This window comes from Pseudomonas sp. NPDC090208 (assembly GCF_044746785.1).
Classification (GTDB): domain Bacteria; phylum Pseudomonadota; class Gammaproteobacteria; order Pseudomonadales; family Pseudomonadaceae; genus Aquipseudomonas.
Genome location: NZ_JBIVCU010000012.1, coordinates 66,957 through 122,903 on the forward strand (window position 1 = coordinate 66,957; position 55,947 = coordinate 122,903).

At 62.5% G+C, this 55,947-nt stretch carries 54 protein-coding genes and 1 pseudogene (1 of these 55 cut by a window edge); 12 read left to right on the plus strand and 43 right to left on the minus strand.

Features of this window, described 5'->3' with window-relative positions; all coding sequences use genetic code 11:
* The 6 genes from ACIPL0_RS19965 to ACIPL0_RS19990 form a co-directional block, all read right to left on the minus strand.
* Nucleotides 1-198, minus strand: partial view of an MFS transporter gene (locus ACIPL0_RS19965; RefSeq protein ID WP_400598787.1) — the 5' end (the start) only. It extends 1,140 nt beyond the left edge of the window; 198 of the gene's 1,338 nt are visible here — the first part of the coding sequence; the start codon lies at nucleotides 196-198; its stop codon lies beyond the left edge, outside the window.
* Between the two features lie 190 nt (nucleotides 199-388).
* Complete coding sequence (locus ACIPL0_RS19970) at nucleotides 389-1,147, minus strand: LamB/YcsF family protein (RefSeq protein ID WP_400598784.1); 759 nt, start codon at nucleotides 1,145-1,147, stop codon at nucleotides 389-391.
* Entirely contained in the window at nucleotides 1,140-2,081 is a 942-nt protein-coding gene (locus ACIPL0_RS19975; RefSeq protein ID WP_400598782.1) for a biotin-dependent carboxyltransferase family protein, read from the minus strand. The genes ACIPL0_RS19970 and ACIPL0_RS19975 overlap by 8 nt, the downstream gene beginning before the upstream one ends.
* Nucleotides 2,078-2,860 carry a 5-oxoprolinase subunit PxpB gene (pxpB, locus tag ACIPL0_RS19980; protein ID WP_400598780.1) on the minus strand — a complete coding sequence of 261 codons (783 nt, stop codon included), beginning with the start codon at nucleotides 2,858-2,860 and terminating at the stop codon, nucleotides 2,078-2,080. Before pxpB ends, ACIPL0_RS19975 begins: the two co-directional genes overlap by 4 nt.
* A 170-nt stretch (nucleotides 2,861-3,030) precedes the next feature.
* Nucleotides 3,031-3,456, minus strand: coding sequence for a VOC family protein (locus tag ACIPL0_RS19985; RefSeq protein WP_400598778.1), 426 nt, complete (start codon nucleotides 3,454-3,456; stop codon nucleotides 3,031-3,033).
* 191 nt (nucleotides 3,457-3,647) lie between these two features.
* A complete protein-coding gene (locus ACIPL0_RS19990) occupies nucleotides 3,648-4,553 on the minus strand; it encodes a LysR family transcriptional regulator (RefSeq protein WP_400598776.1) in 906 nt (301 codons plus the stop codon).
* Nucleotides 4,554-4,983: 430 nt separating this feature from the next.
* Between ACIPL0_RS19990 and ACIPL0_RS19995 the strand changes: the two genes are divergently transcribed.
* The 3 genes from ACIPL0_RS19995 to ACIPL0_RS20005 all read left to right on the plus strand — a co-directional run bounded on the left by ACIPL0_RS19995 (nucleotide 4,984) and on the right by ACIPL0_RS20005 (nucleotide 8,996).
* Nucleotides 4,984-6,570, plus strand: coding sequence for an ABC-F family ATPase (locus ACIPL0_RS19995; protein WP_400731572.1), 1,587 nt, complete (start codon nucleotides 4,984-4,986; stop codon nucleotides 6,568-6,570).
* Nucleotides 6,571-6,888: 318 nt separating this feature from the next.
* On the plus strand, nucleotides 6,889-8,103 hold the full coding sequence (locus ACIPL0_RS20000; protein WP_400598772.1) for an MFS transporter: 1,215 nt from the start codon (nucleotides 6,889-6,891) through the stop codon (nucleotides 8,101-8,103).
* A gap of 113 nt (nucleotides 8,104-8,216) precedes the next feature.
* Nucleotides 8,217-8,996 (plus strand): endonuclease/exonuclease/phosphatase family protein, encoded by a 780-nt coding sequence (locus tag ACIPL0_RS20005; RefSeq protein WP_400598770.1) that lies wholly within the window; start codon nucleotides 8,217-8,219, stop codon nucleotides 8,994-8,996.
* Nucleotides 8,997-9,577: 581 nt separating this feature from the next.
* Here the strand turns inward: ACIPL0_RS20005 and ACIPL0_RS20010 are convergent.
* The 8 genes from ACIPL0_RS20010 to ACIPL0_RS20045 all read right to left on the minus strand — a co-directional run bounded on the left by ACIPL0_RS20010 (nucleotide 9,578) and on the right by ACIPL0_RS20045 (nucleotide 17,432).
* Nucleotides 9,578-10,357: a 1,6-dihydroxycyclohexa-2,4-diene-1-carboxylate dehydrogenase gene (locus ACIPL0_RS20010; protein ID WP_400598768.1), complete on the minus strand. Its 780-nt coding sequence runs from the start codon at nucleotides 10,355-10,357 to the stop codon at nucleotides 9,578-9,580.
* A gap of 14 nt (nucleotides 10,358-10,371) precedes the next feature.
* Nucleotides 10,372-11,400, minus strand: coding sequence for a benzoate 1,2-dioxygenase electron transfer component BenC (benC, locus tag ACIPL0_RS20015; protein WP_400598766.1), 1,029 nt, complete (start codon nucleotides 11,398-11,400; stop codon nucleotides 10,372-10,374).
* Between the two features lie 75 nt (nucleotides 11,401-11,475).
* A complete protein-coding gene (gene benB, locus ACIPL0_RS20020; protein WP_400598764.1) occupies nucleotides 11,476-11,964 on the minus strand; it encodes a benzoate 1,2-dioxygenase small subunit in 489 nt (162 codons plus the stop codon).
* The gene (locus ACIPL0_RS20025) at nucleotides 11,961-13,367 is read right to left on the minus strand and encodes a Rieske 2Fe-2S domain-containing protein (protein ID WP_400598762.1); all 1,407 of its coding nucleotides are present in this window, start codon (nucleotides 13,365-13,367) and stop codon (nucleotides 11,961-11,963) included. Before ACIPL0_RS20025 ends, benB begins: the two co-directional genes overlap by 4 nt.
* A gap of 113 nt (nucleotides 13,368-13,480) precedes the next feature.
* Nucleotides 13,481-14,449, minus strand: a complete 969-nt coding sequence (locus tag ACIPL0_RS20030; protein ID WP_400598760.1) for an AraC family transcriptional regulator — start codon at nucleotides 14,447-14,449, stop codon at nucleotides 13,481-13,483.
* Nucleotides 14,450-14,842: 393 nt separating this feature from the next.
* Nucleotides 14,843-15,772, minus strand: coding sequence for a catechol 1,2-dioxygenase (catA, locus tag ACIPL0_RS20035; protein WP_400598758.1), 930 nt, complete (start codon nucleotides 15,770-15,772; stop codon nucleotides 14,843-14,845).
* A gap of 66 nt (nucleotides 15,773-15,838) precedes the next feature.
* A complete protein-coding gene (catC, locus tag ACIPL0_RS20040; protein ID WP_400598756.1) occupies nucleotides 15,839-16,129 on the minus strand; it encodes a muconolactone Delta-isomerase in 291 nt (96 codons plus the stop codon).
* A 187-nt stretch (nucleotides 16,130-16,316) separates the two neighbouring features.
* The gene (locus ACIPL0_RS20045; protein ID WP_400598754.1) at nucleotides 16,317-17,432 is read right to left on the minus strand and encodes a muconate/chloromuconate family cycloisomerase; all 1,116 of its coding nucleotides are present in this window, start codon (nucleotides 17,430-17,432) and stop codon (nucleotides 16,317-16,319) included.
* A gap of 138 nt (nucleotides 17,433-17,570) precedes the next feature.
* Here ACIPL0_RS20045 and ACIPL0_RS20050 point away from each other — a divergent pair, with 138 nt between their 5' ends.
* Together ACIPL0_RS20050 and ACIPL0_RS20055 are read left to right on the plus strand one after the other, a co-directional pair.
* Nucleotides 17,571-18,446 carry a LysR family transcriptional regulator gene (locus ACIPL0_RS20050; RefSeq protein ID WP_400598752.1) on the plus strand — a complete coding sequence of 292 codons (876 nt, stop codon included), beginning with the start codon at nucleotides 17,571-17,573 and terminating at the stop codon, nucleotides 18,444-18,446.
* 280 nt (nucleotides 18,447-18,726) lie between these two features.
* Entirely contained in the window at nucleotides 18,727-18,927 is a 201-nt protein-coding gene (locus ACIPL0_RS20055; protein ID WP_400598750.1) for a general stress protein, read from the plus strand.
* Between the two features lie 60 nt (nucleotides 18,928-18,987).
* Here ACIPL0_RS20055 and ACIPL0_RS20060 read toward each other — a convergent pair whose 3' ends face one another.
* Nucleotides 18,988-19,152, minus strand: a complete 165-nt coding sequence (locus tag ACIPL0_RS20060; RefSeq protein ID WP_400598748.1) for a hypothetical protein — start codon at nucleotides 19,150-19,152, stop codon at nucleotides 18,988-18,990.
* A gap of 66 nt (nucleotides 19,153-19,218) precedes the next feature.
* On the minus strand, nucleotides 19,219-19,776 hold the full coding sequence (locus tag ACIPL0_RS20065) for an ATP-dependent Clp protease proteolytic subunit (protein WP_400598747.1): 558 nt from the start codon (nucleotides 19,774-19,776) through the stop codon (nucleotides 19,219-19,221).
* 266 nt (nucleotides 19,777-20,042) lie between these two features.
* On the opposite strand from ACIPL0_RS20065, the gene ACIPL0_RS20070 reads away from it, so the two are divergent.
* The 3 genes from ACIPL0_RS20070 (at nucleotide 20,043) to ACIPL0_RS20080 (ending at nucleotide 23,556) form a co-directional block, all read left to right on the plus strand.
* Entirely contained in the window at nucleotides 20,043-21,038 is a 996-nt protein-coding gene (locus ACIPL0_RS20070; protein ID WP_400598745.1) for an aldo/keto reductase, read from the plus strand.
* Between the two features lie 264 nt (nucleotides 21,039-21,302).
* Nucleotides 21,303-22,811: an NCS1 family nucleobase:cation symporter-1 gene (locus tag ACIPL0_RS20075; protein WP_400598742.1), complete on the plus strand. Its 1,509-nt coding sequence runs from the start codon at nucleotides 21,303-21,305 to the stop codon at nucleotides 22,809-22,811.
* A gap of 22 nt (nucleotides 22,812-22,833) precedes the next feature.
* Entirely contained in the window at nucleotides 22,834-23,556 is a 723-nt protein-coding gene (locus ACIPL0_RS20080; protein ID WP_400598740.1) for an aspartate/glutamate racemase family protein, read from the plus strand.
* Between the two features lie 579 nt (nucleotides 23,557-24,135).
* On the opposite strand, the gene ACIPL0_RS20085 is transcribed toward ACIPL0_RS20080, so the two are convergent.
* The 17 genes and pseudogenes from ACIPL0_RS20085 to ACIPL0_RS20165 form a co-directional block, all read right to left on the minus strand.
* Nucleotides 24,136-24,495 carry a type III secretion protein HrpV gene (locus tag ACIPL0_RS20085; protein WP_400598738.1) on the minus strand — a complete coding sequence of 120 codons (360 nt, stop codon included), beginning with the start codon at nucleotides 24,493-24,495 and terminating at the stop codon, nucleotides 24,136-24,138.
* Between the two features lie 2 nt (nucleotides 24,496-24,497).
* Nucleotides 24,498-24,704 (minus strand): HrpT family type III secretion system protein, encoded by a 207-nt coding sequence (hrpT, locus tag ACIPL0_RS20090; protein ID WP_400598736.1) that lies wholly within the window; start codon nucleotides 24,702-24,704, stop codon nucleotides 24,498-24,500.
* Nucleotides 24,701-26,806, minus strand: a complete 2,106-nt coding sequence (gene sctC, locus ACIPL0_RS20095) for a type III secretion system outer membrane ring subunit SctC (protein ID WP_400598734.1) — start codon at nucleotides 26,804-26,806, stop codon at nucleotides 24,701-24,703. Before sctC ends, hrpT begins: the two co-directional genes overlap by 4 nt.
* A 1-nt stretch (nucleotide 26,807) precedes the next feature.
* Nucleotides 26,808-27,239: a type III secretion system chaperone gene (locus tag ACIPL0_RS20100; RefSeq protein WP_400598732.1), complete on the minus strand. Its 432-nt coding sequence runs from the start codon at nucleotides 27,237-27,239 to the stop codon at nucleotides 26,808-26,810.
* Nucleotides 27,226-27,450 (minus strand): type III secretion protein, encoded by a 225-nt coding sequence (locus ACIPL0_RS20105; protein ID WP_400598731.1) that lies wholly within the window; start codon nucleotides 27,448-27,450, stop codon nucleotides 27,226-27,228. Before ACIPL0_RS20105 ends, ACIPL0_RS20100 begins: the two co-directional genes overlap by 14 nt.
* Before the next feature lie 86 nt (nucleotides 27,451-27,536).
* Entirely contained in the window at nucleotides 27,537-28,118 is a 582-nt protein-coding gene (gene sctL, locus ACIPL0_RS20110; protein WP_400598729.1) for a type III secretion system stator protein SctL, read from the minus strand.
* 33 nt (nucleotides 28,119-28,151) lie between these two features.
* Complete coding sequence (locus ACIPL0_RS20115) at nucleotides 28,152-28,724, minus strand: type III secretion protein (RefSeq protein WP_400598727.1); 573 nt, start codon at nucleotides 28,722-28,724, stop codon at nucleotides 28,152-28,154.
* The gene (sctJ, locus tag ACIPL0_RS20120) at nucleotides 28,724-29,527 is read right to left on the minus strand and encodes a type III secretion system inner membrane ring lipoprotein SctJ (protein ID WP_400598724.1); all 804 of its coding nucleotides are present in this window, start codon (nucleotides 29,525-29,527) and stop codon (nucleotides 28,724-28,726) included. Before sctJ ends, ACIPL0_RS20115 begins: the two co-directional genes overlap by 1 nt.
* Before the next feature lie 9 nt (nucleotides 29,528-29,536).
* A complete protein-coding gene (gene sctI, locus ACIPL0_RS20125; RefSeq protein WP_400598722.1) occupies nucleotides 29,537-29,914 on the minus strand; it encodes a type III secretion system inner rod subunit SctI in 378 nt (125 codons plus the stop codon).
* Between the two features lie 64 nt (nucleotides 29,915-29,978).
* A complete protein-coding gene (locus ACIPL0_RS20130) occupies nucleotides 29,979-31,052 on the minus strand; it encodes a type III secretion protein HrpZ (RefSeq protein ID WP_400598720.1) in 1,074 nt (357 codons plus the stop codon).
* Nucleotides 31,053-31,110: 58 nt separating this feature from the next.
* Nucleotides 31,111-31,443 carry a hypothetical protein gene (locus tag ACIPL0_RS20135; protein ID WP_400598718.1) on the minus strand — a complete coding sequence of 111 codons (333 nt, stop codon included), beginning with the start codon at nucleotides 31,441-31,443 and terminating at the stop codon, nucleotides 31,111-31,113.
* A 741-nt stretch (nucleotides 31,444-32,184) separates the two neighbouring features.
* Nucleotides 32,185-33,096, minus strand: coding sequence for a sigma 54-interacting transcriptional regulator (locus tag ACIPL0_RS20140; RefSeq protein WP_400598716.1), 912 nt, complete (start codon nucleotides 33,094-33,096; stop codon nucleotides 32,185-32,187).
* A 48-nt stretch (nucleotides 33,097-33,144) separates the two neighbouring features.
* The gene (locus ACIPL0_RS20145; protein WP_400598714.1) at nucleotides 33,145-34,092 is read right to left on the minus strand and encodes a sigma 54-interacting transcriptional regulator; all 948 of its coding nucleotides are present in this window, start codon (nucleotides 34,090-34,092) and stop codon (nucleotides 33,145-33,147) included.
* A gap of 1,147 nt (nucleotides 34,093-35,239) precedes the next feature.
* Nucleotides 35,240-36,262 (minus strand): annotated as a pseudogene (locus ACIPL0_RS20150) (transglycosylase SLT domain-containing protein); the annotation flags it as partial.
* Between the two features lie 78 nt (nucleotides 36,263-36,340).
* A complete protein-coding gene (locus ACIPL0_RS20155; RefSeq protein WP_400598712.1) occupies nucleotides 36,341-36,619 on the minus strand; it encodes a LysR family transcriptional regulator in 279 nt (92 codons plus the stop codon).
* A gap of 1 nt (nucleotide 36,620) precedes the next feature.
* On the minus strand, nucleotides 36,621-36,929 hold the full coding sequence (locus tag ACIPL0_RS20160; protein WP_400598710.1) for an antibiotic biosynthesis monooxygenase: 309 nt from the start codon (nucleotides 36,927-36,929) through the stop codon (nucleotides 36,621-36,623).
* Nucleotides 36,930-37,421: 492 nt separating this feature from the next.
* A complete protein-coding gene (locus ACIPL0_RS20165) occupies nucleotides 37,422-37,829 on the minus strand; it encodes an SRPBCC family protein (RefSeq protein WP_400598707.1) in 408 nt (135 codons plus the stop codon).
* 262 nt (nucleotides 37,830-38,091) lie between these two features.
* Here ACIPL0_RS20165 and ACIPL0_RS20170 point away from each other — a divergent pair, with 262 nt between their 5' ends.
* Entirely contained in the window at nucleotides 38,092-38,955 is an 864-nt protein-coding gene (locus tag ACIPL0_RS20170) for a hypothetical protein (RefSeq protein WP_400731573.1), read from the plus strand.
* Nucleotides 38,956-39,309: 354 nt separating this feature from the next.
* Here ACIPL0_RS20170 and ycaC read toward each other — a convergent pair whose 3' ends face one another.
* From ycaC to ACIPL0_RS20200, 6 genes are all read right to left on the minus strand, one after another.
* On the minus strand, nucleotides 39,310-39,933 hold the full coding sequence (ycaC, locus tag ACIPL0_RS20175) for an isochorismate family cysteine hydrolase YcaC (RefSeq protein ID WP_400598703.1): 624 nt from the start codon (nucleotides 39,931-39,933) through the stop codon (nucleotides 39,310-39,312).
* A 101-nt stretch (nucleotides 39,934-40,034) separates the two neighbouring features.
* Nucleotides 40,035-41,873: an amidohydrolase gene (locus ACIPL0_RS20180; RefSeq protein WP_400598904.1), complete on the minus strand. Its 1,839-nt coding sequence runs from the start codon at nucleotides 41,871-41,873 to the stop codon at nucleotides 40,035-40,037.
* A 148-nt stretch (nucleotides 41,874-42,021) separates the two neighbouring features.
* Nucleotides 42,022-42,642, minus strand: a complete 621-nt coding sequence (locus ACIPL0_RS20185) for an antibiotic biosynthesis monooxygenase (protein WP_400598701.1) — start codon at nucleotides 42,640-42,642, stop codon at nucleotides 42,022-42,024.
* Nucleotides 42,635-43,051, minus strand: coding sequence for a DoxX family protein (locus ACIPL0_RS20190; RefSeq protein ID WP_400598699.1), 417 nt, complete (start codon nucleotides 43,049-43,051; stop codon nucleotides 42,635-42,637). The genes ACIPL0_RS20185 and ACIPL0_RS20190 overlap by 8 nt, the downstream gene beginning before the upstream one ends.
* Nucleotides 43,052-43,418: 367 nt before the next feature.
* Nucleotides 43,419-44,339 carry a LysR substrate-binding domain-containing protein gene (locus ACIPL0_RS20195; protein WP_400598697.1) on the minus strand — a complete coding sequence of 307 codons (921 nt, stop codon included), beginning with the start codon at nucleotides 44,337-44,339 and terminating at the stop codon, nucleotides 43,419-43,421.
* An 86-nt stretch (nucleotides 44,340-44,425) separates the two neighbouring features.
* A complete protein-coding gene (locus tag ACIPL0_RS20200) occupies nucleotides 44,426-44,872 on the minus strand; it encodes a helix-turn-helix domain-containing protein (RefSeq protein ID WP_400598695.1) in 447 nt (148 codons plus the stop codon).
* A 225-nt stretch (nucleotides 44,873-45,097) separates the two neighbouring features.
* Between ACIPL0_RS20200 and ACIPL0_RS20205 the strand changes: the two genes are divergently transcribed.
* A complete protein-coding gene (locus ACIPL0_RS20205; protein WP_400598693.1) occupies nucleotides 45,098-45,742 on the plus strand; it encodes a phosphohydrolase in 645 nt (214 codons plus the stop codon).
* A 1,019-nt stretch (nucleotides 45,743-46,761) separates the two neighbouring features.
* On the opposite strand, the gene ACIPL0_RS20210 is transcribed toward ACIPL0_RS20205, so the two are convergent.
* From ACIPL0_RS20210 to ACIPL0_RS20220, 3 genes are all read right to left on the minus strand, one after another.
* Nucleotides 46,762-48,750: an ATP-binding protein gene (locus ACIPL0_RS20210; RefSeq protein ID WP_400598691.1), complete on the minus strand. Its 1,989-nt coding sequence runs from the start codon at nucleotides 48,748-48,750 to the stop codon at nucleotides 46,762-46,764.
* A 143-nt stretch (nucleotides 48,751-48,893) separates the two neighbouring features.
* The gene (locus ACIPL0_RS20215; RefSeq protein ID WP_400598689.1) at nucleotides 48,894-49,538 is read right to left on the minus strand and encodes a response regulator transcription factor; all 645 of its coding nucleotides are present in this window, start codon (nucleotides 49,536-49,538) and stop codon (nucleotides 48,894-48,896) included.
* A 16-nt stretch (nucleotides 49,539-49,554) separates the two neighbouring features.
* Nucleotides 49,555-51,024: an ATP-binding protein gene (locus tag ACIPL0_RS20220; RefSeq protein ID WP_400598687.1), complete on the minus strand. Its 1,470-nt coding sequence runs from the start codon at nucleotides 51,022-51,024 to the stop codon at nucleotides 49,555-49,557.
* Nucleotides 51,025-51,455: 431 nt separating this feature from the next.
* Between ACIPL0_RS20220 and ACIPL0_RS20225 the strand changes: the two genes are divergently transcribed.
* Nucleotides 51,456-52,658, plus strand: a complete 1,203-nt coding sequence (locus ACIPL0_RS20225) for an MFS transporter (RefSeq protein ID WP_400598685.1) — start codon at nucleotides 51,456-51,458, stop codon at nucleotides 52,656-52,658.
* Between the two features lie 268 nt (nucleotides 52,659-52,926).
* Nucleotides 52,927-54,357 carry a mechanosensitive ion channel domain-containing protein gene (locus tag ACIPL0_RS20230; protein WP_400598683.1) on the plus strand — a complete coding sequence of 477 codons (1,431 nt, stop codon included), beginning with the start codon at nucleotides 52,927-52,929 and terminating at the stop codon, nucleotides 54,355-54,357.
* 76 nt (nucleotides 54,358-54,433) lie between these two features.
* Here ACIPL0_RS20230 and ACIPL0_RS20235 read toward each other — a convergent pair whose 3' ends face one another.
* Nucleotides 54,434-55,375, minus strand: coding sequence for an IS110 family transposase (locus ACIPL0_RS20235; protein ID WP_400598680.1), 942 nt, complete (start codon nucleotides 55,373-55,375; stop codon nucleotides 54,434-54,436).
* Between the last annotated feature and the right edge of the window lie 572 nt (nucleotides 55,376-55,947).

Genomic DNA, 55,947 nt, shown 5'->3' on the forward strand with positions numbered 1-55,947 from the left:
GGCATTGCCACTGGGGAAAAACAGCGGCGCAATAATGGTCGCCATGTAGCCATAAATACTGAACTCATAGTATTCAACGGCGGTGCCGGTGGCAGACGCCATGGCTGCACGTTTGGCAATCACCGTCGAATCGTCGGCTTTATGTATTTTCGAAGAAACAGATGACACGGCTTCAACTTCAGCGAGCACACGAGACATAGTTACCTTCCATCTTAGCCACTGGCTAATAAAGTTATTGAGAAAGCGGGTTCAACCGAAGTCACCCACCCACTTTCGACGACCATGGCAGAGGTAAATATTTCTTGAGCAGTTCGACATGTAGCACTCCTTATTATTGTTGAATGGCTACGAACATTGATCAGGTTGCAGGGCGCAAAATACAGCGCTATCAGACAGGGCTTCTGATCACCACCCCTTCGTCCAGCAACGCCTGCCTGATCGAGCGGGCAAAGGATGCCGCCCCTGGCTGATCGCCGTGGATGCACAGGGTTTCGGCCCGCACTGGAATCCAGTTGCCCTGCAACGTGCGCACTTCGCCGCGATGCAGCATGTTCAACACTTGATCGACCGCCACCGTGACGCTTTCGATCATGGCGCCCGGCTGCCCCCGCGGTGTCAGCGTGCCGTTGTCTTGATAGGTGCGGTCGGCAAACACTTCGTGGGCGACCCTCAAGCCAGCGTCCGTCGCGGCGGCGGTCAACTGGCTGCCGGACAGACCGAACAGGATCAGCCCCGAATCGATGTCCTTGACCGCCCGGCAGATGGCGTCCGCCGTGGGCCGGTCGCTGGCGGCGAAGTTGTACAGCGCGCCGTGGGGTTTGACGTGCCTGAGCGCCACGCCAGCGGCGCGGGTGAAACCCATCAGCGCGCCGACCTGATACACCACCAGCTCGTAGACCTCCTCTTGCGACAGCTTCATCAGCCTGCGCCCGAACCCTTGCAGGTCATCGAAGCCCGGATGCGCGCCCACCGCCACATCCAACCTTGCCGCCAGCGCCACGGTACGGCGCATCGTGCTCGAATCGCCGGCATGAAAGCCGCAAGCGATATTGGCCGAGGTGATGTGCGGCAAAACGGCTGCATCGTCACCGGCCTGGTAAAGACTGAAGCCTTCGCCGACATCACTGTTGAAATCAATCTCAGGCATTGAAGGCCTCCATCGCCTTGAATGAGCGGGCTCGGTCAAGGAACAGTTTTTGCGCATCGTGCAGATCGATCAGGGAAAAACGCAGCGTGTCCCCCGGCAGCATCTGCGCCAGACGCGGCAGGTCGACACTGGCCACCTGGGCGATACGCGGGTAGCCACCGGTGGTTTGTCGGTCTGCCATGAGGATCAGCGGCTGTCCGCTCGGCGGCACCTGCACGGTGCCGAACGCCACGCTTTCCGACAGCAGTTCGCAGGGGCTGGCCAGCGTCAGGGCAGGCCCGGTCAAGCGATAGCCCATACGGTCCGAGTCGCCGCTCAAGGTGTAGTTGCCGCTCAGAAAATCCTGCTGCGACTGCTCACTGAAAAACGCCCACTCGCGGCCGGCCATGACCCGGATCGGCAGGTCTTCGCCCGCGCCGCAGCACACAGCGTCGAAGTCGCGCCCCAGCCGCGGCGGATTGGCGAACGACGAGCAGATCGGGATCAGGTCCCCCGTCTGCAGCGCCCGGCCACGCAAGCCACCGAAACCGCCACGGGCGTTGGTGCTGGTACTGTCCATCACCGTCGGCAGCAGAAAACCGCCGCCCACCGCCAGATAACTGCGCGCACCGTGTTCGCGTTTGCCGAAGCTGAGCACCGAGTTCGCCGGCACGACTTGGGCCATGCCCGGTTTGAACGGCTCGCCGTTGAGGGTTGCGCCCAAATCGGCGCCGGCCAGGGCAATCAGCGCCTTGGCCTGAAACAGCAAGGTGGGGCCCTGCAGCGTCATCTCCAGCGTGGTGAACGCGCGCGGGTTGCCCACCAACAGATTGCACAGTTCATGGGCCGCTTCGTCCATGACCCCGGAAACCGGCACGCCCCAATGCTGAAAACCATGGCGTCCGGTGTCCTGAAACGAAGACAGCAGCCCCGGTTTGATGACCTTGATCGTCATGGTGTCTCTCCCTGCGCCAGCCTTTCGAACTCACGGCCACTGATCGCGGTGAAGCGAATCTGATCGCCGCCCTTGAGCAGGCACGGAATATTGTCAAATGGCGAAAACAGGTTCAGCGGCGTGCGCCCAATCAGGTGCCAGCCGCCCGGCAGCTCAGCCGGATAGATCACGCTCTGCCGGTTGGCGAGACCCACACTGCCCTTCTCCACACGCTTGCGCGGCACCGGACGACGGGGCAACGAGAGTGCTTGCGGGAGCATGCCGATGTACGGATGGCCCGGCGCGAAACCCACCATCAGAACATCGAGCCAGTCAGCGGTGTGAGCGGCAATGACCTCGGCGACCGACAGCGAACAAGCCTGCGCGACTTCAGCGAGGTCTGGCGCGTACTCCGCCTCGTAGCACACCGGAATCTCGATACGGCGCACCACCGGGTCTTGCGTGCCGACCGCTTGCTGCAGAGCCTTGCGCAAGGCTTCACACACCGCGTCGTACGGCGACTGTTGCGGACACCGGGTAAAGAAATCCAGGGGTGAATAATGCACACCGACCGTCACCATGGCGGCGACCACATCGGTAATGCCGGGCAACAGACCTTGCCCTGCCAGGGTCCGCAGCGTGTTGGCCACGTGCGCTGCCTGACGGTTGGCTTCGACCGAGAACAGCGTGTCGAAGACGAGAATGACGCAACGCTCGCCGCAGGGCTCGAATCGCCACGGCTGGCCCGACTGGCGGGCGTCCGGCGCTGGCGCGGTCGCATGGGCACTGATGTCGAACATGACGTTCTCTATCCTTATGCAGCAGGCAGGTGATCAGCCAGGCGAGCACAAGACGGGACACCACCGGACACAAGGCGGTCTCCACACATCATCAGGGCGCTGCAAGGCTATACGGCTGGTGGCGCCGTCGCTCTGCTGGCGACGGTCGCGGTAACTGCAGTGACGCGCGCTTACTTGGCGAACAACTGGCTCATGTCCTTGAACGCCTTGAACTCCAGCGCGTTGCCACACGGGTCGAACAGGAACATGGTCGCCTGCTCGCCCACCTGGCCTTTGAAGCGGACATACGGTTCGATCACGAACCGGGTCTCACGGGCACGCAGGCGGTCGGCCAGCGCTTCCCACTCGTCCCAGTGCAGGATGATGCCGAAGTGCGGGACCGGCACATCGTGGCCGTCCACCGGGTTGGAGTGCACCGACTCCTGGGAAGCGGTCTTCGGATGTTCGTGAATCACCAGTTGGTGGCCGTAAAAATCGAAGTCGACCCACTGCGCGCTGGAGCGGCCTTCGGCCAGGCCGAAAACGTCGCCGTAGAAGTGCCGTGCCGCGGCGAGGTCATAAACAGGGATAGCCAGGTGAAAAGGAGAAAGGCTCACGGTGTATTCCTATCAGGTTGTTGTGCGTGAGCTGATTCTTGACCGAATGACCCCGCGATAAAAGCGGATATTTTGACACCTGAGCAACAATATTTTTGATGAGTCGACGGCTTTTATCTGCTTTTGCACCAATTCCAGTCGTCATGCCCGAAAGCCGTGCACCGCTGATCCATACGCTAACCCGCTGATTTTCAAGAAGAGGCTCTGGCCTGCCGGCTCTGCGCGCTGTGCCTGGCCATGGCGTCCACCACGCAGGTGCGGAACAGGTTGAACAGCGGTGCGTGCCGCTGCTGATAACGGCTCAGCAGCACGATCTCGCGGAAGAAGGTCAGCTCGCCGAGGTCGATGATCCGCACTTCCGAGGTGTTCTCCAGCCACAGCCCCGCCATCGGCACCAGCGCAATGCCCAACCCGCTGCGGACCATCTTCACGATGGCGTCGAGTTCATCCAGCTCCAGGGTCTGACGCACGTGCAGCTTCTGCTCGCGCAAGAACTGCGTCACCGAGCGGCCACCGAAGGAGTTACGGTCGTAACGAATCAACGGCTGCTCGCGCAGCAACTGCAGAGGATCGTTGCCGCGCACGTTTTTCGGCGTCAGCAACACGAACGGTTCCCGCGCAATCACCTCGGCACGCAGGTCTTTGGGCAAGGCGAACGGTGGATTGATCATGATCGCCAGGTCCAGATCGCCGGAATCCACCAGACTCAGCAGGTTCAGCGACACCCCCGGAATCAGGCTGGCCTCGATAAAGGGTGCCTTGGCCTTCAGCGCCACCAGCACCTGCGGCAGGATGCCGGTCTGCACCGTGCCAATGGCGCCGATGCGCAACGAGCCGTGGAAGTCATTGTCCGTGTCCGGCGCGCCCATGCGGGAAAAGATCTGCAGGATCTCCTCCGCTAGCGGAATAGCCCGCTGCCCCGCCGAATTCAGCGTCGCCGCACGCCCGGAGCGATCAAACAGCTTCACCCCCAGACTGTCCTCCAGATTGCGGATCTGCGCACTCACCGCCGACTGGGTCAACCCCACCTCCTGCCCCGCTGCCGCGAACGTGCCGCGCCGGGCGACGCAGATGAAGGTTTTCAGTTCTCTGATCACTAGGGGTCCTCTTGTTGGACGGGCCAGACGTCCTGTTCGCGATGGCCTGGCGGCCAAGTATGGCGTTTATCTTCACGCATGGCTTGTATAGCCATCGAGCAGGGCCGGGATGTAGATCCCGCCGACCGGTGTTACAATCGCCCGCCTCACGTCAGCACCGAGCGCTTTTTGCCCTTCATCGGCAGCGCCCCGGCGACACGACCATACCTACGCGACCATGCACGGGACGCTTGGCAGGAACTCCGGTTTCTCTGCCAGTGACCTGAAGATGGCGTCGAGACACTGCTTCCCTCTTCGCTCATTGCCTGATGCTGCCTCACTTCCCGAGGCGGTCGAAAAGCGGTCGGGCAGAATTGAATCGGCGGGACAGCGGTTCTGGAAAGCAGGTCGAAAACCACATACAACCTTGTAACCCGAGCAGGATAAGTCATTGATTTCCACAGCTAACATCACGATGCAGTTCGGCCCAAAGCCGCTGTTCGAGAACGTTTCGGTCAAATTCAACAACGGCAACCGCTATGGCCTGATCGGTGCCAACGGCTGTGGCAAGTCGACCTTCATGAAGATCCTCGGCGGCGATCTGGAGCCGTCCGGCGGCCAGGTGATGCTGGAGCCGAACGTGCGTCTGGGTAAATTGCGCCAGGACCAGTTCGCTTACGAGCAGTTCACCGTGATCGACACCGTGATCATGGGCCACGAGGAGCTGTGGAAGGTCAAGGCCGAGCGCGACCGCATCTATTCGCTGCCGGAAATGACCGAAGAAGACGGCATGGCCGTGGCCGAGCTGGAAACCGAGTTCGCCGAGATGGACGGTTACACCGCCGAATCCCGCGCCGGTGAATTGCTGCTGGGTCTGGGTATTCCGCTGGAACAGCATTTCGGTCCGATGTCCGAAGTCGCGCCGGGCTGGAAGCTGCGTGTGCTGCTGGCGCAGGCGCTGTTCTCCGATCCGGAAGTGCTGCTGCTCGACGAACCGACCAACCACCTGGACATCAACACCATCCGCTGGCTGGAATCGATTCTCACGGCGCGTAACAGCACCATGATCATCATTTCCCACGACCGTCACTTCCTCAACAGTGTCTGCACCCACATGGCCGACCTGGACTACGGCGAGCTGCGTCTGTTCCCGGGCAACTATGACGAGTACATGACTGCCGCGACCCAGTCCCGCGAGCAACTGCTGTCGGACAACGCCAAGAAGAAAGCCCAGATCGCCGAGCTGCAGACTTTCGTCAGCCGCTTCTCGGCCAACGCCTCGAAAGCCAAGCAGGCCACCTCCCGTGCCAAGCAGATCGACAAGATCCAGCTGGCCGAGGTCAAGCCATCGAGCCGCGTCAGCCCGTTCATCCGTTTCGAGCAGACCAAAAAGCTGCACCGTCAGGCCGTGACCGTCGAGCACATGTCCAAGGGCTTCGACGGCAAGACCCTGTTCAAGAACTTCAGTTTCACCGTCGAAGCCGGCGAGCGCGTCGCGATCATCGGCCCGAACGGTATCGGCAAGACCACCCTGCTGCGCACGCTGATGAGCGAGCTGACCCCGGATGCAGGTTCGGTGAAATGGACCGAAAGCGCCGAACTGGGCTACTACGCGCAGGACCATGCTCACGACTTCGAAGATGATGTCACCCTGTTCGACTGGATGGGCCAGTGGACTCAGGGCGAGCAGATGATTCGCGGCACCCTGGGCCGCATGCTGTTTTCCAACGACGAAATCCAGAAGTCGGTGAAAGTGATCTCCGGTGGTGAACAAGGCCGCATGCTGTTCGGCAAGCTGATCCTGCAAAAGCCGAACGTGCTGGTGATGGACGAACCGACCAACCACCTGGACATGGAATCCATCGAAGCGCTGAACCTGGCGCTGGAGAACTACCCGGGCACGCTGATTTTCGTCAGCCACGACCGTGAGTTCGTATCGTCCCTGGCAACCCGCATCATCGAACTGACCCCGGACGGCGTAACCGACTTCAGCGGCACCTACGATGACTACCTGCGCAGCCAGGGTGTGATCCTCTGATAGCGACACCCGTTTTGTAGCAGTCCGGCTTGCCGGCGATGGCGGTCTCAAATCAGCCTTCGCGGGCAAGCCCGCTCCCACAGGTTCCGGGGCATTCACATGCTCCGGGCACAACAACGCACCTGTGGGAGTGGGCTTGCCCACGAAAGGGCCGGCCCAGCCGATACCCTTTTGACTGCCATTACCCGCTTCGCCAGCAAGTCGTCCCCCACCGCGTCGCCGCCGCAGAATCTGCTGTTTTTAGATCGTTAGCCTGCTTTCATTTCAATTCGTGTCGAGCGATGATGGCGCACTCCCACCGCTCCAGCGAAGAGTCCCATGTCTGCCGCCCTGCCGCCCAATACGCCCGTTCGCAACGCCAGTTCGATGGCGATCACGCTGCAAATCATCTCCATCGTGTTCTATACCTTCGTCGCGTTCCTGTGCATCGGCCTGCCGATCGCGGTAATGCCCGGTTACGTGCATGACCAGCTCGGTTTCAGCGCCGTGGTAGCCGGTCTGGTGATCGGTTCGCAGTACCTGGCGACCCTGCTCAGCCGGCCCTTCGCCGGGCGTATCTGCGACACCATCGGCACCAAGCGGGCGATCGTCTACGGTCTGGCGGGGATTGCCCTGAGCGGTGTGCTGACGGTACTGGCGATTGCGCTGCAAAGCCTGGCGGCGGTGAGTCTGGTGATTCTGGTCATCGCTCGACTGATTCTGGGTGGCTCGCAGGGTCTGATCGGCGTCGGCACCATCAGTTGGTGCATCGGCCAGGTCGGTGCCGAACACACGGCGCGCTCGATTTCCTGGAACGGCATCGCCTCCTACGGCGCCATTGCCATTGGCGCGCCACTGGGAGTGGTGATGGTCGACGCGCTGGGCTTCATCAGCCTGGGGATGGTGCTGACCGTGCTGGCTGCAGGCGCCCTGCTGCTGATCCGCAACAAGCCGCCGGTGCCGGTGGTACGGGGCGAGCGCATGGCGTTCTGGTCGGTGTTCGGACGGGTCGCGCCCTATGGCCTGAGCCTGACCCTGTCGTCCATCGGCTACGGCACCCTGACCACCTTCATCACCCTGTATTACGTCAGCCGCGGCTGGCAGGGCGCGGCCTGGTGCCTGACGGTGTTCGGCATCTGCTTTATCGTCGCCCGCCTGTTCTTCATCAATGCCATCACCCGTTTTGGCGGCTTCCGTTCGGCGATCACCTGCATGTCGGTGGAAACCGTCGGCCTGGTGCTGCTGTGGCTGGCGCCCAATACCAGCCTCGCCCTGCTGGGTGCCGGTCTGACCGGTTTTGGCCTGTCGCTGGTGTACCCGGCCATCGGCGTCGAAGCGATCAAGCAAGTGCCCAACAGCAGTCGCGGTGCGGGACTTGGCGCTTATGCGGTGTTCTTCGATCTGGCGCTGGCGATTGCCGGGCCGCTGATGGGCGCGATTGCGCTGGGCATGGGTTACGGCTGGATTTTCTTCTTCGCTGCCCTGCTGTCGGTGCTGGCGTTGGCCCTGACGCTGCTGCTGTCGCGCAAACCGGCGGTCGATACGCGGGTGTGACGCCACACCGGTCAGGCCGTGGCAGAAACGGCTGAACTGCCATGCAGCGCGCAGGTCGGAGTTAGCACATCCCACGGAACAGGAGCGTACGCGTGATACCTGACCCTGCTGGCATGAGTGTTCCGCCTGTCGACATGGCCGGCGCGCGCGACGTCCACCGGCTGCGCGTGCTGACGGTCAACACTCACAAGGGCTTCACCGCGCTGAACCGGCGCTTCATCCTGCCGGAGCTGCGTGAGGCGGTGCGCAGTACCGGCGCCGATCTGGTGTTTCTGCAGGAAGTGCTCGGCGGCCACGACCGTCATGCCGAGCGATACCACAACTGGCCGGTGACCTCGCAGTACGAGTTTCTCGCCGACAGCATGTGGAGCGATTTCGCTTACGGGCGCAATGCGGTCTATCCCGACGGCCACCATGGTAATGCTCTGCTCTCCAAATACCCGATCCTGCATTACCGCAACCTCGACGTGTCGATCACCGGCCCGGAAAGGCGCGGCTTGCTGCATTGCGTGTTGCAGGTGCCGGGGCATGACGAGGTGCATGCGATCTGCGTGCATTTGAGCCTGCTGGAAAGCCACCGCCAGTTGCAGCTGGACCTGCTCTGCGCCCTGCTCGACTCTCTGCCCGAGCATGCGCCGGTGGTGATTGCCGGTGATTTCAATGACTGGCAACTGCACGGCAACAAGCGACTAGGCCGTGTCGAGTATCTGCATGAAGCGTTCGAGCGCAGCCACGGACGTTTGGCAAAAACCTACCCGGCGCGCTTCCCATTGCTGCGTCTGGACCGCATCTACCTGCGCAATGCCACCAGCCATGATCCGAAGATCCTCGGCACTCGACCGTGGACGCACCTCTCAGACCATCTGCCGCTGGCGGTGGAAGTGCATATGTAAGCGGCGTGATGCCTTTCTGGGAAGGAGCTCTGCTCGCGATGGTGGTGAAGCAGTTGACGTTGCATTGACTGGACTGACGCTATCGCGAGCAGAGCTCCCTCCCACGGCCTGCGGCCAGAAGCAATTGCGGCGGTGTTCGCTGACCCGTAGCAGTCCGGCTTGCCGGCGGTGGCGTCCGCGTGATCGCTGCCGCCGGCAAGCCGGACTGCTACGTGTTTTGGGTTATCCGTTGGAGAGCTGGCAAACACGCATCCTGTGGGAGGGAGCCCTGCTCGCGATAGCGGTGGATCGGGCGCTGCGAGGGTGACTGAACGATTCGCGACCGTCGTGACCTCCGATCCCTCCCACAGGATGTACAGCCTTCGCGGGCAAGCCCGCTCCCACAAGTTTTGTGGTGCTCCACAAAGCCCAGATATGACAAAGCCCCCGTGGGAGGGAGCTCTGCTCGCGATAGCGGTGGATCGGGCACTGCGAGGGTGACCGAACGATTCGCGACCGTCGTGACCTCCGATCCCTCCCACGGGATGTACAGCCTTCGCCGTCAAGCCGGACTGCTACGGGGTTTGAAGCCTTGGCTGGCTTCAGCCCAGATCCCCACCACCCACCGGCAAGGTCACGCCGGTGATGTACGAGGCTTCGTCCGAGGCCAGAAACAGGATCGCCGACACCTGTTCTTCAATGGTGCCGTAACGTTTCATCAGGCTGCTGTCGATGGTCTGGTCGACAATCTGCTGGTACCACACCTGTTCCTGTGCGCTTTGCGGGTTGGTGTTGCGCGGGATGCGCCGGGGGGGCGCTTCGGTGCCGCCGGGGGCGGTGGCGTTGACGCGGATGCCGCGTTCGGCAGTTTCCAGCGCCAGGCAGGCGGTCAGCGCGTTCACCCCGCCCTTCGCCGCGCCGTATGGCACACGGTTGAGACTGCGGGTGGCGATGGACGAGACGTTGACGATGGCACCGGCACCCTGCTCCAGCATGTGCGGCAAGGCGGCATGGCAGCACCATAGCGTCGGGAACAGCGAGCGCTGCACTTCCGACATGATTTCATTGGCCTGATAGTGCTCGAACGGCTTGGCCCAGATGGTGCCGCCGACGTTGTTGATCAGGATGTCGATGCGGCAGAAACGCTCCGCCGCCGCCGTCATCATCCGTTGGCACTCTTCGTAATGCTCAAGATCGGCAGTCAGGGTCAGCAGTCTGCTGCTGTCGACGCAGCCGCTTTGCAGTTCATGGACCAGTGCAGAACGGTCCACCGCCACCACCTTCGCACCTTCGGCCAGCAGGCATTGCGCAACGCGCTGGCCGATGCCCTGGGCCGCGCCGGTCACCACGGCCACCTTGTCGGTAAATCTATCGGGACGCATGACGTTCTCCTGGCTCAGGCCGCGACGCTGGCGGGTTGGGTCGGGGTGAATTTTTCGTAGAGGAAGCTGGCCGGCTGCACGCCTTCGGCGTCGAAGTGACGACGCACAGCTTCGACCATCGGCGGCGGGCCGCAGACGTACACATCGACATTGCCGTCGTGCAGTTGCCCGGCGTCCATGTGCTGGGTCACATAGCCCTTGCGCGGATGTGCCGATTCAGCGTCGGCCACCACGGTGGCGAAGGTGAAATTTGCCAGGCGATCCGCAAAACCCTGCAGGCGTTCCAGCAACACCAGATCGACATCACGGTTGACCCCGTAGATCAGATGCACCGGCTCGGCACTGCCCTTCTCCGCCAGCACTTCCAGCATCGCCAGGAACGGCGCCAGCCCGGTGCCGCCAGCCAGCATCAGCACCGGACGCTTGACCTCACGCAGATAGAAGCTGCCCAGCGGGCCGGTCATGCTGAAGCGCTGCCCGACCTTGGCTGCGCCCAGGCAAGCGCTCATCAGGCCGCCCGGCACCTGCTTGATCAGGAAGCTGAAACGGCTGGCACCCGGCGCCGAACTGAAGGAATACGCGCGGACCTGATCGCTGCCCGGCACGGAAATATTGACGTACTGGCCCGGCAGGAACACCGGCGCGGTGCTGTCGGCGGCGATATCGAAGCTGACTTCCAGCGCTGCATCGTCGTGTACCGCCAGTTCGGCCAGGGTCGCGTCGAACTTGCCGATGCCGGTCTTGCAGGCGGTGGAAGGCACAGGCACGGCCACCACACAATCGGTGCTCGGGATCATCTGGCAAGTCAGCACCAAACGCTTCTCGGCTTCGTCTTCGCTCAGGGCGTCTTCGATGTACTCGTCGCCCAGATCGTATTCGCCCTCGTCACAGCGGCATTTGCAGGTACCGCAGACGCCGTCGGAGCAGTCCATCGGCAGGTTGATACGGTTGCGGTAGGCGGCGTCGAGCACTTTCTCGCCGCTCTTGCAGTCGATGAACCGGGTCACGCCGTCTTCGAAATTCAGTGCAATGGTGTAGCTCATGATCGGAGCCTCCGTCATGGCGGGCGCCGCGGGGCCGGTCGGCACGGGGTGCAACCGGCACGCCGGGCGGCGGGCCTAGATGTGGTAGATGTCGATGACCTGGTGGATGTAGTCGTTCTTCAGCACGACTTTCTTGCGCGTGATCAGCGGTTGCTCGCCGCGCACATCCAACTGGTAAAACGACGTCCCGAAATAGGTATCGGTGTGCTTGTAGCGATGGCTCAGGGTGTGCCAGTTGAAGCGCACTTCGACCTGTCCATCGGTCTCGCTCAGCACTTCCACATTGCTGACGTTATGGGCGGTGCGCGGCTCCGGCATGCTGGCGCTGGAGCGTTCGGTCTTGATCCGGAACACCCGGTCTTCCAGGCCATCGCGGCACGGGTAGTAGACCAGCGACAGTTCGCGCTGCGGGTCTTCGGTCAGACGGTCATCGTCGTCCCAGGCCGGCATCCAGAACACCGCGTGGGCGGAGTAGCACTCCAGCCATTCGTCCCACTGACGGTCGTCGAGCAGGCGCGCCTCTTTATAGAGAAAGGCGCAGATTTCGGCGTAGGACAGGCTCATGCTGCCACCTCCCCGCCGTCGGTAGCGATCAACTGCCCGCGCTCACTTTCCAGCGCCTGATGCAGGGCTTTGGCCCAATACATGTGCTGACGCACGAACAGGCCTTCGTCTTCGGTCTTGATGCCGCTGAGCAGCGGCTGCATGCCCATGGCCTTGGCATTGTCGTCGGCGCCCTCGACCCAGTGCGCGGCACCGCGGCTAAGGTCGTTCCACTGCGACGTCTGGCCCTGGTAGCCGCTCTGGCAGGCGCGGAACTCTTCCAGATCGTCCGGCGTGCCCATGCCGCTGACGTTGAAGAAGTCTTCGTACTGGCGGATGCGCAAGGCGCGCTCCTGATCGCTTTCGCCCTTGGGTGCGAAGCAGTAGATGCTGATTTCGGTCTGGTCCACGGCAATCGGACGGATAACGCGAATCTGCGTGGAGAACTGGTCCATCAGGTACACGTTGGGGTACAGGCCGAGGTTGCGGGTCTGGCCGACGATGAAATCGGCGCGGGTCTCACCCAGGCGGGCCGCCAGTTCTTCGCGGTGAGCGTACACCGGGCGCACTTCCGGGTTCAGCAGGTTGGTCCACAACAGGATGTGGCCATTTTCGTAAGCGTACGAGCCACCGACACTTTTCGACCAGCCGTTGGCATCGACGGTGCGGGTGCCTTCGGCCTCGTAGTTGCGGCGCTGCATGGTCGCCGAGTAGTTCCAGTGCACGGAGCTGACGTGGTAGCCGTCGGCGCCGTTTTCGGTCTGCAGTTTCCAGTTGCCGTCGTAGCAGTAGGTCGAGCTGCCGCGCAGCACTTCCAGGCCTTCAGGGGCCTGGTCGACGATCTGGTCGATGATCACGCGGGTTTCACCGAGGTGGTCGGCCAGCGACTGCACATCAGCGTTGAGGCTGCCGAACAGGAAACCACGGTAGTTCTCGAAACGGGCCAGTTTCTTCAGATCGTGGGAGCCGTCGCAGTCGAAGCTCTCCGGGTAGGCACCGGTCTTGCCGTCTTTGACTTTGAGCAGTTTGCCGGCGTTGCTGAAGGTCCATCCATGGAACGGGCAGGTGAACGAACCCTTGTTACCGTGCTTGCGGCGGCACAGGGTGGCGCCACGGTGGGCGCAGGCGTTGATCAGGCCGTGCAGTTCACCCTGTTTGTCGCGGGTGATGACCACGGGCTGACGGCCGATGTAGGTGGTGAAGTAATCGTTGATTTCGGGAAGCTGGCTCTCGTGGGCCAGATAGACCCAGTTACCCTCGAAGATGTGCTTCATCTCCAGGTCGAACAGGTCCGGGTCGGTGAAGACGTCACGGCGGCAGCGGAAGATCCCTTTGGCGGGGTCGTCCTGAACCGATTCGGTCAATTGGCGAGCAAGGCGGTCGAGCGTGCCGGTTCCGGCACCTGAGAGAATCGGGCCTTTCATGGTAGTAGGACCTCGCTTGTTTTTATAAGAGTCACGGAAAGTGAATCAGGCGAGGTCCAGATTAAGAAAGCGGCCCGCTCTCCAATAGCCGCTTTCTGCGAATCGATATCCGCTTACTGCAACTGGCTATCGCCACCGCGATAACGCTTGAACGTGGCCGACGGCAACTCACCGAAACGCTGGCGATAGCACTCGGCAAACCGACCCAAATGCACAAAGCCATGGTCCATGGCGATCTCGGTCACGCTACGGGCCTTGTAGGCCGGGTCGCGCAGCAGGTTATGAATGCGCTCCAGCTTGCGCTGGCGCACGTAATCCTTCGGCGAGGTGCCGACATGGCGCTCGAACAGGGTGTACAGCGAGCGTTCGCTGACCATCGCCACGTTGATCAGTTGGGTGATGCTGATGTCCTGGGTCAGGCGCTCTTCGATGAAATGCGCCAGGTGCTCGAAACTCGACCCCTGATCCTGGGCGCTGACCCGCTGCACATTGTTGCTCAGCAGGCTCAGCAACTTGCTGCCGAGAATCCGCGCGTAATGCTCCTGCACATGGGGCAAGGAACCGACAGTTTCAGCCTCGTCGCAGACCAGCGTCAGCAGGTTGAGAATGCCGTTGATGTCGCGCTGGGTCTGGGCAAAGCGGATGCCTTCGCTCGGGCGCAGCCAGTGCTGCTCGGCACAGCTGCTTTCCAGCAGGCTGATCGGCAGGCGCACGATGAATTTCTCGCAATCGGCGGAATAGGTCAGGTCCACCGGGTCATCCGGGTTGATCAGCAACAGCTCGCCGGGCAGATAGATACGCTCGTCGCCGCGATATTCCGAGCGGCAATGGCCGGCCAGGAGAATCTGCAGGTGATAGATGTTTTCCAGCGCCTGGGAGGTCACCCGCACGCTACCGCCGTAGCTGAGCCGGCACAGATCCAGATTGGAGAACTTGCGATGGTTGACGCTGGCTTGCGGCGAACCGCGCCGGGGCAGTTCGATGCAGTGATTGCCGACGTGCTGATTGACGTATTCCGACACGGCATAAGGATCGGCCTGCTGAAATACCTGGCTGCGGGCGCTCAACAATTGCGGCTGCATGATCACGGTTCTCTTGTTGTTATCGGTTTGCTGTACGCATTCTTTCGATTTGACGCATGCCCTTGTAGGAGCGTGGCTGGTCCCGCGACCGGCTGCGAAGCAGTCGTAAATCCATACGCATTGGCCATGTCAGCAAGAACGCATACGCAGGTTTCACGACGACTTCGTCGCCGGTCGCAGGGCAAGCCAGCTCCTACAGGTAAGGTTCAGTCCACAAACAGCATACGCCTGAACGGCCGTTGTGGAAGACAGCAGATGCCTGAACGGCCTCTGTGGGAGCGGGCTTGCCCGCGAATGCAGCCTGTCAGACACAACATCGGCGTCTGAACCGGCACATTCGCGGGCAAGCCCGTTCCCACAGGGGGCACTGCAATGCCCCACCATGGCCAGCGATCAGGCCTCCAGCGCCCTCGGCCGTGCCGCACGCTGTTCGGCTTTCGGTTCGTCCGCCGATTGCAGGGTGAAGTCGAAGTCGATTTCGGCGAAGCGCCCGCTGATGCCGCGTGCCTGGGCCTTCTGCTCGTCTTCGATGAAGCGGATGTCGGCAATCAGCTCATCGCGGGTGGCGTAGGCGAAATCGTCGTGCAGGTACTTCTCGCCCGCCAGGTTGATCTGCGTGGTCAGGTGGCGATGCCCCGGCGCGGAGATGAAGAAATGCACGTGGGCCGGACGCTGGCCGTGGCGACCGATCTGATCCAGCAGTTGCTGGGTCGGACCGTCTGGCGGGCAGCCGTAGCCCGACGGCACGATGCTGCGGAATTGATAGCGACCCTCGGCATCGGTTTCGATGCGGCGGCGCAGGTTGAAGTCCGATTGCGAGGCATCGAAGTACGAATAGGTGCCACCGGTGTTGGCGTGCCAGACATCGACAATGGCGCCGGCCAGCGGCTTGCCGTCGGTGTCGCGGACCTGGCCCTGCATGAACAGGATGGTGCCCGGGTCCTGGCCGTCATCGAGGCGCGCCTCGCCTTTGCTCAGCGGAGCGCCGGCCACGTACAGCGGGCCTTCGATGGTACGCGGCGTGCCGCCGGTACGACCGGCCTGCTCGTCTTCGGCGTCCATCAGCAGGTCCAGGTAATGTTCCAGGCCCAGGCCGGCCACCAGCAGACCGGCCTCCTGACGCTGGCCCAGTTCGTTGAAATAGTTGACGGCCTTCCAGAATTCTTCCGGGGTGATCTGCAGGTCTTCGATGATCTTGATCGAGTCGCTGAGCACGCGGTGCACAACGGCCTTCATGCGGCTGCTGCCCTGGTCGTTGTCGAAGCCGCTGGCTTCCTTGAAAAACGCCTTCACTTCGGCAGTCTGGGAAATGGATACGGTCATGGCGGGTTCCTCATCTTGTTGTTATGCAAGCCCGGTCGGTGCCGGACGATAGTTCAGCCTGGCAAATCAGCGGTCATCGTCATGGATCGAAGACGGGTGACGGCACATGGCCGTGACCTCGATGTCCATGTACGGAAACAGTGGCAGCTGCATCAGGGTGTCGTGCAGCGCCTGATTGTCGGCCACGTCGAAGATGCTGACGTTGGCGTACTGCCCGGCGATGCGCCACAGGTGGCGCCAGGTGCCTTCACGTTGCAGGCGCTGGGCCAGTTCCTTTTCATCGGCCTTGAGCCGGTTGGCCTGCTCGACCGGCATGTCGGCCGGGATTTTCACGGTCATGCGTACGTGGAAAAGCATGGGAGGTCCTCTTGTTCTCGTGAATTTAACGCGTTCCCCTGTAGGAGCTGGCTTGTCCTGCGACCTGCCGGGAACCGGCAGTAAACCCGGTAAACGCGGTGCATCAGATAAACCGTATGCGCAGTTTTTACGACGACGTTGTCGCCGGTCGCAGGACAAGCCAGCTCCTACAAGGTTTATGCAATCCTCAACGGCGGCTGAAATGCGCCAGTTTGTCCTCATCCAGCGCCAACCCCAGACCCGGTCCGATCGGGATCATCAGTTGGAAGTCGCGGTACACCGGCGCGTCCACCACCACATCCTCGGTCAGCAGCAGCGGGCCGAACAGTTCGGTGTGCCACTCGATCTTGCTCAAGGTGGCAAAGGCATGGGCCGAGGCCAAAGTGCCGACCGCGCCTTCGAGCATGGTTCCGCCGTACAGGGCGATGCCGGCGGCTTCGGCAATGGCAGCAGTGCGCAACACTGCGCGGGGGCCGCCGTTCTTGGCGATCTTCAGGGCGAACACCGGCGCCGAACCGGCGCGGGCCAGGGCGAAACCGTCTTCGACACTTTCGATGGCTTCGTCGGCCATGATCGGTGCCGGGCTGCGGGCGCTGACACGGGCCTGGGCTTCGCGGTCCTGACGCGGAATCGGTTGTTCGATCAGGTCGACGCCGGCATCGCCGAGCATCTGGCAGCCACGGATGGCCACCGCCTCGCTCCAGGCCTGATTGAGGTCGACCCGCACGCTGGCACGGTCGCCCAGAGCGCGCTTGATCGCCGCGACGTGGGCGATGTCCCTGGCCGGCTCACCCGCGCCGATCTTCAGCTTGAAGATGCGGTGGCGGCGGATGTCGAGCATGCGCTCGGCTTCTTCGATGTCTTTTTCGGTATTGCCGCTGGCCAGGGTCCAGGCCACTTCCAGCCCGTCACGCACGCGACCGCCGAGCACTTCGGCCACCGGCAGGTTGAGGCGTTTGCCCAGGGCGTCGAGCAGTGCGGTTTCCACCGCCGACTTGGCGAAGGTGTTGCCGCGTACGCTGCGTTCGATGCGCAACATGGCGGCATTGATGTTGCTGGCGTCCTGGCCGATCAGCAGCGGCGCGAAATGGCTGTCGAGGTTGCTTTTGATGCTTTCCGGGCTTTCATTGCCGTAGGACAGACCGCCAATGGTGGTGGCTTCGCCGAAACCTTCGATGCCGTCGCTGCAACGCAGGCGCAGGATCACCAGGGTCTGGTTCTGCATGGTGTGCATGGCCAGTTTGTGCGGGCGGATGGTCGGCAGATCGACGATATGGGTGTGCAGGCTTTCGATGCGGATCATGGGTAAAACCCCGGCTATACGAGGCATATGGCGCGGGTCCATACCCTCAGTGTTGTCGTTTTTCTGAAATCAAGATTGCGCTCCCGGAACAGGGGGGTCCAATATTAGTTTTATCTGGTTCGATACCTTGGAGGTATGGTGGAGCTTCGTCACTTGCGTTACTTCCGCGTGGTCGCGGAAACCCTCAACTTCACCCGCGCTGCCGAGCAATTGCATCTGGCGCAGCCGCCGTTGAGCCGGCAGATCCAGCAACTGGAAGACGAACTCGGCGTCGCCCTGCTGGAGCGCAGCCGGCCATTGCGGCTGACCGAGGCCGGGCGATTTTTCTACGACCACTCCTCGCAATTGCTGGAGCAGTTGAGCCGGGTCTGCGACGACACCCGCCGCATCGCCAAGGGTCAGCGCCGTTGGCTGGGCATCGGCTTTGCGCCGTCGACGCTGTATGGCGCGTTGCCAGAGTTGATCCGCCGCCTGCGCGCCACTGGCGATATCGAGCTGGGCCTGTCGGAAATGGTCACCCTGCAGCAGGTGGAAGCGCTGAAAAGCGGGCGTATCGACATCGGTTTCGGCCGGATTCATATCGATGACGCGGCGGTGGTGCAAAAGGTGATTCGCCAGGACCCGCTGGTCGCCGCCCTGCCCGCCGGGCATCCGCTGCTGGCGGCACCGGTCAGCCTCGAACAACTGGCCGGCGAGCCGTTCGTGCTCTACCCCGGCAATGTGCGGCCCAGCTACGCCGACCACGTGCTCAACCTGTTCAGCCGCAACGGTTTGAAGATCCGCGTGGCGCAGATGACCAACGAGCTGCAGACCGCCATCGGCCTGGTCGCTGCCGGCGTCGGCATCACCCTGGTCCCCGCCTCCGTGCAACGCCTGCACCGCGACGACATTGGCTACACCCCGCTGCTCGACCCGCAGGCCACCTCGCCGATCATCGTCAGCCACCGGGTGGGCGATGAGTCGGCGGTGCTGGCGTTGTGTCTGGGGTTGATTGATGAGCTGGGTAATGCCTGATGAACGCAATTCATTTGTAGGAGCTGGCTTGCCCTGCGAGCGGCGACGAAGTCGTCGTAAATCCGGTAAATGCGGTGTGTCAGACAAACCCTGCATGCAGGATTTACGACGAGTGCCTCGCCGCTCGCAGGGCAAGCCAGCTCCTACACAGAGTCCGCGTTTGAATGGGAAGTCCGTTTGTCAGGTCACCCTTCGATTATTTAAACCAACGCCCGGCCTGCCTATCCCACATAAGGCGAGCCACATGACTCGCCTCCTTAACAACAATAGGTACGCAATCATGGCTAACAGCGGAAAAACCAACCCAGGCAACTTTGCCAACGATCGTCAGAAAGCCTCTGACGCCGGCAAGAAAGGCGGTCAGGCCTCGGGTGGCAGCAACGTTGCCAGTGACCGGCAGAAAGCGACTGACGCTCAACGCAGCGATGCCAATAAAAAAGGTGGCTCGATGCCACAAGGCGGCGCAGGCCGTAAATCCTGATCAAGGTTTGATCGGTGAACATGAGCGAGGGCGAAAGCTCTCGCTCATTTGTTTGTGGCATCACTCATCCGGGTTGATCAGCGGCACCGTGGCGTCTCGGTCGAACTGAGAGCCCGGGTCTTCGTTGCCCGGATCGTTATCGACGTCCACTTCCACCTCTTCTTCCGGCTTGACCGCACCCTGCCGTGCAGGTGATGACTGTGTCTGTTGTGTCTGGCTGTGCATCACGGCGTCCTCGTTTTTATTGTGTGGCGAGCGCAACTGGCGCCCTGCCCGTTCTGTGCATTGAGCTTAGCTGCCGCTGACGGTCCAGTGCACCGCGTCGTCGGCGAACTGCATCTGTTCGACCCGATGAGCGATGCCGCAGGCCACCGAATCCTCGGCACGGATGACCTTCTCTTCCGCCGACAGGCAATGGCCGATGTCCAGCGGGTGCCGGGCGCCTTCGGTTTCGCTCAAGTAAATGTTCACGTAACGCTGCAGGTCGTTGTCCAGGCTGCGCAGGTATTCGCGCAGGCGGGAGTGGTCCACCGAGTTCTGGCTGAAATACCAGGTCATCGGGTGAATCAGAAAACGCGAATGCGGGCAGGCGATTCGCTCGCTGGCCGCGAGGAACATGACGATGCCCATGGATTCGATATTGCCGCTGTTCAGCGCGCGGATCGGCACCTTCAGCGATTTCAGAAAGTTGTACAGGGTGAAGCCCAGCGCGGTGCTGCCGCCGGCGGTGGACAGGTTCAGCAACAGGCCGGTGGCGCCTTTTTCCAGCGCCTCCAGGCAACGGTCGCGGAAATGCTCGGTGGTGGTCTGATCGACCCCGCAATGGAAATGCACGATGTGCTCGGTCATCTACTGCCCTCCGTTCACCGGATATCGACACGACCCTGCAAGGTTGGGAGCCGCAGGGGCGAGAAAAGTTGCATGGTTCGCCATATCACCCACCTGTAGGAGCTGGCTTGTCCTGCGACCGGCGACGTAGTCGTCGTGAACCCATACGCATTGGCCGTGTCAGGTAAACCGTGTGCGCAGGTTTTACGACGACTCCGTCGCCGCTCGCAGGACAAGCCAGCTCCTACACTGCACGATCTGTACTCCACACCACACAGGAGCTCTCCATGAGTCTGCACGACACCATCATTGGTCGCCTCGGGTTCGGCGCTGCGCCGCTGGGCAACATGTTCCGCAGCATCAGCGAGGAGGAAGCCGCCGCCACCGTGCAGTCGGCCCTCGATCAGGGCATCCGCTATTTCGACACCGCGCCGCTGTACGGCTCCGGCCTGTCGGAGCTGCGTCTGGGCAAGGCGCTGGCCCATCTGCCCCGCGACCAGTACACCCTCAGCACCAAGGTCGGCCGGCTGGTGTCGGACGAACTGGACACCGGTACTCGCGGCGGCCCGTTCAGTGATGGCCTGCAGAACAAGATCCTCACCGACTACTCGGCCGACGCCACCCTTCGCTCCATCGAGGCCAGCCTCAAGCGCCTGAACACCGACCGGCTGGATATCGTCTTCGTCCATGACATCGCCCAGGACGCCCACGGCGACGAGTGGATCGAGCATTTCAACGTCGCCCGCAAAGGCGCGTTCCGGACCCTCACCCGCCTGCGCGAAGAAGGCGTGATCAAGGCCTGGGGCCTGGGCGTGAACCGCGTCGAACCCTGCGAGCTGACCCTGGATTTGAGTGAAGCACAGCCTGACGGTTTTCTGCTGGCCGGGCGCTATTCGTTGCTCGACCACGACCAGCCGTTGCAGCGCCTGTTCGCCAAGGCCCGCGAGCACAACGCCGAGTTCGTCGTCGGCGGCCCGTACAGCTCGGGCGTGCTGGTCGGCGGCAGGCACTTCGAATATCAGGAAGCGCCGCAGGCGATGCTGGACAAGGTCGCGCACATCCAGGAGATCGCCCGGCAATATCAGGTCGACATCAAGGCCGCTGCCCTGCAGTTCGTGCTCGCCAATCCGTTGGTGGCGGCGGTGATTCCCGGTGCCAGCCGGCCTTCGCGGATCACCGAGGACGTCAGTGCGCTCAACGCCCAGGTGCCGGACGGGTTCTGGCAGGCAATGCGCGATCAGGGGTTTATCGCCCCGCAGGCGCCGGTGCCGTTCAAAGGTTGACCATAGCCCCGTGTAGGCGCTGGCTTGTCCTGCGACCTGGCGTGAAGCGGCAGTAAATTCAGAGCACGCGGTGTGTCAGGCAGTCCGCAGTTGCAGGATTTACGACGGGTTCCCCGCCGGTCGCAGGACAAGCCAGCTCCTACACAGAAACCATCGCCTATGAACCATCTGTAACGTCTTCGTTGACTCATCTGTTATTTCAGTTAGTCTTGCCCGCGCACTGTATACAAAAACAAATACAAATAGCGCCGGAGATTGTTGAACATGCCAGTAGACAACGCCCTGGATACAAGCCTTGCCGCCCGTGCCTCAACTGCCGAATACCCCGCCCTAAGCCCCCGCCTGCATAACCATGACCTGGCCCCCCGGAAAGCCGAGGGCAGAACATGGGGTGGATACAGTATCTTTTCTTTGTGGACCAATGATGTACACAATCTTGCCAACTACTCCTTCGCCATCGGTCTCTACGCCCTCGGGCTCGGCGGCTGGCAAATCATGCTGTCGCTGGCCATCGGCGCCGGCTTTGTCTACCTGTGCATGAACCTCACCGGCGACATGGGCCAGAAGACCGGCGTGCCGTTTCCGGTGATCAGCCGTGCCAGCTTCGGCATCTTCGGCGCGCAGATTCCAGCGCTGATCCGGGCAGTGATCGCGATTGCCTGGTTCGGCATCCAGACCTACCTCGCCTCGGTGGTGTTGCGGGTGCTGCTCACGGCGCTCGATCCGGCCCTGGCCGTCTACGACCATGACAGCTGGCTGGGCCTGTCGAGCCTGGGCTGGGCCTGTTTCGTCAGTATCTGGCTGGTGCAGTTCGTGATCCTCGCCTACGGCATGGAAACCGTGCGCCGCTACGAAGGCTTCGCCGGGCCGGTGATTCTGGTGACCGTCGCCAGCCTTGCGGTGTGGATGTACAGCCAGGCCGGCGGGCACATTGCCTGGTCGATCAAGCAGCCGCTCGAAGGCATGGAAATGTGGCGCAGCATCTTCGCCGGCAGCGCCCTGTGGCTGGCGATCTACGGCACGCTGATCCTCAATTTCTGCGATTTTTCCCGCTCGGCACCGAGCAAGAAAATGATCCGCAAGGGCAATTTCTGGGGCCTGCCGATCAACGTGCTGTTGTTCGCCTTCATCACCGTGATCATCAGCGGCGCGCAGTTCTCCATCGACGGCACCGTCATCGAAAGCCCCACCGACATCATCAAGACCATCCCCAACACGTTCTTTCTGGTGCTGGGCTGCCTGGCCTTTCTGATCGTTACCGTGGCCGTGAACATCATGGCCAACTTCGTCGCCCCGGCCTTTGTCCTCAGCAGCCTGGCGCCGCGCCACCTGACCTTCCGCCGCGCCGGCATGCTCAGCGCCATCGTCGCGGTGCTGATCCTGCCGTGGAACCTGTACAACAGCCCGCTGGTGATCGTGTACTTTCTCTCCGGCCTGGGCGCCCTGCTCGGCCCGCTGTACGGCGTAATCACCGCCGACTACTGGCTGCTGCGCAAGGGCCGGGTCAACGTGCCGCAGTTGTATACAGAAGATCCGGCCGGCGCCTATCACTACAGCCGTGGCGTCAACCTGCGCGCGGTGGCGGCGTTCATTCCGGCGGCGCTGATTTCCATCATCACCGCGCTGGTGCCGGCGTTCGCGTCGGTGTCGCCGTTTTCCTGGCTGATGGGCGCGGCCATTGGCGCGGCGCTGTATCTGCTGTTGGCGGATCGCCGCAAAACCTTTAAAGATGTCAGCGGCGAAGCCATCGCCGTGCAAGACGTTCAGCACTGAATCCGAGCAAGAGACCTTCCCCATGCGAATTTTGATCGTCAACGTCAACACCACCGAATCGATGACCGACACCATCGCCGAGCAGGCACGCAGCGTCGCCTCCCCCGGCACCGAGATCATCGGCCTGACCCCGCGTTTCGGCGCGGAATCGGTGGAGGGCAATTTCGAGAGCTACCTGGCGGCCATCGCCGTGATGGACCGGGTGATGTCCTACGAAGGGCCGTACGACGCGGTGATCCAGGCCGGGTATGGCGAGCATGGCCGTGAAGGTCTGCAGGAGTTGCTGGAAGTGCCGGTGGTGGACATCACCGAAGCCGCCGCCAGCCTGGCGATGCTGCTGGGCCACAAGTACTCGGTGGTGACCACCCTGGACCGCGCCGTGCCACTGATCGAAGACCGTCTCAAGCTGGCCGGCGTCTATGAGCGTTGTGCGTCGGTGCGCGCCAGCGGCATGAGCGTGCTGGAACTGGAAGAACACCCGGACCGCGCCGTTGAAGCCATCGTCGAACAGGCTGCAGCAGCGGTGGCCGACGACAAGGCGGAAGTGATCTGCCTGGGTTGCGGCGGCATGGCCGGCCTGGACCAGATGATCCGCGACCGCGCCGGCGTGCCGGTGGTCGACGGCGTGACCGCAGCGGTGGCGCTGGCCGAATCGCTGGTGCGCCTAGGCCTGAAAACCTCCAAAGTGCGCACCTACGCCACGCCACGTACCAAGAAAGTGATCGGCTGGCCGTTGCGTCCCTGAATGCACCGGAACGGCTACGGAATCCAGCAGACAACACACAGCACAAACCTGTGGGAGGGAGCTCTGCTCGCGATAGCGTCTGTCCATGCAATGCCGTGTTGACTGACCCACCGTCATCGCGGGCAAGCGCGCTCCTACGGAACTGCGAATACTCCCGCTTTTGCTTCTGGCCGCAGGCCGTGGGAGGGATCCGAGGTTACGAGGGTCGCGAATGCGGTGTGTCAGACAAATCGCTTTCGCGACCCTCGCAAACTCGGATCCCTCCCACAGGGGATTTGTCTCGGTCAAGCTAGCATCACACCTGCGTAGGAGCGCGCTTGCCCGCGATAGCGTCAGTCCAGGCAATACCGTACCAACTGACCCACCGCCATCGCGGGCAAGCGCGCTCCTACGGGCCTGCGAATACTCGCGCTTTTGCTTCTGGCCGCAGGCCGTGGGAGGGATCCGAGGTTACGAGGGTCGCGAAGGCGGTGTGTCAGGTAAATCGCTTTCGCGCCCCTCGCAAACTCGGATCCCTCCCACAGGGGATTTGTGTCGGTCAGGCTAGCATCACACCTTCGTAGGAGCGCGCTTGGCTTGCTACGAATTCCCCTCGCTCAGATGCTCCAGCCCCGCCAGCAGCAGTTCGTGGCGGCGGATGCTGTCGAGGGTGACGGGGGATTCGCTGGTCGTCGACACCGCGTGCCAGACCACGAAGTCGCGCTGGACGTCGAGGAACAGGAAGTAGTCGTTGAAGCGCTCGGCCTGAACGAAACGCCGCTCCAGCGCATCGCGCAGTTGTTCCGGGCGCAGCGCGCGGCCTTCGATGTGCAGAGCGATGCCCCAGTCCTGGTGTTCGCGCCGACTGACAAAGGCCACGCCGTTGGCCACCGGCCAGATCGCCGCGCGTTCGGCGACCACATGGGCGTAGAACGCGGTTTTTTCCGATACCCGAATCATGCTCAATCCCTTAATGGCACCACGGTGAAGTCCTGCTCGTGATCTCGCTCGTCAATGCCCTGGCGCATGTCCGGCGGCCACCAGATCACCAGTTCGCGGTCGTTGGAGTCCGGCCGCTTGCAGGCATCGCCCGAGCAGCCGGAATGGCTCGCGCAACCGCCCAGCAAGGTCAGCAGCGCGCACAGCATGAGGTAACCGCGCAGGTTCATCGGGTGGCTCCCTTGAGCAGTGACGGCCGGTTCTGTCTGGCCTGGGTGGAGATCTGCGGCTGGCGCACGGCGATGTAGATTTCGCTTTCCGCTCCCGGCTGCAACCAGGCGTGGGGCCAGGCGCTGACGCCCATCACCCAGCGCCCGCCACAGCGGCTTTCGTCGATGCGGACCGGCTTGCCGCTGTCGTTGTGCGCCACCACCACGGCAATGCCCCAGTCCTTTTTGGCAAACCACTGCGAGCGCTGGCGGTCCAGGCTCAGCCCCTGGCCCGGATCGCACAGGCTGTCGGCCTCGAACGGCAAGGCTTCGCCGCTGCTGAAGCCCACCGGCGCCACGCCGTCGAGCAACTGGGTGAAGGCGTTCTGCACGTCGCTGCGGGTCGGCTCTTCGCCGCCGTCGCGGCGCTGTTTGATGCGTTTCATCTGCTCATCGATGTCGTGGGGGTTGCCCTTCTCCACGTAACGCGCCGGGTTGACCTGATCGCCGATCAACCGTGGCGTGAGGATGAACAACCGCTCGCGCTTGTTCAGCTCGCGGTCACGGGACTGGAACAGCAACTTGCCGATCACCGGAATGTCGCCCAGCAGCGGGATCTTGTTGACCTTGTCGGTGGTTTCCAGGCTGTGGAAGCCGCCGATCACCAACGAACCGTGCTCGGCGATCACCGCCTGGGTGCTGACGTTGCCCTTGCGCACGGCCGGCTGATCTTCGTTGATCTGCGAGGTGTCGATCTGGCCGTCTTCGATGTCGACGATCAACTGCACCTGGGATTCACCGCCCTTGTCCAGCGAGCGGGGGATCACCTGCAAACTGGTGCCAGCGGTGATCGGCTGAATGTTGGCGACCCGCTCGGAGGTGGCGGTGAGGTATTCGGTGCGGCTGAAGTCGATCACCGCCGGCTGGTTTTCCAGGGTCAGGATCGATGGGTTGCCGATCACCGAGGCGGCGCCATTGCCTTCCAGCGCATGCAGGTCGGCGGCGAACTTGCCGGCGTCCTGAATGAACAGCGTCGAGCTGGTGCCCTGCTCGAACAGGTTGGCCCCGCCGCTCACGCTGCCGGATTTGAAACTCCAGCGGCTGGACAGTTGCGCCAGCTCGTTGCGGTCAATGTCGAGGATCACCGCATCGATTTCGATCAGGTTGCGCGGCGTGTCCAGTTGCTTGACCAGTTTCTGGTACATGGCCTTGCGCTTGGGCAGGTCGTAGATCAGCACGGTGTTGTTGCGCACGTCGGCGCTGACGCGGATCTTCGCCCGGCTGGCAGAGTCGCCGCTGCTGCGTTTGCCCTTGCCGAGGCTGCCGAGCAGGCGATCGACGCCCTGCTGCAACTGGCCGGTGTCCATCACGCTGTCGTCGACGCCGCCATAGTTCATGCCGGCAAGCCCGGTGCTGCTGCCCAGGCCGCTGGCACTGCCGGCGCCGCCCTGGAGCAGGCTGACGCCATTGATCGAGGCACCGCGCGAGCGGGTTTCCAGGAGCTCCTGAAGGATGCTGGCGACGCCGGAAACAGTCAGCTCCTGGTCGCGATAACGGATGGTGCGGTCGGCGGCGTTGGCGTACTTGAGCGGCAGCACGATCACGTCCTGCTTCTCGGCCTTCTCCGGCGCCTCGACCTTTTTGCTGTAGGTGCGCACAAAGTCGACGTATTTGGCCGGGCCGCGAACCAGCACCACGCCTTCGTCGGGCAATGCGCCCCAGCCGAAACGCTTGTCCAGCAAGCCGACATCGGACAGCGCCTGTTGCAGGTCATCGACCGCTTCCGGCGAGACTTCCAGCCGCGCCGAGGTCTGCGCGCTGGTCGGGCTGACGTAGAGGGTGTCGTTGTAGACGAACCACTGGAAGTGATACTGCTGGCCCAGGCGGTCGAGGAATTCCTGCGGGTTCTGTGCCCGCACCCGCCCGTCGAGGGTGCCCTGCACCTCCCCCATGTCCAGGCCGATGCCGAATTCCTTGGCGAAGTCAGCCAGCGCCGTGCGCAGCTCGGTCTGCCGCGCATCGTAGGCGTACGCCGTGTGTTTCCAGGCATCGGGAACCGCTGCCAGTGTGGGTGTGGTCACCCCGATCATCAGCAAAGGCAACCACATCAAGGCCTTGCGCATTTCACACTCCCGCTTGCCAGGTGTTGAGGGTGGCGCGCGGCAACGACCCGGCCGTTGCGTCGCGCATGGAGGTTTGCAGCAGGCTGAGCATGGCGGCGCGCTGATTGGCCAGACGCTCCATCCGTTCGAGCAGGCGCGGCGCATCACAGGGATCGGCCAGCCAGTCGAGCAGCACCACGCAGCGGGTTTCCGGGTCGATGGCCAGCGCGCCTTCGCAAGCGCAGGCGACGCTGGCGCCGCCCTGCACCAGCAGCGCTTCCAGGCGCTGCGGATCGCTGCCGTCATAAGGGTCGAGCACATCCAGGCTCAGCCGTACGCCCTGCCCCACGACGGCCAGCCGGGCATTGCCGTCGTCGATCCAGCAGTCCAGCGGTGTGAGCGGACGGCGCTCGCACCACTGGGCCAGGATCGCGCTGAACTCACTGAATTCCATCGATGATGGCTTTGGTGATGCTGTGGTGGGCGCGCAGGCTTTCGTTGTTGATGATGTTGGCGACGCTGGCCTGCTGCGAGGCATCGGTGAAGGCCAGCAAATCGTCCATCGTCGGGTTTTCCGCGGCGCCTTCGATGGCCTCGTCCATGTCCGTGCGGGCGCGGTCATAGGCGTGGTCGACATGGTTCTGCATGGATTTGAAGCTGATCATGACAGGGGCTCCTGTTGTGGATTCATCCCCTGAGTGGAGCCCGGGCCCGTGGCGGTTCCATCAAAAACCGTGCGCCGGCAAAAAACTCACGACGCTGGCGCAAGCCCGAGCAGGCCGCGACGCAGGCTGTCCCAGTCAATGTCCAGCGCGCCGTTGGCATCGCTCAGATGCAGGCTCAGCGGCGCCATTTGTGGATCGCCCTTGAGCTGCCAGTGCCCGGCAAAACGGCTGTCCTGCAACCACTCGGTCAGGCTTTCCAGCATCTGCGGATGGCAACTCAAGGTCGCGGTTGTCTCGCCCGACTGACTGTCGGCCAGTTGGCGCAGCAGCGCCCTGACCCGTTCGCCCAGCGAGGCTTCATCCAACAGGCGGCTCAACGTGCCGGTCAGCAATTCCTCGACGGCGATCAGGCACTCACGCTCCAGGGCCAGACGCTGCTGCGCCATGCCGTCCAGCACCGCGTTGGCTTGCAGCCAGAACTGCGCCAGCGCCTGATCCATCTGTTGCTGCGCCTGAGTCGCGGTGTCTTCGAGCAACTGCTCGGCTTCAAGGCGGGCGCTGCCCAGCACCTCGCTCGCCAGCTGGATGTCGGCCAGCACCTCGCGGCGCAGCAGCGGTTGAGTCAGCACGGCGCTGGAGGACAGTGCGAGGCGGCGTTTGGCGAGCATGGGAAACGTCCTGAAGACAAGAGAGAAAGCGGTCTAGGCCGCAGCGATGCGCCACAGCACCGACTGCCACAGGGTGTGCAGCTTGTGTGCGGGCAGTTCGGGCAACGCTTCGTCTGGCCAGTCCGCCAGCACCTCGGGCGACCAGGCCAGACGCAGGCGCGACCAGCAGGCCTCACCGACCCAGGCCGCCAGCAGCAGCCGCGGATCATTCAGGCCCGGCACCAGCCACACGCCGGGGCGCAGGGCCTTGGCTACCGAGCGACACCAGGCTTCGTGCTCGGCGCCGTGGTCATCCGTCATCGCCGGATTGAGCGGTGCCAGACAGATTCGCCCCGCCAGCGCCAACGCCTGTTGCTGCTGCGCGGCGCTCAATGCCAGCCATTGCAGCAGCGCAGCCACCGGTTCCGGCGGCTGCGCGGGCTGGATGCCGACACTGTGGAGAAAGGCGCCATGCCGGCTGCACAACAGCCCGGCGCAGAGGTCCGGCGACAGATCGCTGGCGGCGGCGAATCGCGCCAGCCAGTCCGGGTGCGCCCACTGCCAGGGCGCGCACCACCATTGAATCCAGCGTTGCCCGGCGTCACCGACCGCCGCCTCGACAGACATCACGTCCGCACCGGCAGACCGGAACGTTCGCCACGGCGCAGGCCGATGCGCTGCAACAGCGCCTCGCGCCAGTCACTGCGCAGCCCCAGGGCCAGCAGCACGATCAGCAACAACACGGCGAACGGCGCGATCCACAGCAGGGTTTTCCAGAAACTCAGTTGTTCGCTGTTGAGCAGAAACGGACCAAAGCCGACCAGCCGTTCGGTGTCCTGAAACTCCGCCGCCGGCACGAAGACGATGGCGAATTTCTTTGAGTCCAGTGGCTCGCCGGACATGCCTGGAATACTGCTGGCGACCATCTGCTGAATACGCCCGCGCACGCTGTCCGGGTCCAGCGCGGCGGTGTGTTTGATGAACACCGCGGCCGACGCCGGCTGCACCGGCTCACCGGGGGCGATACGTTCGGGCAGCACCACATGCACCCTCGCCACGATCACCCCGTCGATCTGTGACAGGGTTGCTTCCAGCTCCTGGGACAGCGCGTAGATGTAGCGCGCGCGTTCTTCCAGTGGGGTGGAGATCACCCCTTCCTTCTTGAAGATTTCCCCCAGACTGCTGCGCGCCCGTCTGGGCAGACCGGCGGCGTCGAGCACGCGCACGGCACGATTGATTTCGGCGGTGGGCACGCTGATCACCACCCCGGTTTTTTCCATGCGTTTATGGGCGTCGATGTGCTGGTCCGCGAGGCTGGCGATCACGTCGTTGGAGTCCTGCTCGGACAGGCCGCTGAACAGGTCGGTATCGTCGCTGCAACCGCTGAGCAGCAACATCAGGCACAGCACGCCCGCCGTCAGATATCTCACGTCAGGCCCCTATTGCAGGTTGGTCAGCTTGTCGAGCGCCTGGGCGCTCTTGTTCACCACCTTGGTGGTGATGGCGGTCTGCAGCGAATACTGCGACAGCGAGCGACTCATCTGGGTGATGTCGGTCGGGTCATCGCCGCTGGCGGCCTTCTTCATGCTGCGCACCGCCTTGCGCGACAGTTGATCGCTGTTGCCCAGCCGTTCGGACAGGGCGCTGGCAATCTGCTCGGCGAGATGGCCGGACTGCGCCGTCATGTCGTCGGGGCGCAGGGCGGCATTGAACAGGTCGACATCCGCCTGGGAAGGCCCGTTCACCAGTCCATGATCCAGATGTGACTCAAGATCGGGGGATGGCGATTTGAGTTGATTGATGGTGGAAAGGCTCACGGGGATTCTCCGGCAGGCGGTGTCGAAACGGGTTGTCGAAACGGTGTTCAGGCAGCGGATGAACTCAGGACAGTTGGTTGTGGCCTGCGCCCAGCAGTGCCGAGACGATGGCGCCAGCCGCCTGGGTCAGCGAACTTTGCAGGTCGTGCTGGGCAAACAGCTGCTGACCGCCGCCGACGTTGCCATTGCCGTTGCCGGCCTGGCTGGCTTCCAGGCCCTTGCCGATCAGGCCGCCCAGCAGTTGACCGAGGTCCTGGGTGACGCTGTTGCCGCCGCTGTTGGACAGCGCGGTGTTGTTGACCGGAGTGCCCAGCCCGCCACCGACGTTGTTGCCGACGCCGTTGCCGAAGCTGGCGTTCATGCCTTTCTGCAACAGATCGCCCAGCAGCTGGCCGAGGTCCTGTGCCACATTGCCGCCTGCCGCTGGCTGAGCGCCGGATGGGTCGGCCATCAGGTTGTTGTTGCCCAGATTGTTGCCCAGGCCGCCGCCCAGGCCGTTACCCAGCCCGCCGCCGTCCTGAATGCCATTCTGGTTTTGCCCGAGCTGTTCGCCGAGCAGGTCCAGCGCGGCACGGAAGGCACCGGTTTCCTTGCTGTCCAGGTAGTTATCTTCCTTGAGTTCGTTTTTCCAGGAACCGGAGTCCGGGGCTGGGAACTTGCTCGGGTTCTGGTCCATGAACTCGGCGATCTTGTCCAGCAGCGGCATGTCGCTGGCGGAAAACTTCGTTCCATCACCCTGCTTGCTCAGAAGGTCATCCAACGAAGCTTTACCCAGACCGTTGAGCACCTGGGACATCAGGTCCGGCTTGCCGGCACCGCCACCCAGGCCGAATTCGGCGGCCGCACCAAAGTTGTCGCCGAGCTTGTCCTTGATCAGTTCGCCCAACGCTGCCTTGATCATCTCCGGCGAACCGCCGCCCAGCGACGCCAGCGGGTTCATCTTTTCCATCTGCTTGCTGACCATCTGGCCCAGCGGCGTGTCCTTGTCCAGATGACCATCCTTGGTCAGCGCCGAAGCCAGTTTGTCGATGACGTCCTTGAGCGACTGCGAGCCCTGAGTGCCGCCCGTCGGATCGGTGGGCATCACGGTGCCAATGCGCAGGCCTTGCAGAGGATTGAGGGTGTTGAGACTTAGCATGAAACCTCCCGTTTCAGGTGAAAGCCCCCTGCAGCGAGGGGGCGTTCTGCACGGCCGATCAGTAGGAGATGGCCTTGGCGGACTGCGCCGTGCTGCTGATGAATTTGCTGGCGGCGTCGTTGTTCGCCGACTGGATGGCGTTCATGGTGTTTTGCGTGGCGGTCTTGCGCGCCTCGGCACCTTGCAGGTGGGCCAGTTGGGCGTTGTTCTGGTCGTTGAGGGCGTTTTCCTGTTTGGTGGCGTCCAGCGCTGCGGTGTTGCCACCACCGATGATGTTGGCCTGGTTGCTGACGTTGCTGGCCAGGTTGCTGGCGCCTGACAGCGCGTTACCGCCACTGGTGACCAGGGTGGTGAACGGGTTGGTGAGTTTGTTCATTCCGGGAAAAGACATATTGCACACCTCGTGATGGGCACCAGCGATATTGCATGGTGACCATGGGTGGCCGGGGGTGTTGAAACGGTTCCGGATTTTTTTCTGCTGTTTTTGGCGGGGTCTGGAAGCTCTTATCGCTGGACGAATGCGACCACCTGTAGGAGCTGGCTTGCCCTGCGACCGGCGACGCAGTCGTCGTAAAACCTGAGTCCATGGTTTATCTGGTTCACCGCCGAGTCTGCTAACGCAGCCCTGTTTCGCCTCACGGCGAGTTACTTGGAAAAGCCCCAAGTAACCAAGGGCTCTTTACCCCGCCATACGGTGCCTCGCTAATGCTCGGCATGCCCTCACTCCGGCAATGCTCCGTGGGCCCGCCGCGAATGGGCCATCCATGGCCCACGCGGCTCTCGCGGCATCCATGCCGCTCGGCCCACTACGCATCGCCTGCGTTCGGCCTTCTGGGACGGGGCCCCAAGATCAAAATCAAAAGCCAGATCAAAAGCCGGCGAAACACACACACCGTGGGAGCGGGCTCGCCCGCGAAGACATCCTCAAGATCGCCACCGCCGGCAAGCCGGACGGCTACGGGTTTTGGCGGCGCGCCGAAATTTGTCAGGCACTCCGAAAACCTGTGGGAGGGAGCTCTGCTCGCGATGGCATCAGTCCAGTCACTGCTGCGTCAACTGACTCACCGCCATCGCGAGCAAAGCGCCCACCCACCAAAAATCGAACCCCAGCGCCCCACCTGCAGCCATCCCCTCAAACATCCAGTTCCTTCATGCGGTGGTACAGCGTTCGCCTGGGGATGTTCAGTTCCTGGCTGACCGCGTCGATGCTGTTGTTGTGGCGCTTGAGCGCTGCCTGGATCAGCACTTTTTCGATCACGCGCAGTTGCGATTTGAGCCCCGAGGAGGTTGTTTGTCCCGGCTCTGACTCGCTGCCCAGCAACGGGAAACCCAGCACGAAGCGCTTCGCCGCCGAGCGCAGTTCGCGGATGTTGCCCGGCCAGTCGTGGTTGAGTAGCACGTGGCGCAACACCGGTCCCGTTTCCGGCAGCATCACCCCGGATTCCCGCGCGGCATTGACGGCAAAACGCCCGAACAACGGGATGATCCGGGTGCGTTGATGACGCAGCGGTGCAAGCTTGATCGTCAGCACGTTGAGGCGGAAATACAGGTCGCGGCGAAACAGCCCCTGTTCTACCCGCTCATCCAGAGCATGCTGGGCCGAGGCGATGACGCAGATGTCCAGCGCTATCGGCGTGGTCGATCCCAGCCGCTCCAGCTCACGGGTTTCCAGAACGCGCAGCAGTTTGGCCTGCAAACTCAGCGGCATGCTGTCGATTTCGTCCAGGTACAGCGTGCCGCCCTGCGCCGCTTCGATGTAGCCGACCCGCGAACGGTCGGCGCCGGTGTAGGCGCCGCTGACCACGCCGAACAGTTCGCTTTCGGCCAGCGATTCGGGAATCGCCGCGCAGTTCATTGCCACCAGCCTGCCCTTGCGTCCGGACAGTTCATGAATCCGTCGGGCCACGGTGTCCTTGCCGGTGCCGGTTTCCCCCGACAGCAGCACGTCGATACCCAGTTGAGAAATGCTCTGGGCCACCACCGTCAGGTTCGGCACGTGGCTGTCGTCTTCCGCTTGCTCATCAAAAAAATCGTACACACTCATCCACGACCTCTGGCACCACACCACTGCAGGACAACAGGAATTGAATCGTTACGAGAACAGCGGCTCCTCCAGGCTCAGGTCGCTGACACCAAGCTCTTTCATGCGCTGATACAGCGTGCGTCGGGGAATTTCCAATTCCTCCAGCACCGCGTCGAAACGATGTTTGTGCCGTTTGAAGGCGTCTTCGATGAGCATTTTTTCGATGACCCGCAATTGCGTCTTCAGACCGCTCTGCGGATCGCGCGGCGGTTGCGGGTCGGCGCCCAGCAGCGGGAAGCCGAGGACGAAACGCTTGGCCGCAGATTTCAGCTCGCGGATGTTGCCCGGCCAGGCATGGCTGAGCAGCAGTTGCACCAGACCGTTGTCCAGCATCGGCACCGGTCGGTCGAACTCGCTGGCCATCTGCTGGGTGAACTGGTCGAACAACGGCAGGATCTGCTCGCGACGCTTGCGCAGGGCTGGCATCTGGATGGTCAGCACGTTCAGGCGAAAGTACAGGTCGCGGCGAAACAGCCCTTGTTCCACGAGTTCATCCAGCGGCCGTTGTGCCGAGGCGATGACCCGAAGATCGACGGGAATGAAGGTGGTGGAGCCCAGCCGCTCGATGCCGCGGGTTTCCAGAATGCGCAGCAGCTTGGCCTGCAGGCTCAAGGGCATGCTGTCGATTTCGTCCAGGTACAGCGTGCCCCCGCACGCCGCTTCGATATAACCCTGACGGGAGCGGTTGACCCCGGTGTAGGCGCCGTTGACCACCCCGAACAACTGGCTTTCGGCCAGGGATTCGGGAATCGCCGCGCAGTTCATGCCGACGAATGCTCCACTACGCCCGGACAGCTCATGGATCTGTCGGGCCAGGGTGTCCTTGCCCGTGCCGGTCTCTCCGCACAAGAGCAGGTCCATGGTCAAACTTGCCGTGTTCAACGCAATCTGTCGAACATCCAGCGCCGCATTATCTCCCCGTAACGCACAGCCGCTTACATCGATTTGTTCTTTCATCGATACCTCTCAAGTGGGCGCAAGCGATTCATTAGTAACACGCTTGCTAGAGGCAGCAATATTTAATTTTAGTTCCCCAACTTGATGAGAACGGATTCACAGACTTCAAACAGTGATATCAATATGAAAGCATGGAGTAACGAAACTTGCAGTGCTGCACCGACCTTTCAAACACGCATTTAAATTTTGCGCTTGCCGGTGTACAGACAAATGCTTTAGCGCTGAAAAGAAGCTAACCGAGCGGACAACTACTTATTTTTTGTCCTTTAACATCAATATGTTACAGATTTAAAAACAGCCCAGTCGTCGTCACTGTCGGCTAACCGACGGTTTCCCTGAACGCCTCAAGTCAGATTGACAACGCACCTTCCCTTCCTCTCGGTCCACTCACCTGACACCTGAGGCTCATATTTCTTTTTTATGACTTCAACTAATCTATTCCCCGTGTTTTATCTTTTATTACCAGAGTCTCGCCTTCTCCTTTTTAAGGGCGCCTTATATAAAATGCCTACACCCGCAAAGCTACAAACAACTAATACAGCGCACCGACGCATTTCAACTTCTATTATTGTCGACTGTTCGGAATTCCAACTAACACCATTCGGTTTCCCGAACACTGCTTTATCCATTCAGCGCAAGCATGCGGCAAAGCCTTTGTTTCTGCGGGATCCAGCTGGCACTACGCTTGTATTGTCATGAGCGAAGCCGCGCAAAGGTTTGCGCATTCGCCGGTCTGAACAATGAAGGGATCCAACTAAGCGCACTGCCGGAAGAAAACACTCGGCATGTGTCAGCCACCCGCCTGACATCGCGAGCCTGTTTCAAGATATGTCGGCGACAGACAAAAAAGCGCTGTATCAAGGTGCTTACAGATTCGTGGAAAAGTTCAGTCAGATACCGATGATCGGTATGGCGCAAAGTGCTTGAACAGTGACCTTGCGCGGCTGCGCATCGCCTTTGCGGGCCTGCAAGGGTGTATCAAAAAAGAGACAATCGAGCGGCCAATGCCCTCTGCACGGTCGACGTCGCTCCAAGCGGATGGCCGCGATCGCGGCCCTCATTTGCCCTGTCAGTGTTCCGGTCCGACGAACGGCAACGGGGGCGATGCACTGACAGCCAGCGCTGTGGATTCGCTGCCCATGTCGCCCGGCAATCCGTCGCTCATGCTCGCCAGACTCGCCGACAACTGGCGCGCCTGATCCCGGGGTACCAACAGATGCGCCGGACCATCGATGGTTTTCTTGCGCAGAAACGCCGGGTTCAGCCCCAACAATACGGCCTCGTCGACCCCGGCCCGGGCAGCCAGTTGGCCTAGGTCTACCGGCCGCGCGAGCTGGATCGCGGTGAAGTACGGCGCGTTGGCGACCGGACTCAGGCGCACGCCATAGCTGTCCGGCTCGCGCACCAGTTGTGACAGCGCCAGCAGGCGCGGCACGTAATCGCGAGTTTCCCGAGGCAGGTCCAGATGCCAGTAATCCGCCGGCAGGCCGCGTCGGCGATTGGCGTCGATGGCCCGGCTCAATGTGCCTTCGCCAGCGTTATAGGCGGCCATCGCCAGCAGCCAATCGCCGTCGAACTGGTCGTGCAGCCGGGTCAGGTAATCCATCGCCGCCCTGCTCGACGCCATCACATCGCGCCGGCCGTCATACCAGGCGGTTTGGCGCAGGTTGAAGTCACGGCCGGTGGCAGCCATGAACTGCCACAGGCCGGCGGCGTCGCGAATCGAGTTGGCGCGGGGGTTGTAGGCGCTCTCGATCATCGGCAGCAGGGCCAGTTCCGCTGGCATCCCACGGGCGTCGAGGCCTTCAGCGATGAAGTGCAAATACGGTCCGGCGCGCTGGCTGGCGCTACGCAGAAAGCCGGGATTGCTCATCAGCCAGTCGCGCTGGCGGGCGATGCGCTCGTTGGGGCCATTGTCATCAGCCAGGCGAAAGCCCTGCCCCAGCCGCCCCCAGATATCGCTGCCGTCGCTGACCGGTCGGGAGGTCGCGACCCTGGTGGCTGGCGGTCGCAACCCGGCGACCAGACGCGGCGTCCGCTCGTTCGACGGCTCCGGAGGTTGATCGAACGACTGACAGCCGGCGCAGGCCAGCGCCACCGCCAATGCCGACAGGCGCAGGGCATGGACCAGGTGAACGGACGAATGGCGGGCGTGGCGCATGGCGGGCATGTCCTGACAGGAATGCCCCTGTGTGGTTCGCGCGGCCGTGGGGTTCCACCACAGACGCGGATCAATGGTGCGACGGGCTTACGGGTGGCGAACCACCGACTCGATCTGCAGCATCGCCGGCAACAGCGCATCGGCCAGCTGCTGCGCCTTGGCGGTGGGTTGCATCTTGCGGTTGCGGCGCAGAAACAACGGGTCGTCGAAGAACTGTCGCAGGCGCACCAGCGAACCGCTGACCGCCGGCTGGGTCACGCGCAGATGACGGGCGGCCTCGCTGACACTGCGTTCACGAAAGACCACCAGAAAGGTCAGCAGCAGATTGAGGTCGACCCCAAGCAGGGTGTTTTCATCAATGGACATGTCAGGCCACCGCCTTTTGCTCGACGGTGAAGCTGTTGAACTGGATCTGGCTGATGGCACCGCTATTGAGCAGCGCCATGAAGCCGTTCAGTTCCGGATGGGAGAAATGCGCCTGCATCTGCGCCTCGGACGGCCAGTAGCCGCTGACGATCCATGCGCAGTCGTCGTGCTGACACGAGGTCAGGGTGTAGGCGGTGCACGGCGTACTGCTGTTCAACACGTCGAGCATGCGCGACAGGCGCACGCCAACCTCACTGGCACGCCCCTGAGCGGCGCGTATTTCCACGGTGTTGATGGCCGAAACAAGCATCATCGTCTCCTGCGATAAATGACCGGGCGATTTTGACGTCCTGACGGGCGCGGATAAACAGCAGGAATGGAGTTTCAGCATTGCGGATTAAGCGACAATTAATTGCTTGACTACTGCGCTGGAAACAGGTCGGGCTCGGCACAATCCCCAGCCCAACACAAAACCTGTGGGAGGAATCCGAGGTTACGAGGGTCGCGAAAGCGGTGGGTCAGGCAACTTGGTAGTGGCAGGGCTGACGCTTTCGCGAGCAGGGCTCCCTCCCACGGATCTCAGTGTTTGCAGGATCTCGGGACAACCGCACAGCCCACTGGCCACCGCCGTACCCCGGGGAGGGATCCGAGGTTACGAGGGTCGCGAAAGCGATGAGTCAGGCAACTTGGTAGTGGCAGGACTGACGCTTTCGCGAGCAGGGCTCCCTCCCACGGGATTGTGGTGTTGGCGGGACTGCGGCGTGGCAATCCCGCGGCCTTTGGGCGGAACCGAAAGCAGCCGTCAGAAATTGGCCTGCAGAGCCTCCAGCCCGCCTTCATAGACGCCACGAAACAGCGCCTCGGCCTCGGCGTCGGAGATGCCGTTCGGGGTGAAACGGCCGGACCATTCCACCAACGCACCCTGCTCGCCGTCGGCGCTGACTTTCAGCGTCGCCAGGTAATCGGTGACCGGAAACGGCGCGTCGGTGATCGAATAACTGTAGGTGCGCCCCTGCTCATCGAACGACTGCAGGCGCTCGACGATCACTTCGCCAGTCTGCGTGGTCAGTTCGCGGACACGCCCGCCCTCGCCCGGTACGCTTTTGGCGATCAATGGCAGCCATTCCGGCAGGGACAGAAAACCACCGACCAGTTGCCAGACCTTGTCGGCCGAAACCGGGATACGTACGGATGCCGATGCGCTTGCCATTTTGAGTCTCCAGATGATTTCACTCGCCCGGCACCATCGCCGAGGGCTGGATGATAGACCAATCCGATCGATGCCAGCAGTACGCCACCCTTCAGCTCTGTAGGAGACGGCCGACAAACTTGTCGGAATTGATACAAATACGGATGATTGCCGTCCTTTGAACAGCGCTGACGTCGCGCCATGGGCCATGAACGGCCTGCCACGTCAGTACGATTCCGGCATGCGCCCCCTGGCGCCGCCGCCACAGCCAAGGAAGCCAAGCATGATCGTCGATAGCACCTCCAGCGCCGCACTGGCCGCCTATTCCAGCACCGCCGCCCGCAAGACCGGCACCGACAGCAGCACGGTCAATACCGCTGCGGATCAGAGCGACAACACCAACACCACGCCCACCAGCGTTTCGGTTGACCTGTCCAGCGTCTCCGCCAGTTACAGCAAGGCGATTGCCAATTACTCGCCGTACTTTCCGGTGCGTGAAGGCATGTCGTCCGACGCCCTCGCCCTGGGTGTCTCGCAGCCCGGCGCGGTGTCCAGCTCCAAGGACAAGACCTTTGCCGAAGTCGCCGATGACGCCCGCAAGCGCATGGACGAGAAGTACGCGCTGATGAAAAGCGGCGGCAAGGCCTATGACGGCAGCGATACCGATCGCAACTCGCTGCTGGGCGACCTCGACCGTCGTTCGCTGAATGCGGTAGCGACCAACCAGGGTGGCCAGTTCAGCGCCGAAGAACAGGCGGCCGCCAAGGCCTTGATGCGTCAGCAGGAAAAACTCGCGACCGGCTATTACAGCGGGCCGGCGGATCAGGCGCAGCAATTCACCGATCCATACGCCAACGACCCGATCGGTCGGGCCAAGGCGGCGCTGGCGTTTCTGGAAAGCATGAGCCCCGAGGAGAAAGCCACGTCGGAATGGCTGACCCAGCATCAGTCGCTGACCGATGCATTGGCGCAGGTCGGCACCAATGACCCGACGCAGACGCAGGACACCGGGCATTTCCATAACCTTTCGGAAATTCTGGCCGACATCGACACCGATGGTTCGGAAGGTGCGCAGACGGGAGACAGCAGCTCGAACAGTTACGTCTTCGAGCAGGTACAGGCGCAGTTGCGGTCGTTGCAGGGGTGAGTGGACAAACGATGGCGCTGTGTCATTCATCACTGTGCTATCTGCACTGACGCTTTCGCGAGCAGAGCTCCCTCCCACAGGTTGGGCATTGGCCGACAGATTTCTTCCCGCCCGATTCTGTAGGAGTGAGCTTGCTCGCGATGGCGCCTTGTCAGCCAACCTTGCAATGTCTGATTCGACGCTTTCACGAGCAGGACTCCCTCCCACAGCGTTCGTGGTGTCCGGGAATGCTCAGCCAGACGCCACGTTGTAGGAGCCGGCTTGCTGGCGAATGCGTCAGGCCAGTCACTGCATCATCGACTGGCCTACCGGGTTCGCCAGCAAGCCGGCTCCTACCAGTACGGCTGCAAAGCCTTACTTGCTGGTAAACGCCGAGTAGCTGTTCATCAGGTTGCGGTAGTTCGGGATGCGCTGGGACAGCAGGTTGGCCAGGCCTTCCATGTCGTTGCGCCAGTCGCGTTGCAGCTCGCAGGCCACGGCGAACCAGTTGACCAGTTGCGCACCGGCGGCGGACATGCGCGCCCAGGCGGCCTGCTGAACCACCTCGTTGAAAGTGCCGGAAGCGTCGGTCACCACGAACACGTCAAAACCTTCTTCCAGCGCGCACAGGGTCGGGAACGCCACGCAGACGTCGGTCACGACGCCAGCGATGATCAGTTGCTTGCGGCCGGTGGCCTTGATCGCCTTGACGAAATCTTCGTTGTCCCAGGCGTTGATCTGGCCTGGACGGGCGATGTACGGCGCGTCCGGGAACATTTCTTTCAGCTCAGGCACCAGCGGGCCGTTCGGGCCGGATTCGAAGCTGGTGGTCAGAATGGTCGGCAGCTTGAAGAACTTGGCGCAGTCGGCCAGGGCCAACACGTTGTTCTTGAACTCGTTGGGCGAGAAGTCCTGTACCAGCGAGATCAGGCCGGTCTGGTGGTCGACCAGCAGGACGACGGCATCGTTGATATCCAGACGCTTGTAAGGAACGGTCATGGTTGACTCCATTGAGTGTGTGACGGGTGTGTGCTGCGCCGACAGACGGCGTCGGCCGGTGGCCCTTGCCGGGCGAACCCGGCAAGGTTGTTTTCAGGTCATCAGAACGCGAAGCACGAGCAGCCGAAGGCGCCCCAGAAGCCCTGGAAGTCGCTGACCGGGACTTTCGACTGACGCGCCTTGTCATGGCCGTGGGCATGCACGGCGCATGGTCCGCTGCACTGGTGCACGGCGGCGGCCAGCGGTGCGCCCGGACGCCAGTGACCCGGCACCATGGCGACCGGCGACCAGTCCGGCAGCACCGGCACGGTGGGTGGCGCCAGTGTGTCGAATTCGTTGGTGGCGTAGACCACCTTGCCATCGACGACGGTCAGTACCGATTCGATCCACTTGATCGATTCTTCCGGCACGCTGAAGAAGTCTTGCGACAGAGCGGCCAGGTCAGCCAGTTGGCCGACCTTGATCTGGCCCTTCTTGCCCTGCTCCGAGGAGAACCAGGCGCTGCCACGGGTGAACAGTTCCAGCGCGGTTTCGCGGGACAGGCCTTCCGGGTACAGCTCCAGGCCGCCGACGGTACGGCCGCTGACCATCCAGTACAGCGAAGTCCACGGGTTGTAACTCGACACGCGGGTGGCGTCGGTACCGGCACCCACCGGCACGCCTTCGGCCAGCATGCGCTTGATCGGCGGTGTGGCTTCGGCGGCCTGCTTGCCGTAGCGGTCGACGAAGTATTCGCCCTGGAACGCCATGCGGTCCTGAATTGCGATGCCGCCGCCCAGCGCCTTCACGCGCTCGATGTTCTTCGGCGAGATGGTTTCGCAGTGGTCGAAGAACCACGGGATGCCGCCGAACGGAATATCGCGGTTGACCTTTTCGAACACGTCGAGCATGCGCGAGATCGACTCGTCGTAAGTGGCGTGCAGACGGAACGGCCAGCGGTGCTCGACCAGGTGACGCACCACCGGTTCCAGGTCCTGCTCCATGCCTGGCGGCAGGTCCGGACGCGGCTCCAGGAAGTCTTCGAAGTCGGCGGCCGAGAAGGTCAGCATCTCGCCAGCGCCATTGTGGCGCAGGAAGTCGTCGCCCTGGTGCAGCTTGACGGTGCTGGTCCAGTGCTTGAAGTCGGCCAGTTCTTCCTTCGGTTTCTGGGTGAACAGGTTGTAGGCGATACGCACGGTCAGCTGTTTAGCCTCGGCCAGCTGAGTGATCACCTCGTAGTCGTCCGGGTAGTTCTGGAAACCGCCGCCGGCGTCGATGGCACTGGTCAGGCCCAGACGGTTCAGCTCACGCATGAACTGACGGGTCGAGTTGACCTGATATTCCAGCGGCAGCTTCGGCCCCTTGGCCAGGGTCGAGTACAGAATCATCGCGTTCGGGCGGGCCACCAGCATGCCGGTCGGGTCGCCATTGCTGTCACGCACGATCTCGCCACCCGGCGGATTCGGCGTGTCGCGGGTATAGCCGGCCACGCGCAGGGCGGCACGGTTGAGCAGCGCACGGTCGTACAGGTGCAGGACGAACACCGGGGTGTCCGGCGCGGCCTGGTTCAGTTCTTCGATGGTCGGCAGGCGTTTTTCGGCGAACTGGAATTCGTTCCAGCCACCGACCACGCGCACCCATTGCGGAGTCGGCGTGCGCTCGGCCTGGGCCTTGAGCATGCGCAGGCCGTCGGCCAGCGACGGCACGCCTTCCCAGCGCAGTTCCAGGTTGTAGTTCAGACCACCACGGATCAGGTGCAGGTGCGAGTCGTTGAGGCCCGGGATCACCGTGCGCTTGTGCATGTCGATGACTTGCGTGGCGCTGCCGCGCAGGGCCATGACTTCAGCATCGGTGCCGACCGCGACGAATTTGCCGGCGGAGATGGCAACAGCGCTGGCCTTGGGTTTTTCCTGGTCAACCGTATGAAAGTTTCCGTTGAAGAGAATCAGATCGACATTCATCGCAGTTCCTTGGGTCGAAGAGTGAGAAGCAGCGGCGGCCGCATAGCCGCCGAAAGGCAGAGAAGACAGCACCGCCGCAGCGGCGCCGAGCAGTGAGCCGGTGGCGACGAAGCGCCGGCGGCCACTGGCGAAATCGGGGTCGTCGCGATCATCCTTCATGGTCGCTGTCCGCCCTGGCGTTCAGCCACGGCGCGGCCAGTCGGGTCGCTTGCGGCATCAGCAGGTACACCACCAGCAGCACGATGGTGATGGTCACCAGTGCGGTGCTGATCACGTAGTTGCCCAGCAGCGGGAAGGCCTTGAATACCGGCCCCCACAGCAGCGGGATCAGCAGGGTCAACGGGCAGATCACGAAAAAGGTCACCACCGCCTGCTTCCAGCGCGGCGGTTGCGGTGCGTCGCCTGCCGGCACGAACCAGAATTCGTTGTGCGGGTTGACCTCGGTGAAATCGCCGTCGGCCAGCATCGGGGCGGCTTCGGCGACCAGCTGGCTGCGCTCGTTCGACTGCAGCCAGCTCTGCATGGCGTCGGTGGAACAGAAGCGCAGCACGCAGGTGAACATGTGCAGGCCGTCAGCCTTGCCACGAATCACATCGACGCCAAGATGGCCGGGATAGCCGCTGGCGATGGTGACGATCCGGCGCAGCCAGGCTTCGTACTGAGTTTCCAGACCGGCCTTGACGCGGTGCTTGACCACCAGGGTGACGATTTCGTCGGTGGACAGTTTCGAGGTCGCGGCGTTCTCGGCAGACAGGACGGACTCAGGCATAACGCAGTGCTCCAGGCAAACGCGTGTTGAGCGCCAGGCGGCCTGGGCCGGCGATCAGCACGGTGGTGAAAAGAATCAGCAGCAACCAGCCGAACTGGCCCTGCTCCACGCTCCAGTCGCCGTGCACCACAGTCAGCGCCACCAGCAGCAGGAAGAGAATAGGCAGGCACGCCAGTCGCGCCAGCACGCCGGTCAGAATCAGCAACGGGCACAGCACTTCGGCAAAGATCGCCATGCTCAGGGTCAACGTCGCGCCCATGTGGAACGGGTCTTCGATCAGTTGCAGCTGCGCCTTGAAATCGAGCAGCTTGGGCAGGCCGTGGACGAACAGCAGAAACAGCGCCCCGGCGACCCGCAGAAACAACAGACCGAGGTCCTGCATGCGCTCACTGGAAGGGGAATGACTCATCGCGCACCAACAGATTCAAGAAGATGAATCCATAGTGCCTTGGTAGGAATTGGCGATATTGAACAGACGTGCTTCGATGTGGGGTTGTATTACAACTGGTTACAACTGACCCAAAGTCACCGCGTTTCCTGTAGGAGTGAGCTTGCTCGCGATGGCGCCATCCCGGTCACTGCCGCGTTGAATGAATGATCGCTATCGCGAGCAAGCTCACTCCTACAAAGGGCGGGTTGCCAGATTGTTGCGGGGTTGTGCGTGGCGCCTCCTGTGGGAGCGGGCTTGCCCGCGAAGATACATACCTGTCGACACCAATGCGTGCGGATGTACCGGCCTCTTCGCGGGCAAGCGCGCTCCCCCAGAGCCTTTACGCTCACGGCATTGGCCGGGTTTCCTGGGACATGAATTCGGTGATCCGCGAGCGCAGCCAGCGTTCGGCCGGGTCGTTGTCGTGTACCCCGCTCCACACCATCGACAACTCTGCCGGCTCGATCGGGAACGGTGGGTCTTCGGCGCGCAGCGCACAACCTTCGACCAGCGCGCAGGCGGCGTAATCCGGCACGGTGGCGATCATCTCGGTACCCGCGAGCAAGGCACGCAGGCCGCTGAACTGCGGCACCGCGACCACGACTTTTCGCGCCCGGCCGACTTTCGCCAGATCGATATCGATATTGCCGCTCAGATCACCGGAGAACGACACCATGGTGTGCGGCCGCGCGCAGTAGTCGTCGAGGGTCAGCGGCTCGGGGCGCTTGTCGCCGCGCAGCACCTTGACACCGATGTCGCGCAGCTTCTTGCGCTTGGCGTTGGCCGGCAGCTCGGTGGTGTAGCTGATGCCCACGGAAATCTCGCCGGAGGCCAGCAACGACGGCATCAACAGGAAGTTGGCGCGACGCACCACAACGATGATGCCCGGCGCTTCTTCGCGCAGGCGATTGAGCAGCGGTGGAAACAGACCGAACTCGGCATCGTCCGACAGGCCAATACGGAAGATGTCGCAACTGGTGGCCGGATCGAATTCCTTGGCCCGGCTGACCGCCCCGGAAATGGTGTCCAGTGCAGGCTGCAGCTCCTTGAGGATGTCCAGCGCGCGGGCAGTCGGCTCCATGGCGCGACCGTTGCGCAACAACAGCGGGTCGTCGAACAGATCGCGCAGTCGCGCCAGCGCCGCACTGATCGCCGGCTGGCCCATGAACAGCTTCTCGGCGACCCGCGTCAGGTTTCGTTCGAACATCAGCGATTCAAAGATCACCAGCAGGTTCATGTCGACGCGGCGCAGGTCGTTGCGATTCATTCAGTCATTCCGGGTTTGACGGGAGAAAAGGCGCAGATATACACACCCGCCCCACCCCTGAATTGTCTGTTTGTGCTTTTACCTGCTCAATGCCCGCACAACACCTCAAGGCACAAGCCCGCCGCGCTGGCGCGCCGCCAGTTGAACGGGGTGAAGCCAACCACGCGGGTAAACACGCGGGTGAAATGCGACTGGTCGGCGAAGCCGCAATCCAGGCTGATCTGCGAGATGCTCAGGTCCGACTCGACGAGCAGGCCCTTGGCCTTGTCCAGGCGCAATTGCAGAAACCAGTCGCGGGGGGACAGGCCGGTGTTTTTCTTGAACGCTCGGGAGAAATGACTGCGCGACAACGAACACTCGCTGGCGACGCGCGCGATCGACAGGCCCTTGTCCATCTGGCTGCACATCAATTCCTTGGCCCGCCGCTCCTGCCACGGCGACAGCGCGACGCGCTCGTCCCGTTCGTCTTCAGCAGCAGGCATCAGTCCGGCCAGCATGGCCTCTCGCACCAGTGACAGATTGATTGCATTCATTCCAGGCTCTCCAGCTTCACGGATGGCGGAACATGAAGTCTGTGCAGCCCCGGCCTGAAAGTCCTTCTCGGGGTATTAAATGTCCTGAATGGTTAATAACCCCGGCACCGCTGCGAGGCGCGGCACAGAGCGATTCAGAACTTTTCAGGGGGTACCCAAGGACGACCGGCGGGTGTAGGTCTACCGTGAAATTCCCCGATACATGGTTCGTTGCGAGGAACGCACGTGACCACCCGATACGTAGCCGGCATCCCGATCCCGGACAGCGCGATGGCCCGCGCGGCGACCGAGTTGATGCGCGCCACCCAGCCGGACCTGCTGTTCGATGCCGCCCTGCGCACGTTTGTCTTTGCCCGCTTGCTGGGTGACAGCCGCCAGTTGGTTCACGATTGCGAGTTGCTGTACATCAGCGCGCTGTTTCTGCGGATCGGCGTGACCCGGCTGTACGCGCATTCCCAGCAACGTTTCGAGGTGGACAGCGCCGATGCTGCCAGTCAGTTTCTGCGGGGTTATGGCCGCTCGCGGGATGACATCGCTCAGGTCTGGGACGCGATTGCGCTGCATACCACGCCCGGTATTGCCGAGCACAAGCCGCCGTTGACGGCGTTGCTGGCGGCGGCGGTGCAGACCGATCTGCTCGGCACCCACTGTCAGGCGTTCGGCCCGGGCGCGCTGGCGCGGGTGCTGACGGCGTATCCACGGGAGCCGGGGTTCAAGGTGAAGTTTTTGCACACGCTGGCGTTGGGGCAGTTGCATCGGCCGCAGAGTACGTGTGGGACGATCAATGCGGATGTGTTGGCGTTTTATGACCATCACGTGCAGGTCGGCGGGTTTTGCGAGCAGTTGCTGGCGTCGACCTGGCCGTATTGATTTCCGCAACGCGGGTTTCTGTAGGCGCTGGCTTGCCCTACGAGCGGCTGTAGGAGCTGGCTTGCCCTGCGACCGGCGAGGCACTCGTCGTAAAACCTGTGTCTTTGGCGTGCCTGACACTCCGCCGAGTCTGCTAACGCAGCCTTGCTTCGCCTTCGGCACGTTACGCGAACCCTTGTAGGAGCTGGCTTGTCCTGCGAGCGGCTGTAGGAGCTGGCTTGCCCTGCGACCGGCGAGGCACTCGTCGTAAAACCTGTGTCTTTGGCGTGCCTGACACTCCGCCGAGTCTGCTAACGCAGCCTGTTTCGCCTTCGGCACGTTACGCGAACCCTTGTAGGAGCTGGCTTGCCCTGCGAGCGGCGACGAAGTCGTCGTAAATCCTGTTCATGCAGTGTGTCTGGCGTATTGCTGGTCTGCTAACGCAGCCTTGTTTCGCCTGGCGGCGAGTTACTTGGAAAAGCCCCAAGTAACCAAGGGCTTTTCACCCCACCATACGGCACCTCGCTAATGCTCGGTGTACCCGCACTCCGGCGACGCTCCGTGGGCACGCCGCGAATGGGCCATCCATGGCCCACGCGGCTCTCGCGACATCCTGTCGCTCAACCCACTGCGCATCGCCTGCGTTCGGCCTTCTGGAACGGGGCCCCAAGATCAAAGGCCAGATCAAAAGCCGGCGAAACACACACATTCCCTGTGGGAGCGGGCTCGCCCGCGAAGGCGTCCTCAAGATTGCCGCCGGCAAGCCCGACTGCAGCGGGTTTTGGCGGTGTACTGGAATCTGCCTGACACCCTGAGAAACGGTGGGAGCGAATTTATTTGCGATGCATTTTTCCTGACGATGGTGTTGTGTCGCCTGGTTGATGATCGCGAATGATTTCGCTCCCACAATAGATCGGTGCTACGGAGAGGTGTGTGTTACCTGCCGTTGTTTCTGGCCAAAGGCCGTGGGAGGGTTCCGAGTTTGCGAGGGTCGCGAAGGCGGTGGGTCAGGCAAATCGCTTTCGTCCGTTTGCGAAATATCAACCACCCGCCACCACCGGCAGGGTGAAGACGAATGTCGCGCCGCCGTACCGTGCGGGCATGGCGTAGAGTTGGCCGCCGTGGGCGTTGATGATGGACTGACAGATGGCCAGCCCCATGCCCATACCTTTGTCCTTGGTGGTGTAGAAGGCGTTGAACAGTTTGCCGAGGTCTGCCGGGTCGACGCCGGGGCCGGTGTCTTCGACGCTGACGACCAGGTATTCACAGCCGACCACTTCGCTGGCGATCGACAGCCGGCGCAGCACCTGATCGCCGGGGCTCATGGCGTCAAGGGCGTTTAGGATCAGGTTCAGCACCACTTGCTGCAATTGCACACTCGACGCATACACCTGCAACGGCGAGCGCGTCAGGTGAGTGGTCATCAACACCCGCTTCTGCTCCACCTCCACCAGCGTCAGCGCCACCACATGGCGGATCACGTCGTTGATCTGCAGACGGCAACGATGGTGCGGACCTTGTCGGGCCAGGGATTGCAGGGCGTTGACGATCTCCCCTGCCCGGCGCCCGTCGCGAACGATGTCGTGCAGGCCGGACAGCGCTTCTTCCACCACCGGGGTTTCGCGGTTGAGCCAGCGCACACTGGCCGCCGCGTTGGAGACGATGGCCCCCAGCGGCTGGTTGATCTCGTGGGCGATGGACGCCGCCAGTTCACCCATCACCGTGGCCTGGGCGACTTGCGCCAGTTCCGCGCGGGCGCTGCGCAGGGCGTGTTCGATGTCGCGGCGGCGGGCGTTTTCTTCCTGCAACTGGTGGTGCAACCGGGCGGTTTCCAACGAGATCGCTGCCTGCCCTGCCAGCAATTCCAGCACGCCGCTGCGACAGGCCGTGAACACGCCGGGCGCCAGGTTGTTTTCCAGGTACAGCACGCCACTGATCTGGCCCTGCCGAAGCAACGGCAGGCACAACGCCGAGCGCACGCGGTGTTCGCGCAGGTATTCGTCGGCACCGAAATACGGATCGACGCTGACGTCGTCCAGCACCAGACGCTGCTGGGTGCGCATGACCCGATAGAGGATCGACAGCGGCAAATGGTGCTTGTCCGGCACGGTCTCGATCAGTTCAATCCGCAGGCCGCTGTCGCCCCCCTGACCGATGGCGCAGATCATCGGCGCGCCGTTCTTCACCAGCAACAGCAGCGCACGCTGGGCGCCGGCATGCATGACGGTATGGCTGATGAGCATTTCGATCAGCCGGTCCTGGCCGGTTTCTGCGGACAGCGCCTGCACCGCCTTCATCACCGAGGACAGGTCGAGGACGTCCTGACCGCCGGGGATGCTGATCGACGCCCACGGCGCCATGATCGATTCGCGGCTGCTCCCCACCATGGACCGGCGCTGAAACGGTAGGCCGTGGCGTTCGCCGCCACCGAGGGTGAACCCGGCAATGTCGCGATACTGCTGCCACTGGCGCTGGCATTCGCGCAGGTCAGCCAGCAGGCTTGCCGCGCTCTGGTAGCGTTCGTCGGGGTTCTTGGCGATCAGCTTGCCGACCAGTTCGGCCAGGGTCGCCGGAATGTCGCCGCGAAACTGCTGCAACGTCGGCGGCTGGCGCGCCACATGGCAGTACACCCACTCCACCGCATCCTCGGCCGCAAACGGCAGGCGCCCGGCCAGCCATTCGTAAAAGGTCATGCCCAGGGAATACAGATCACTGCGCGCATCGGCCTGACGCTCGACCCGCCGCGCCTGCTCCGGCGCCATGTAGGCCAGGGTGCCGCAGATCGAATCGCTGACCGGCGAATGCCCGCCGGGGCCGATCTCCACCGCCAGGTCGAAGCCGCTCAGACGCACCACCCCGTCGTTATCCTCGATCAGGTTGCCGGGCTTGATGTCGCGGTGCAGCACACCGCGCGCATGCACTTCGGCCAATGCTGCCGCCGCACCGATGGCCAGCCGCAGAAAACGCTCGACGGCATAGGGTTGCGCACCGGGCTGCGCGGAATCAGGCGGGTGGGAAATACGGCTCATGAAAAACCCTGAGAAACACTGGCGATGACAGTCAGCCAAACAATGAACGGGATGGACAATGACCACTGAAGTGCGCGGCGTGAACTTCGCGGCTGCAGTGAACCGATAAAGTTTTAATGTCGCACAACATATAACTTGCCAACTTAGCTTTCGAGCGAGTTGCGCACGGGTTGATTCAGGCAAAGTCCGAGGCGTTCGCGCATCTTCAACAATTCGATGACATTGCGCGCATTCATCTTGGTCATGACGTGTTTCTTGTGAACTTTCGCCGTGACTTCGCTGGTGCCCAGTTCCAGTGCGATCTGTTTGTTCAGCTTGCCGGTCACCAGCAGTTCCATGACTTCTTTCTCGCGCGGGGTCAGGCTGGCGAAACGCTCGCGGATGTCGCAGGTCAGGCAGCGTTCGGCCAGGTTGCGCTCGTCGATCAGCAGCGCCTGACGCACCAGATCCAGCAACTGCTCAGGCTCGAACGGCTTGGTCAGAAACTCGTGGGCGCCGGCCTTGATGGCGCGCACCGACATGGCGATGGTGCCGTAGCCAGTCATGAAGATGATCGGAAAATGCAGACCGCGTGCGAGCAAGGTGTCCTGCAGATCGAACCCGGTGCCCTGGGCCAGATTGACATCCAGCAGCAGGCAGGTCGGTCCCGGTTCCGGCGGCGCGGCGAGGAACGCTTCGGCGCTGTCGAACACGCTGCAAGGGATGTCGGCGGAATTCAGCAGTCGTTGCAGGGACGTACGAATGGCCGCATCGTCGTCGACCACATATACCCGGGGGGTCACACTCATAAGGGATTCCGTCGGTTCATCGGCCGGTCGCCAATGCTCTCTGATGCCGTGCATGATACCCGTCGGGCCCGATCGGCACAGCCCTGGGTACTTGCAGGCTGGCCAGCGTCGGCGCATCGAGCTCTTGCAACGCGGGCCGGAGCACCTCGCCGAGCGGCTCCTGAATGTTCGCCGCAAGCAGGCAGGCGCGGGTCGCCGCCGGCATCCGGTAGAAGCGGTAAGGCCCCTGCACCGACACCATCAACCAGGATTTCGTCGCCAGCCGCACCACGCAATCCATGATCGCCGGACGCGCCAGCCCTGTGCGCTGCATGGAATCGCAGGCCTGTTCCAGAGTAAAGCGCCCGTCCAGCCCGGCCAGGCTGCGCAACACCGTGCGCTCGTCTGCGCTCAACAACCGATAACCCCACTGCACCGACGCCTGCAGAGTCTGGTGGCGTGGCGGCGCGGTGCGCAGGCTGGCCGAGAGCAGGTGGATGCTGTCGTCGAGGCTGGACAGCAATTGGTACAGGCCCAAGGCGCAGGCCCGCGCCGCCGCCATTTCCAGGCCCAGCGGAATACCTTCGAGACGGCGACAGACCTCGCCCACCAGTTCGACGCTGTAATCGTCCAGCGCCCCGTCGCCGCCATGCGCGGTGTGGCTGTCCAGCGCACGCCAATGACGCAGGAACAGCTGCGCCGAGGTACTGGCCAGAATCGCCGCGCGCTCGGCACTGGCGTTGGCGAATTCCAGCGGCGGCACCTGCACGCTGCGTTCGCCGGCCACCCGCAGCGGTTCGCGGCTGGTGGCGATGACGCGCAATGTCGGGACGATACGCCGCAGCAATTCGACCAGCGCCGCGACCCGGTCGATCAGGTGTTCGCAGTTGTCCAGCACGATCAGCCCAGGCTGCTGGACCAGACGCTGAACCACGCTTTGCAGCAACGAATCGGCGGCCGCGCACTCCAGATTCAGCGCGTTGCCCAAGGTATCGAGCAGCAGCTCGCCGCACTGCAATTGCGCCAGCGGCACGAAATACACCGGCTGGTTTTTCCCTTCGAAACCCCGGCGTGCGACTTCGGCCGCCAGCGCGGTCTTGCCCACGCCGCCCGGCCCCAGCAGGGTGACCAGCGCACCCTCCTCACCCAACGCTGCAGTCAGTTCCTCCAGCAGGCCTTCACGCCCCAGCAGCTCCACGGCGGCTGGCATGCGGCTGTGGTTGTCCAGCACTGCGCCGTGGTGCTCGTGCAGTTGCCCGCTGAAGGCGCTGTCGACGAAACCGCCGTCGCCACCCACCAGCAGATAGCCCCGACCGGGGATGGTGCGGATCAGGTCACGGTCGGGGCCCAGCACCTTGCGCAGCGCCGAAATGTGCACCTGCAGGTTGTTCTCCTCGACCACGGTGTCCGGCCAGACCCGCTGCAGGATCTGCTCCTTGCTGACCAGTTGGCCCTGACAACGGATGAGCAATTCGAGGATGTCGAACGCGCGCGTTCCGACGCGCAAGGCCACGCCATCCCTGAATACGTCCCTGAGCTCCAGGGAGACCGTAGTCTGACCGAGACTTATCATAATTCCGCAATCCTTAGAGTGGATTCGCACGCACTGCCATGATCGGCAATACCTACGCACAATAGCCCGTAGGCAGCACCGCCACGACTGATCCATTTTTAGTCAGCGTTCATCTAATCAGTTAAAAGCACACGGCGGTATTATCTGTTGGGGTAGTTACCGGCAAGTAACAACCACGTGTTTGCAATTATCCGGTGTGCGGAAAGTCTGTCATTTGTCATTTAGTTAATCATCGAATCGAATCAAAGTACTCTTGCGCCTGACGCAACGTGGTTTTGCGCCAGCGGCCGATTCTGCCCGGTCTGCTGCCGTATTAGGCTTCGCTTCCGTTGCCGACTCCCTTTTCACCGACAGAGCAGATCGAGATGACACCCTCAATGACTTCTTCGTTACCCACCCAGCGCCTGACACGGGCCATGGTGCTGCTGTTTGCCTTCTGCTGCGGCGCCATTGTCGCCAACATCTACTACGCCCAGCCGATCGTCGAACTGATCGCCCCGGACCTCGGGCTCTCGGCCCACAGCGCCAGCCTGATCGTGTCGCTGACCCAGATCGGCTATGCCCTGGGGCTGCTGTTTCTGGTGCCGTTGTCGGACCTGATCGAGAACCGCAGGCTGATGATCGCCACCGCCGTGCTGGCCGGCGCCAGCCTGCTTGCCGCCGCGACCATGCAGCACGCCAGCGGTTTTCTGCTGGTGTCGTTGCTGATCGGGTTCAGTTCGGTGTCGGTGCAAATGCTGATTCCGCTGGCGGCGCATCTGGCCCCGGAACAGTCGCGTGGGCAAGTGGTGGGCAACATCATGAGCGGGCTGCTGCTGGGCATTCTGCTGGCCCGGCCACTGTCGAGCCTGATCGCCGACCACTTCGGCTGGCGCGCGGTGTTTCTCTACGCAACCCTGGTGATGCTGGCGATCGTCACGGTGCTGGCGCTGACCATTCCGCGCCGGGTGCCGGACCATAAGGCGTCCTACGGGCAACTGCTGAGGTCGCTGGTGACGCTGATGCGCCGCCACGCTGTGCTGCGTCAACGGGCGTTGTATCAGGGCCTGCTGTTCGCCGGCTTCAGCCTGTTCTGGACCGCCGTACCGGTGGAGCTGGCCCGTCAGCACGGCCTATCGCAAAGCCAGATCGCGATTTTTGCCCTGGTCGGTGCCATCGGCGCAATCGCCGCGCCCATCGCCGGGCGCCTGGCCGATGCCGGCCTGACCCGTCGCGCCTCGCTGATCGCGATGATCCTGGCGCCGCTGGCCTTTCTGCTCGGCCTGAGCACGCCCGGCTACACGGTGATCGGTCTGGCCCTGACCGGGGTGCTGCTGGATTTCGCCGTGCAGATGAACATGGTGCTGGGCCAGCGGGCGATCTACGCCCTCGACCCGGCCAGCCGTGGACGCCTGAATGCGCTGTACATGACCAGCATTTTCGTGGGTGGCGCCATCGGTTCGGCGATCACCAGCCTGCTGTATGAAAGCCACGCCTGGCAGGGCGTGATTGCCCTGGGCGCGGGCCTGCCGCTGGTAGCACTGGTGGTGTTTTTGTTGGTGGATGGCAAGGGCGCGCGCAGCGCCTGATTCGGGCCAAAATGCACATCACCTGTAGGAGCTGGCTTGCCCTGCGACCTGCCGGGCACCGGCAGTAAACCCAGAGAACGCGGTGTGCCCAATACACCGCATACTCAGGTTTTACGACGGGTTCCCCGTCGGTCGCAGGACAAGCCAGCTCCTACAGGTTTGAGACCTATCCATAAGGTCGCGGCGCGGCTTCTAGACTTTTGCGCAACATTGTTCCTAACATCCGCGCGAGCCACTTTCCTGTGCGAACCTCCTGCGGATACCTCTGATGCCGACCGATGCCCCTCATTACTCGCTAGCCTGGAGCCTGCTTCTGTTACTGGCCGACGTACTGGTCTGGCATCTGCTGAGCGAGCAACGGCGGCTGCAACGGGTGACGGCGCGGCTGGGGATCTTCGTCGCCTACAGCCTGGTGATCATCAACCTCGGCGTCAGCCCGCTGGAAGCACCGGCCTGGCCGGACGACAGTGCCCTGCAATTCGGCGCCACGGCGCTGGCCATCGTCTGGTGGGTGTATGCCGCGCGCACGCTGACTGTGGTGCTCGGCCTGCTGCTGACCGGGCGGGTCGGCCACAGCGGGCGCTTGTTGCAGGAGGTGATCGGCGCGGTGATTTTCCTGATCGCCATCGTCGCGGCCGCCGGCTACGTCTTGCAGTTGCCGGTCAAGGGCCTGCTGGCGACATCCGGCGCCATGGCGATCATTGTCGGTCTGGCCTTGCAGAGCACCCTCAGTGACGTGTTTTCCGGGATCATCCTCAACACCACCAAGCCCTATCAGGTGGATGACGCGATTTCCATCGACGGCATGGAGGGCAAGGTGGTCGACATCGACTGGCGCGCCACTCACCTGCTGACCGGGGTCGGCACCATGGTGGTGATCCCCAATTCGGTGGCGGCCAAGGCCAAGATCGTCAACCTGAGCCGGCCAGTGAACGTCCACGGCGTGTCGATCAACATCATGATGTCGCCGCACATTCGCCCGCGCCGGGTGCTCGACGCGCTGGAGCGCGCGTTGCAGGGCTGCAGCGCGCTGCTGCAGACGCCCAAGCCGCGCGCCGTGGTCAAGGACACCAGCCCGACCACCATCGAATACGCCATGACCGGTTTCATCAGCGACCTGGCCAACAAGAGCGATGTGCGCAATCTGTTGTTCGACCTCGCCTATCGGCATCTGGAAGCGGCAGGCATCGCCTGGCAATCGGAGACCACCTCTGAAGTCATGTCGCGGCCACGGGCGCTGCTCGACGAGGTGAAAGTGTTCCGCACCAGCACGGCGGACGAAAAGAGCCAACTGGCGCAGAACATGACCGCGCAGGAATACGCGGCCGGGCAGACCATTCTCGATGTCGGCGAGATCACCGACGGCCTGCTGGTGATCGCCACAGGCGTGGTCTCGGCCAACGTGCCGGACGGCAACACCCTGGTGGAAGCCGGACGCATGGGCCCGGGCGAGGTCATGGGCGAACAGAGCGTGCTGGCTGACACCCCGTCGTCGGCGCGCTTCATCGCCCTCACCTCCTGCGTGATCTACCGCATCGACAAGGCCGCCACGCGCCAGGCCATGGAACAACGGGTGGAAATCACCACCGCCCTGAACAAGCTGCAGGCAATCCGTCAGCAAGGCACCCAGCATGTGTTGCTGCGCAAGCCGGTGGTGGTCAAGAAGAACAACTTCCTGGGGTGGTTGCAGAAGCGTTGAGGGCAGGTGGGCAGCGTTTTGTCATGCGCCAAACGAGGCTTCTGGCACCAGGCCGTGGGAGCAACCGTGTCGAACCTCAAGCCATTTCAGCGAAATGTTTCTGATCACGGATCATGGCATTCAAGATCGTCAGCAGTTTTCTCATGCACGCCACCAAGGCGACCTTCTTCGTCTTTCCAGCGGCCAGTAGGTGGTTGTAGAACCGCTCTATCACCGGGTTATGGTTTTTCGAAGACAGGGTTGCCATGTAAAGCACGCTCCTTATCTCTGCTCGCCCGCCCCAGATCCTTCGATGCCCCCTGTAAACGCCACTGTCGCAGTTGTACGGCGCGACTCCGACCAGAGCAGCCACCTGCTTGCGATTGACCTTGCCCAGCTCTGGCAACATCGCCAGCAGCGAAAGTGCAAGCACATCACCCACGCCTTTCACCTCGCGCAACAGATCGTAGTTGGCCTTCCAGACCGGAGAAGCCTTGATCGATTCGTGTAGATCATCGTCTGTATTCTTCAGGCGCTTTTGCAGCCAGACGATATGAGCCTTGATGTCTTTTTTCAGGGCTTTGAACACGGCCTGCTTCAAGCGGGACTCTTCCGCCACGATCATGTCGATGATCTGGCGACGCCGAACCAGCAGGTCAGCCAGCTCGCGGGTATGCTCATCAGGAAGCTCGCGAATGGCCGGTTTGACCGCCTGGGCAAACGCGGCAATGACCTGGGCATCCAGCACGTCGGTTTTCGCCAATTGCCCCGTCGCCTTGGCAAAGTCACGGACTTGACGCGGATTGACGATGACAACCGGAAGCCCGGCGGCAGACAGCTCTGCGGCTGGCAATCGCTCGAATCCACCTGTTGCCTCCAGTACCACGAGGGCAGGCGTTTGCACCTTGAGGTACTTGATCAGACGCTGGATATCGTCATGTGAGTTGAGAAACTGCTCGACCTGACCGGTCGTGCTGACGAATGAGTCCAGAGTGCCTTTGGAAACATCAATTCCGACAAACGCTGAGTCTTGGTCCATGGGATTTTCCTCGTGTCCAACCTTGCAGAATCGGGCTTTGCGCCCTGGCAACCGTTCGGACTAGTTTAGGAAAGAGCCTGCCTCGACCCATGCTCTCTCACGATCTCGGAATCCGAGGGATCCACGATCTGAGGCAGGCAAAAATTATCTTACAAGGGATCCGAGTTTGCGAGGGTCGCGAAAGCAGTGTGTCAGACAGATCGCTTTCGCGACCCTCGTGACCTCGGATCCCTCCCACAGGGGCTTGCGATGATCATCCCGGCAGTATTGCCATGCCGAGATCCCGCAAACGAAACACATCTGTGGGAGGGAGCTCTGCTCGCGATGGCGGTCGGTCAGTCAGCCCGGCAGTGGCTGAACTGACGCTATCGCGAGCAGAGCTCCCTCCCACAAAAACAAACCTCAGCGCTCACCCTGCAGCAGTCCGACTTTCGCTTCTGGCCGCAGGCCGTGGGATCCGAGGTCACGAGGGTCGCGAAGGCGTCCGTGCAGACACCACAAGCCTTGTGCCAGAAACATCATCCTGTGGGAGGGAGCTCTGCTCGCGATGGCGGTGGGTCAATCGACATCGA

Coding starts and splice junctions, on each gene's coding strand:
- ACIPL0_RS19970 (WP_400598784.1), bottom strand. CDS start 1,147: ATGCCTGAGATTGATTTCAACAGTGATGTCGGCGAAGGCTTCAGTCTT.
- ACIPL0_RS19975 (WP_400598782.1), bottom strand. CDS start 2,081: ATGACGATCAAGGTCATCAAACCGGGGCTGCTGTCTTCGTTTCAGGAC.
- pxpB (WP_400598780.1), bottom strand. CDS start 2,860: ATGTTCGACATCAGTGCCCATGCGACCGCGCCAGCGCCGGACGCCCGC.
- ACIPL0_RS20000 (WP_400598772.1), top strand. CDS start 6,889: ATGTCTGCCGCCCTGCCGCCCAATACGCCCGTTCGCAACGCCAGTTCG.
- ACIPL0_RS20005 (WP_400598770.1), top strand. CDS start 8,217: ATGAGTGTTCCGCCTGTCGACATGGCCGGCGCGCGCGACGTCCACCGG.
- ACIPL0_RS20010 (WP_400598768.1), bottom strand. CDS start 10,357: ATGCGTCCCGATAGATTTACCGACAAGGTGGCCGTGGTGACCGGCGCG.
- benC (WP_400598766.1), bottom strand. CDS start 11,400: ATGAGCTACACCATTGCACTGAATTTCGAAGACGGCGTGACCCGGTTC.
- benB (WP_400598764.1), bottom strand. CDS start 11,964: ATGAGCCTGTCCTACGCCGAAATCTGCGCCTTTCTCTATAAAGAGGCG.
- ACIPL0_RS20025 (WP_400598762.1), bottom strand. CDS start 13,367: ATGAAAGGCCCGATTCTCTCAGGTGCCGGAACCGGCACGCTCGACCGC.
- ACIPL0_RS20030 (WP_400598760.1), bottom strand. CDS start 14,449: ATGCAGCCGCAATTGTTGAGCGCCCGCAGCCAGGTATTTCAGCAGGCC.
- catA (WP_400598758.1), bottom strand. CDS start 15,772: ATGACCGTATCCATTTCCCAGACTGCCGAAGTGAAGGCGTTTTTCAAG.
- catC (WP_400598756.1), bottom strand. CDS start 16,129: ATGCTTTTCCACGTACGCATGACCGTGAAAATCCCGGCCGACATGCCG.
- ACIPL0_RS20045 (WP_400598754.1), bottom strand. CDS start 17,432: ATGATCCGCATCGAAAGCCTGCACACCCATATCGTCGATCTGCCGACC.
- ACIPL0_RS20055 (WP_400598750.1), top strand. CDS start 18,727: ATGGCTAACAGCGGAAAAACCAACCCAGGCAACTTTGCCAACGATCGT.
- ACIPL0_RS20060 (WP_400598748.1), bottom strand. CDS start 19,152: ATGCACAGCCAGACACAACAGACACAGTCATCACCTGCACGGCAGGGT.
- ACIPL0_RS20065 (WP_400598747.1), bottom strand. CDS start 19,776: ATGACCGAGCACATCGTGCATTTCCATTGCGGGGTCGATCAGACCACC.
- ACIPL0_RS20070 (WP_400598745.1), top strand. CDS start 20,043: ATGAGTCTGCACGACACCATCATTGGTCGCCTCGGGTTCGGCGCTGCG.
- ACIPL0_RS20075 (WP_400598742.1), top strand. CDS start 21,303: ATGCCAGTAGACAACGCCCTGGATACAAGCCTTGCCGCCCGTGCCTCA.
- ACIPL0_RS20080 (WP_400598740.1), top strand. CDS start 22,834: ATGCGAATTTTGATCGTCAACGTCAACACCACCGAATCGATGACCGAC.
- ACIPL0_RS20085 (WP_400598738.1), bottom strand. CDS start 24,495: ATGATTCGGGTATCGGAAAAAACCGCGTTCTACGCCCATGTGGTCGCC.
- hrpT (WP_400598736.1), bottom strand. CDS start 24,704: ATGAACCTGCGCGGTTACCTCATGCTGTGCGCGCTGCTGACCTTGCTG.
- sctC (WP_400598734.1), bottom strand. CDS start 26,806: ATGCGCAAGGCCTTGATGTGGTTGCCTTTGCTGATGATCGGGGTGACC.
- ACIPL0_RS20100 (WP_400598732.1), bottom strand. CDS start 27,239: ATGGAATTCAGTGAGTTCAGCGCGATCCTGGCCCAGTGGTGCGAGCGC.
- ACIPL0_RS20105 (WP_400598731.1), bottom strand. CDS start 27,450: ATGATCAGCTTCAAATCCATGCAGAACCATGTCGACCACGCCTATGAC.
- sctL (WP_400598729.1), bottom strand. CDS start 28,118: ATGCTCGCCAAACGCCGCCTCGCACTGTCCTCCAGCGCCGTGCTGACT.
- ACIPL0_RS20115 (WP_400598727.1), bottom strand. CDS start 28,724: ATGTCTGTCGAGGCGGCGGTCGGTGACGCCGGGCAACGCTGGATTCAA.
- ACIPL0_RS20130 (WP_400598720.1), bottom strand. CDS start 31,052: ATGCTAAGTCTCAACACCCTCAATCCTCTGCAAGGCCTGCGCATTGGC.
- ACIPL0_RS20135 (WP_400598718.1), bottom strand. CDS start 31,443: ATGTCTTTTCCCGGAATGAACAAACTCACCAACCCGTTCACCACCCTG.
- ACIPL0_RS20140 (WP_400598716.1), bottom strand. CDS start 33,096: ATGAGTGTGTACGATTTTTTTGATGAGCAAGCGGAAGACGACAGCCAC.
- ACIPL0_RS20145 (WP_400598714.1), bottom strand. CDS start 34,092: ATGAAAGAACAAATCGATGTAAGCGGCTGTGCGTTACGGGGAGATAAT.
- ACIPL0_RS20155 (WP_400598712.1), bottom strand. CDS start 36,619: ATGTCCATTGATGAAAACACCCTGCTTGGGGTCGACCTCAATCTGCTG.
- ACIPL0_RS20160 (WP_400598710.1), bottom strand. CDS start 36,929: ATGCTTGTTTCGGCCATCAACACCGTGGAAATACGCGCCGCTCAGGGG.
- ACIPL0_RS20165 (WP_400598707.1), bottom strand. CDS start 37,829: ATGGCAAGCGCATCGGCATCCGTACGTATCCCGGTTTCGGCCGACAAG.
- ACIPL0_RS20170 (WP_400731573.1), top strand. CDS start 38,092: ATGATCGTCGATAGCACCTCCAGCGCCGCACTGGCCGCCTATTCCAGC.
- ycaC (WP_400598703.1), bottom strand. CDS start 39,933: ATGACCGTTCCTTACAAGCGTCTGGATATCAACGATGCCGTCGTCCTG.
- ACIPL0_RS20180 (WP_400598904.1), bottom strand. CDS start 41,873: ATGAATGTCGATCTGATTCTCTTCAACGGAAACTTTCATACGGTTGAC.
- ACIPL0_RS20185 (WP_400598701.1), bottom strand. CDS start 42,642: ATGCCTGAGTCCGTCCTGTCTGCCGAGAACGCCGCGACCTCGAAACTG.
- ACIPL0_RS20190 (WP_400598699.1), bottom strand. CDS start 43,051: ATGAGTCATTCCCCTTCCAGTGAGCGCATGCAGGACCTCGGTCTGTTG.
- ACIPL0_RS20195 (WP_400598697.1), bottom strand. CDS start 44,339: ATGAATCGCAACGACCTGCGCCGCGTCGACATGAACCTGCTGGTGATC.
- ACIPL0_RS20200 (WP_400598695.1), bottom strand. CDS start 44,872: ATGAATGCAATCAATCTGTCACTGGTGCGAGAGGCCATGCTGGCCGGA.
- ACIPL0_RS20210 (WP_400598691.1), bottom strand. CDS start 48,750: ATGAGCCGTATTTCCCACCCGCCTGATTCCGCGCAGCCCGGTGCGCAA.
- ACIPL0_RS20215 (WP_400598689.1), bottom strand. CDS start 49,538: ATGAGTGTGACCCCCCGGGTATATGTGGTCGACGACGATGCGGCCATT.
- ACIPL0_RS20225 (WP_400598685.1), top strand. CDS start 51,456: ATGACACCCTCAATGACTTCTTCGTTACCCACCCAGCGCCTGACACGG.
- ACIPL0_RS20230 (WP_400598683.1), top strand. CDS start 52,927: ATGCCGACCGATGCCCCTCATTACTCGCTAGCCTGGAGCCTGCTTCTG.
- ACIPL0_RS20235 (WP_400598680.1), bottom strand. CDS start 55,375: ATGGACCAAGACTCAGCGTTTGTCGGAATTGATGTTTCCAAAGGCACT.